Origin of the sequence: Achromobacter sp., from assembly GCF_050285565.1 — a bacterium.
Classification (GTDB): domain Bacteria; phylum Pseudomonadota; class Gammaproteobacteria; order Burkholderiales; family Burkholderiaceae_B; genus Achromobacter.
The window spans coordinates 226925-280992 of the sequence record NZ_JBLZXG010000009.1 but is presented as its reverse complement, the minus strand read 5'-3'; the positions used below and the strand labels follow the sequence as shown (position 1 = coordinate 280992).

The 54068-nt window shown below is 66.9% G+C and carries 56 protein-coding genes (2 of these 56 running past the window's edge); 39 read left to right on the top strand and 17 right to left on the bottom strand.

Translation table 11 applies throughout. From position 1 onward, the window contains the following. The 3 genes from ACN6O8_RS20320 to ACN6O8_RS20310 all read left to right on the top strand — a co-directional run. Positions 1–180, top strand: the 3' end of a protein-coding gene (locus tag ACN6O8_RS20320) for an ssDNA-binding protein (protein ID WP_427992795.1). The gene continues 444 nt to the left of window position 1, outside the view; the window shows 180 of its 624 coding nt (coding positions 445–624); its start codon lies beyond the left edge, outside the window; the stop codon is at positions 178–180. 10 nt (positions 181–190) lie between these two features. After that, complete coding sequence (locus ACN6O8_RS20315) at positions 191–562, top strand: Gp49 family protein (protein ID WP_427992794.1); 372 nt, start codon at positions 191–193, stop codon at positions 560–562. Positions 563–788: 226 nt separating this feature from the next. Continuing rightward, entirely contained in the window at positions 789–1157 is a 369-nt protein-coding gene (locus tag ACN6O8_RS20310) for an HNH endonuclease (RefSeq protein WP_427992793.1), read from the top strand. A 5-nt stretch (positions 1158–1162) separates the two neighbouring features. Here the strand turns inward: ACN6O8_RS20310 and ACN6O8_RS20305 are convergent, their stop codons facing one another. After that, positions 1163–1591, bottom strand: coding sequence for a hypothetical protein (locus ACN6O8_RS20305; protein ID WP_427992792.1), 429 nt, complete (start codon positions 1589–1591; stop codon positions 1163–1165). 56 nt (positions 1592–1647) lie between these two features. Here ACN6O8_RS20305 and ACN6O8_RS20300 point away from each other — a divergent pair, with 56 nt between their 5' ends. From ACN6O8_RS20300 to ACN6O8_RS20220, 17 genes are all read left to right on the top strand, one after another. Further along, positions 1648–3762, top strand: a complete 2115-nt coding sequence (locus tag ACN6O8_RS20300) for a DNA polymerase I (protein WP_427992791.1) — start codon at positions 1648–1650, stop codon at positions 3760–3762. Positions 3763–3812: 50 nt separating this feature from the next. Then, positions 3813–4433: an Nmad5 family putative nucleotide modification protein gene (locus ACN6O8_RS20295; RefSeq protein WP_427992790.1), complete on the top strand. Its 621-nt coding sequence runs from the start codon at positions 3813–3815 to the stop codon at positions 4431–4433. 56 nt (positions 4434–4489) lie between these two features. Further along, positions 4490–5521, top strand: coding sequence for a DUF7666 domain-containing protein (locus ACN6O8_RS20290; protein ID WP_427992789.1), 1032 nt, complete (start codon positions 4490–4492; stop codon positions 5519–5521). 4 nt (positions 5522–5525) lie between these two features. Beyond that, entirely contained in the window at positions 5526–5702 is a 177-nt protein-coding gene (locus tag ACN6O8_RS20285; RefSeq protein ID WP_427992788.1) for a hypothetical protein, read from the top strand. Continuing rightward, a complete protein-coding gene (locus ACN6O8_RS20280; RefSeq protein WP_427992787.1) occupies positions 5695–6000 on the top strand; it encodes a VRR-NUC domain-containing protein in 306 nt (101 codons plus the stop codon). Before ACN6O8_RS20285 ends, ACN6O8_RS20280 begins: the two co-directional genes overlap by 8 nt. Continuing rightward, positions 5997–6941, top strand: coding sequence for a hypothetical protein (locus tag ACN6O8_RS20275; protein ID WP_427992786.1), 945 nt, complete (start codon positions 5997–5999; stop codon positions 6939–6941). The genes ACN6O8_RS20280 and ACN6O8_RS20275 overlap by 4 nt, the downstream gene beginning before the upstream one ends. Next, positions 6941–7279, top strand: coding sequence for a hypothetical protein (locus ACN6O8_RS20270; RefSeq protein ID WP_427992785.1), 339 nt, complete (start codon positions 6941–6943; stop codon positions 7277–7279). The genes ACN6O8_RS20275 and ACN6O8_RS20270 overlap by 1 nt, the downstream gene beginning before the upstream one ends. Then, on the top strand, positions 7276–7572 hold the full coding sequence (locus tag ACN6O8_RS20265; RefSeq protein WP_427992784.1) for a hypothetical protein: 297 nt from the start codon (positions 7276–7278) through the stop codon (positions 7570–7572). Before ACN6O8_RS20270 ends, ACN6O8_RS20265 begins: the two co-directional genes overlap by 4 nt. 2 nt (positions 7573–7574) lie before the next feature. Continuing rightward, positions 7575–7745 (top strand): hypothetical protein, encoded by a 171-nt coding sequence (locus ACN6O8_RS20260; protein ID WP_427992783.1) that lies wholly within the window; start codon positions 7575–7577, stop codon positions 7743–7745. 4 nt (positions 7746–7749) lie between these two features. Continuing rightward, a complete protein-coding gene (locus ACN6O8_RS20255) occupies positions 7750–8622 on the top strand; it encodes a hypothetical protein (protein WP_427992782.1) in 873 nt (290 codons plus the stop codon). Next, entirely contained in the window at positions 8619–10013 is a 1395-nt protein-coding gene (locus tag ACN6O8_RS20250) for an SNF2-related protein (protein ID WP_427992781.1), read from the top strand. Before ACN6O8_RS20255 ends, ACN6O8_RS20250 begins: the two co-directional genes overlap by 4 nt. After that, complete coding sequence (locus ACN6O8_RS20245; RefSeq protein ID WP_427992780.1) at positions 10013–10444, top strand: DUF3310 domain-containing protein; 432 nt, start codon at positions 10013–10015, stop codon at positions 10442–10444. Before ACN6O8_RS20250 ends, ACN6O8_RS20245 begins: the two co-directional genes overlap by 1 nt. Further along, on the top strand, positions 10444–10623 hold the full coding sequence (locus ACN6O8_RS20240; RefSeq protein WP_427992779.1) for a hypothetical protein: 180 nt from the start codon (positions 10444–10446) through the stop codon (positions 10621–10623). The genes ACN6O8_RS20245 and ACN6O8_RS20240 overlap by 1 nt, the downstream gene beginning before the upstream one ends. Before the next feature lie 11 nt (positions 10624–10634). After that, positions 10635–10826: a conjugal transfer protein TraR gene (locus tag ACN6O8_RS20235; RefSeq protein WP_427992778.1), complete on the top strand. Its 192-nt coding sequence runs from the start codon at positions 10635–10637 to the stop codon at positions 10824–10826. 218 nt (positions 10827–11044) lie between these two features. Next, on the top strand, positions 11045–12250 hold the full coding sequence (locus ACN6O8_RS20230) for a tyrosine-type recombinase/integrase (protein ID WP_427992777.1): 1206 nt from the start codon (positions 11045–11047) through the stop codon (positions 12248–12250). Positions 12251–12471: 221 nt separating this feature from the next. Next, entirely contained in the window at positions 12472–13104 is a 633-nt protein-coding gene (locus ACN6O8_RS20225; protein ID WP_427992776.1) for a DUF2239 family protein, read from the top strand. A 10-nt stretch (positions 13105–13114) separates the two neighbouring features. Next, positions 13115–13504 (top strand): DCC1-like thiol-disulfide oxidoreductase family protein, encoded by a 390-nt coding sequence (locus ACN6O8_RS20220; protein WP_427992775.1) that lies wholly within the window; start codon positions 13115–13117, stop codon positions 13502–13504. A 94-nt stretch (positions 13505–13598) separates the two neighbouring features. On the opposite strand, the gene ACN6O8_RS20215 is transcribed toward ACN6O8_RS20220, so the two are convergent. Continuing rightward, on the bottom strand, positions 13599–14489 hold the full coding sequence (locus ACN6O8_RS20215; protein ID WP_427992774.1) for a LysR family transcriptional regulator: 891 nt from the start codon (positions 14487–14489) through the stop codon (positions 13599–13601). Positions 14490–14660: 171 nt separating this feature from the next. Here ACN6O8_RS20215 and ACN6O8_RS20210 point away from each other — a divergent pair, with 171 nt between their 5' ends. After that, complete coding sequence (locus ACN6O8_RS20210) at positions 14661–15656, top strand: Bug family tripartite tricarboxylate transporter substrate binding protein (protein WP_427992773.1); 996 nt, start codon at positions 14661–14663, stop codon at positions 15654–15656. A 185-nt stretch (positions 15657–15841) separates the two neighbouring features. After that, positions 15842–16807 carry a 2-hydroxyacid dehydrogenase gene (locus tag ACN6O8_RS20205; protein WP_427992772.1) on the top strand — a complete coding sequence of 322 codons (966 nt, stop codon included), beginning with the start codon at positions 15842–15844 and terminating at the stop codon, positions 16805–16807. 215 nt (positions 16808–17022) lie between these two features. Here ACN6O8_RS20205 and ACN6O8_RS20200 read toward each other — a convergent pair whose 3' ends face one another. Then, positions 17023–17955 (bottom strand): LysR family transcriptional regulator, encoded by a 933-nt coding sequence (locus ACN6O8_RS20200; protein ID WP_427992771.1) that lies wholly within the window; start codon positions 17953–17955, stop codon positions 17023–17025. 122 nt (positions 17956–18077) lie between these two features. Between ACN6O8_RS20200 and ACN6O8_RS20195 the strand changes: the two genes are divergently transcribed. Genes ACN6O8_RS20195 through ACN6O8_RS20185 form a run of 3 tightly spaced genes read left to right on the top strand, consistent with a single transcriptional unit; the run spans position 18078 to position 21990 of the window. Next, positions 18078–19472, top strand: a complete 1395-nt coding sequence (locus tag ACN6O8_RS20195) for a D-serine ammonia-lyase (protein WP_427992770.1) — start codon at positions 18078–18080, stop codon at positions 19470–19472. Then, complete coding sequence (locus ACN6O8_RS20190) at positions 19469–20455, top strand: Bug family tripartite tricarboxylate transporter substrate binding protein (RefSeq protein ID WP_427992769.1); 987 nt, start codon at positions 19469–19471, stop codon at positions 20453–20455. The genes ACN6O8_RS20195 and ACN6O8_RS20190 overlap by 4 nt, the downstream gene beginning before the upstream one ends. Positions 20456–20466: 11 nt before the next feature. Then, the gene (locus ACN6O8_RS20185) at positions 20467–21990 is read left to right on the top strand and encodes an amidase (protein ID WP_427992768.1); all 1524 of its coding nucleotides are present in this window, start codon (positions 20467–20469) and stop codon (positions 21988–21990) included. A 292-nt stretch (positions 21991–22282) separates the two neighbouring features. On the opposite strand, the gene ACN6O8_RS20180 is transcribed toward ACN6O8_RS20185, so the two are convergent. Together ACN6O8_RS20180 and ACN6O8_RS20175 are read right to left on the bottom strand one after the other, a co-directional pair. After that, positions 22283–22708: a hypothetical protein gene (locus ACN6O8_RS20180; protein ID WP_427992767.1), complete on the bottom strand. Its 426-nt coding sequence runs from the start codon at positions 22706–22708 to the stop codon at positions 22283–22285. Then, positions 22696–23433: a LysM peptidoglycan-binding domain-containing protein gene (locus ACN6O8_RS20175; RefSeq protein WP_427992766.1), complete on the bottom strand. Its 738-nt coding sequence runs from the start codon at positions 23431–23433 to the stop codon at positions 22696–22698. Before ACN6O8_RS20175 ends, ACN6O8_RS20180 begins: the two co-directional genes overlap by 13 nt. 700 nt (positions 23434–24133) lie before the next feature. Here ACN6O8_RS20175 and ACN6O8_RS20170 point away from each other — a divergent pair. The 10 genes from ACN6O8_RS20170 (at position 24134) to ACN6O8_RS20125 (ending at position 35695) form a co-directional block, all read left to right on the top strand. After that, a complete protein-coding gene (locus tag ACN6O8_RS20170) occupies positions 24134–25099 on the top strand; it encodes a LysR family transcriptional regulator (protein WP_427992765.1) in 966 nt (321 codons plus the stop codon). Next, on the top strand, positions 25096–26571 hold the full coding sequence (locus tag ACN6O8_RS20165; RefSeq protein ID WP_427992764.1) for an NAD(P)-binding domain-containing protein: 1476 nt from the start codon (positions 25096–25098) through the stop codon (positions 26569–26571). Before ACN6O8_RS20170 ends, ACN6O8_RS20165 begins: the two co-directional genes overlap by 4 nt. Then, a complete protein-coding gene (locus tag ACN6O8_RS20160) occupies positions 26568–27542 on the top strand; it encodes an ABC transporter permease (protein WP_427992763.1) in 975 nt (324 codons plus the stop codon). The genes ACN6O8_RS20165 and ACN6O8_RS20160 overlap by 4 nt, the downstream gene beginning before the upstream one ends. After that, positions 27539–28483: an ABC transporter permease gene (locus ACN6O8_RS20155; protein WP_427992762.1), complete on the top strand. Its 945-nt coding sequence runs from the start codon at positions 27539–27541 to the stop codon at positions 28481–28483. The genes ACN6O8_RS20160 and ACN6O8_RS20155 overlap by 4 nt, the downstream gene beginning before the upstream one ends. Next, the gene (locus ACN6O8_RS20150) at positions 28480–29493 is read left to right on the top strand and encodes an ABC transporter ATP-binding protein (RefSeq protein ID WP_427992761.1); all 1014 of its coding nucleotides are present in this window, start codon (positions 28480–28482) and stop codon (positions 29491–29493) included. The genes ACN6O8_RS20155 and ACN6O8_RS20150 overlap by 4 nt, the downstream gene beginning before the upstream one ends. Beyond that, complete coding sequence (locus ACN6O8_RS20145; protein WP_427992760.1) at positions 29490–30623, top strand: ABC transporter ATP-binding protein; 1134 nt, start codon at positions 29490–29492, stop codon at positions 30621–30623. The genes ACN6O8_RS20150 and ACN6O8_RS20145 overlap by 4 nt, the downstream gene beginning before the upstream one ends. Positions 30624–30654: 31 nt before the next feature. Beyond that, on the top strand, positions 30655–32226 hold the full coding sequence (locus ACN6O8_RS20140) for an ABC transporter substrate-binding protein (RefSeq protein ID WP_427992759.1): 1572 nt from the start codon (positions 30655–30657) through the stop codon (positions 32224–32226). Positions 32227–32236: 10 nt separating this feature from the next. Continuing rightward, positions 32237–33565 carry an acyl-CoA thioester hydrolase/BAAT C-terminal domain-containing protein gene (locus ACN6O8_RS20135; protein ID WP_427992758.1) on the top strand — a complete coding sequence of 443 codons (1329 nt, stop codon included), beginning with the start codon at positions 32237–32239 and terminating at the stop codon, positions 33563–33565. 24 nt (positions 33566–33589) lie between these two features. Then, on the top strand, positions 33590–34759 hold the full coding sequence (locus tag ACN6O8_RS20130) for a CMD domain protein (RefSeq protein WP_427992757.1): 1170 nt from the start codon (positions 33590–33592) through the stop codon (positions 34757–34759). 78 nt (positions 34760–34837) lie between these two features. Next, positions 34838–35695, top strand: a complete 858-nt coding sequence (locus ACN6O8_RS20125; RefSeq protein WP_427992756.1) for a class I SAM-dependent methyltransferase — start codon at positions 34838–34840, stop codon at positions 35693–35695. A gap of 26 nt (positions 35696–35721) precedes the next feature. Here ACN6O8_RS20125 and ACN6O8_RS20120 read toward each other — a convergent pair whose 3' ends face one another. Further along, on the bottom strand, positions 35722–35937 hold the full coding sequence (locus tag ACN6O8_RS20120; protein WP_060720381.1) for a hypothetical protein: 216 nt from the start codon (positions 35935–35937) through the stop codon (positions 35722–35724). 686 nt (positions 35938–36623) lie between these two features. Here ACN6O8_RS20120 and ACN6O8_RS20115 point away from each other — a divergent pair. Continuing rightward, positions 36624–37169, top strand: coding sequence for a hypothetical protein (locus tag ACN6O8_RS20115; protein ID WP_427992755.1), 546 nt, complete (start codon positions 36624–36626; stop codon positions 37167–37169). 62 nt (positions 37170–37231) lie between these two features. On the opposite strand, the gene ACN6O8_RS20110 is transcribed toward ACN6O8_RS20115, so the two are convergent. Further along, positions 37232–39343, bottom strand: a complete 2112-nt coding sequence (locus ACN6O8_RS20110) for a TonB-dependent siderophore receptor (protein ID WP_427992754.1) — start codon at positions 39341–39343, stop codon at positions 37232–37234. A 446-nt stretch (positions 39344–39789) separates the two neighbouring features. Here ACN6O8_RS20110 and ACN6O8_RS20105 point away from each other — a divergent pair, with 446 nt between their 5' ends. Further along, positions 39790–40611, top strand: a complete 822-nt coding sequence (locus ACN6O8_RS20105; RefSeq protein ID WP_427992753.1) for a helix-turn-helix transcriptional regulator — start codon at positions 39790–39792, stop codon at positions 40609–40611. On the opposite strand, the gene ACN6O8_RS20100 is transcribed toward ACN6O8_RS20105, so the two are convergent. The 10 genes from ACN6O8_RS20100 to ACN6O8_RS20055 all read right to left on the bottom strand — a co-directional run bounded on the left by ACN6O8_RS20100 (position 40547) and on the right by ACN6O8_RS20055 (position 52308). Continuing rightward, the gene (locus tag ACN6O8_RS20100; RefSeq protein ID WP_427992752.1) at positions 40547–42460 is read right to left on the bottom strand and encodes a B12-binding domain-containing radical SAM protein; all 1914 of its coding nucleotides are present in this window, start codon (positions 42458–42460) and stop codon (positions 40547–40549) included. The genes ACN6O8_RS20105 and ACN6O8_RS20100 overlap by 65 nt on opposite strands. An 88-nt stretch (positions 42461–42548) precedes the next feature. Next, positions 42549–43562 carry a Csu type fimbrial protein gene (locus ACN6O8_RS20095; protein WP_427992751.1) on the bottom strand — a complete coding sequence of 338 codons (1014 nt, stop codon included), beginning with the start codon at positions 43560–43562 and terminating at the stop codon, positions 42549–42551. Then, the gene (locus ACN6O8_RS20090; protein ID WP_427992750.1) at positions 43538–45904 is read right to left on the bottom strand and encodes a fimbria/pilus outer membrane usher protein; all 2367 of its coding nucleotides are present in this window, start codon (positions 45902–45904) and stop codon (positions 43538–43540) included. The genes ACN6O8_RS20095 and ACN6O8_RS20090 overlap by 25 nt, the downstream gene beginning before the upstream one ends. Next, on the bottom strand, positions 45888–46700 hold the full coding sequence (locus tag ACN6O8_RS20085) for a fimbrial biogenesis chaperone (protein WP_427992749.1): 813 nt from the start codon (positions 46698–46700) through the stop codon (positions 45888–45890). The genes ACN6O8_RS20090 and ACN6O8_RS20085 overlap by 17 nt, the downstream gene beginning before the upstream one ends. Positions 46701–46713: 13 nt before the next feature. Next, on the bottom strand, positions 46714–47226 hold the full coding sequence (locus tag ACN6O8_RS20080) for a Csu type fimbrial protein (RefSeq protein WP_427992748.1): 513 nt from the start codon (positions 47224–47226) through the stop codon (positions 46714–46716). A gap of 328 nt (positions 47227–47554) precedes the next feature. Continuing rightward, positions 47555–48007, bottom strand: coding sequence for a carboxymuconolactone decarboxylase family protein (locus ACN6O8_RS20075; RefSeq protein ID WP_427992747.1), 453 nt, complete (start codon positions 48005–48007; stop codon positions 47555–47557). Positions 48008–48072: 65 nt separating this feature from the next. Beyond that, positions 48073–49059 carry a Bug family tripartite tricarboxylate transporter substrate binding protein gene (locus tag ACN6O8_RS20070; RefSeq protein ID WP_427992746.1) on the bottom strand — a complete coding sequence of 329 codons (987 nt, stop codon included), beginning with the start codon at positions 49057–49059 and terminating at the stop codon, positions 48073–48075. Between the two features lie 69 nt (positions 49060–49128). Then, a complete protein-coding gene (locus ACN6O8_RS20065; RefSeq protein ID WP_427992745.1) occupies positions 49129–50127 on the bottom strand; it encodes a cyclase family protein in 999 nt (332 codons plus the stop codon). Positions 50128–50177: 50 nt separating this feature from the next. Then, complete coding sequence (locus ACN6O8_RS20060; protein ID WP_427992744.1) at positions 50178–51428, bottom strand: CaiB/BaiF CoA transferase family protein; 1251 nt, start codon at positions 51426–51428, stop codon at positions 50178–50180. 34 nt (positions 51429–51462) lie between these two features. After that, positions 51463–52308 (bottom strand): HpcH/HpaI aldolase/citrate lyase family protein, encoded by an 846-nt coding sequence (locus ACN6O8_RS20055; RefSeq protein WP_427992743.1) that lies wholly within the window; start codon positions 52306–52308, stop codon positions 51463–51465. An 85-nt stretch (positions 52309–52393) separates the two neighbouring features. Here ACN6O8_RS20055 and ACN6O8_RS20050 point away from each other — a divergent pair, with 85 nt between their 5' ends. Together ACN6O8_RS20050 and ACN6O8_RS20045 are read left to right on the top strand one after the other, a co-directional pair. Then, positions 52394–53275: a LysR family transcriptional regulator gene (locus ACN6O8_RS20050; protein WP_427992742.1), complete on the top strand. Its 882-nt coding sequence runs from the start codon at positions 52394–52396 to the stop codon at positions 53273–53275. Between the two features lie 23 nt (positions 53276–53298). After that, positions 53299–54068, top strand: the 5' portion of a protein-coding gene (locus ACN6O8_RS20045) for a prephenate dehydratase (RefSeq protein WP_427992741.1). It continues 94 nt past the right edge of the window; only the first 770 of its 864 coding nucleotides appear in the window; its start codon is at positions 53299–53301; its stop codon lies beyond the right edge, outside the window.

The following is a 54068-nucleotide window of genomic DNA, read 5'->3' as shown; positions in this document are numbered from 1 at the left end:
TACGTCAACGCGAGCGTCGATATCTACGCGCAGTCGGGCGAAAACAGTGGCATCCGCTGCAGCCTGGTTGCGGTGCAGTTCGATAGTGATGGCGACTCGTTCAGCGGTGCCACCAAGTCCACCGGCGACGAATTCGAAGACCTGGGCGACGGCTCGGCCGCTGGCGACGACCTGGCTTAAGGGAAACGCAATGAACAACACCACCTCGCCGCGCACCGATGACGTCGGCATCGAGCAGGAAATCCAGGCCAAGGGCAAGACGGCTCCGCGTGTCACGCCCGCCGACATCGAGGCCAACATCATCGGTGAGCACTACTTCACGGCGGCGGATGGCCTTGATGGGGGCATCGTGGCGGGCTACGCGTACCCCGGGCCGCTCGATCTGCTTACCTTCTGCGTGCTGGTGCTGCGCAACGGCTTCACCGTCACCGGTGAAAGCGCGTGCGCCAGCCCCGAGAACTTCGACGCCGAGATCGGCCGCAAGATCGCACGCCAGAACGCGGTGCAGAAGATCTGGCCGCTGATGGGCTACGAGCTGCGCTCTCGCCTGGCTCAACCCTGATCCCCCAAACCTCACGGCGCCGCAGTCCCGGGCGTCGTGCGATAGCGGGGGCTTCCCATCCTCAGCCGTGCCCAGGACCACACGGCGCCCACGCCCCGGATCGCTACCCAGCTCCGCCCGCTCTTGTTGATTTACGGCGCTGGTGAGTTCGCGCAATCCGTTGGAAGCCGGCAATAGAAATGGCGGCAATCCGGGGCATGGCCCACCCACTTCGAGGACCGATTCCGTGGCATCGCCGTACGCAAGCCTGGCCGAGCGCATCCTGGCCAACACCATGATCTCTGACGAGCTGTTCCACAACGGCACGCCCTGCTGGCTCTGGACCGGCGCACGCAACGCGTCCGGCTACGGAAAGATGAGCATGCGGTTCAAGAAGGGGCCGCGCAAGGGCAAGGTGAAATCCGCACTCGCGCACCGTGTCGCCTTAGTCGAGATGGGTGGCCGGCGCCTGAACAGCAAGAGCGTGGTGATGCACCTGTGCAACAACCGCCTGTGCTGCAACCCCGCCCACCTACAGGGCGGCACACAGCGCAAGAACGTCCGACAGTGCGTGGCCGAGGGCCGGCACTTCACCCCTTTCAGGAAAGCAGCATGACCGCCCTACCCCGCACAGTACTTGTCCGCGATGAGGGCCTGCAGCACGGAGTTGTAGCCTTTGGCCGCCACCTGCGGATTTGTCTCGACGTACGTGATGTAGGCGCTGGCGACCTGCTCCGGCGTGGCGCCTTCCAGACACTTGCGCGCCGCGGCCAAGACCGGCATCACGCGCTGCCTGAAACCTTCGGCGCCGGCGGCGCCCGCGCTTTCGAAGGCCTGCTGGTCCAACGTGAACGCGCCGATGACGCCGCGATAGATTCCCTGGCGGTAGCCGTCCAGATAGCTCGAGATCACGGCGCGGCATGCCCCCGGCGCGGCGCCCGGGGCGGCTTCTGCCTTGCACTGCTGGGCGACGTATCCGGCCGTGAGGCCGCTCGCCTGCGCAACGCCGGCCACCAGGCCCAACAGCAAGACCAAACCTGCGCGTTTCATGGGCGTCCCCGGTCTGTGGTGTTGCAGCCGTTTTACCACGGCGATCCGGAGGCCGCATGAGCCAAGATCTCAACTACACCGCCTTCCACGACCTGGAAACCTTCAGCGAGCGCGACCTGAAGACCTACGGCACGCACGCCTACGCCGAAAAGGCCGAGATCCTGCTATGGGCCTATGCCTTGGGCGACGAGCCCGTGCGGGTCTGGGATGCCACCGCCGACCCGCGCCCGCCGGCCGCGCTGTTGGAGATCCTGCAGCGGCCCGGCACGCGCCACGTCTGGCACAACGGCGGCATGTTCGATCGCACGATCATGAAGCACGCGCGGCCTGAACTGCACGCCCTGATCCCCGAGGCGGCATGGTGGGACACGATGGTGCAGGCCTACACCCACGCCCTGCCTGGCGCGCTGGACATCCTGTGCGACGTGATGAACGTGCCGCTGGACCAGCGCAAGCTCAAGACCGGTAAGGCCTTCATTCAGCTTTTCTGCAAGCCCCGCCCCAAGAACCAAGCCCTGCGCCGCGCCACGCGCCACACGCACCCGGTCGAGTGGGCGCAATTCGTCGAGTATGCCGGCCAGGACATTGAGGCCATGCGGGTCATCTACCGCAAGATGCCCACCTGGAACTACAGCGGCGAAGAGTTCGATCTGTGGCTGCTGGATCAGCGCATCAACCAGCGCGGCGTGCTGGTGGACAGAGAGCTGGCCCAGGCCGCCGTTACCACGGTAGAGGGCGCCAAAAAGGCCCTCGCCGCCCGCACGGTGGAGCTCACCGACGGCGCGGTCGAGTCGGCCACCAAGCGCGACAAGTTGCTGGCGCACCTTCTGGCCGAGTACGGCGTGGAGCTGCCCGACCTGCAGGCGAGCACGCTGGAACGCCGCATCGAAGACCAGGCGCTTCCCTGGGCACTGCGCGAGCTGCTGGCGATCCGCCTGCAGGCCAGCACATCCAGCACCAGCAAGTACAAGCGGCTCATCAACGGCGCCAGCGCCGACGGGCGCCTGCGGGGACTGCTGCAATTCGCCGGCGCCGGCCGCACGCGGCGCTGGGCCGGCCGCCTATGGCAGCCGCAGAACCTGCCGCGGCCCAAGATCGGCGTGCTGCGCGATGAGGCCCTGCAGGACGAAATCGATTTCGGCATCGACGCCATCAAGGCCGGCGCGGCGGACCTGATCTACGAGAACGTGATGGAAGTGGCCAGCGCCGCGATCCGCGGCTGCATCGTGGCACCGCGCGGCAAAAAGCTGGTGGTGGCCGACCTGGCCAACATCGAAGGCCGGGACGCGGCATGGCTGGCCGGCGAGTCCTGGAAGCTGCAGGCCTTCCGCGATTTCGATGCCGGCATCGGCGCCGACCTGTACAAGGTGGCCTACGCCAAGGCCTTCGGTGTACGACCCGAGGACGTCGACAAGACCATGCGCCAGATCGGCAAGGTGATGGAGCTGATGCTGGCATACCAGGGCGGCGTGGGCGCCTTCCTGACCGGGGCGCTGACCTACGGTTTCGACATCGAGCAGATGGCGGAGGACGCCTACCCCGGCCTGCCCGACGACATCCGCGACGAGGCCAAGGGCATGTACGACTGGACGGTGCGCAAGCGCCGCAGCACGTTCGGCCTGTCGGAGCGCGCCTTCGTGGTGTGCGACAGCTTCAAGCGCGCGTGGCGCCGCGGCCACACTGAGATCGAGGCGCTGTGGGGCGCCCTGGAGGAATCCGCGATCCGCGCGACGCGCAACCCTGGCACGACCGTGGACTGCGGCCGGTTTCGTCTGCGCCGCGACGGCGCATGGTTGCGCATCCGCATGCCGTCCGGCCGGTTCCTGTGCTACCCCTCCCCCCAGGTCGACGACAACGGCAGGTTCACGTACATGGGCGTAAACCAGTATAGCCGCAAGTGGACGCGGCTGCACAGCTACGGCGGCAAGCTGTTCGAGAACGCGTGCCAGTCGTTCGCACGCGACATTCTGGCCCACAACATGCCGGCGGTCGAGGCCGCTGGCTACCAGATCGTGCTCACCGTCCACGACGAAATCATCACCGAGGCGCCCGACAGCCCCGAGTTCAACGCCGCGCACCTGGCCAGCATCATGGCCACGCCGCCGGCCTGGGCGTCTGACATCCCCCTGGCGGCGGCGGGGTTCGAAGCGTTGCGCTATCGCAAAGAATAAAGTGTTGACTGTTTGATTTAGCGTTTGCTAATATTTGCTCAACACGCCCGATGGCGTTCAACCAGGACGAAGAGGTAGACATGCGACTCACCAAAGAATTCCGCGAAGAACTGATAGGGCGTGCCTTGGTGCATGCGTTCAAGGCGCGCGAGAAAGCGCACGAAGCTGCGACGACTGCGCTTGCTGATGCGCTATACGACCACGTGCACGGTAGCGTCGAAAAGCTGGCGCGAAAGCTCCCGCAGGGATGGGTTGATTACTCAAACCGTCTCACGATTTCCGCCGCAGGCTTCAGTTGGCGGCACCGTGACGACGGCCAGCAGAACAACACCCTGAAACTCTCCGCATCCCGGCCATTTCCGAGATACGGCGACCAGCACGGCATGGCTGTTGGCGGCGATCATCCGTTGAACGACCAAGCCCAGGCCGTGGCGACGGAACACGCCGCCATCCGCGACGACAAGGAAGCGCTGCGGGTGAAGCTGCGCGCCCTGGTGTACTCCGTTACAACTCTGCCGCGCTTGCGCGAAGCGTGGCCCGAGTGCGAACAATTCCTGCCGAACACGACCCCGAAGACCGTAAGCACGGCCATTGTTCCGGTTGAGCTTGTGCCAGAACTCAACAAGGCGCTTGGCATCAAGGCGAAAGCGCGCCGGCCTTCGCACGCCTGAATTTTTAGCAATCAGTCAACTCCCAATAGCAAACACCCGCATCCAAGGATCGCACCATGAGCAACGACACCCGCATCACCGCGTTCAAGGGCTTCGATAAGAACCTCGCCTGCCGCGGCTATCAGTACGAGCTGGGCAAGACCTACGAGCACGCGGGCAAGGTCGTGCGCTGCGCCGACGGCGGCTTCCATAGCTGCGAGTACCCGCTGGACGTGTTCGGCTACTACCCACCGGCCGAAAGCCGCTATGCGGTGGTGGTCGCGCACGGCGCTATCGACCGGGAAGAAAACGGCGACACCAAGCTGGCCAGCGGCAAGATCACCATAGAGGCTGAAATCAAGGTTCCGCAGCTGATCAAGTCCGCAGTCGAATGGATCATGGCGCGCGTGGACAAGGCGAACGGCGCGACGGCGAGCGAAGAACGATCGCACGCCAGCAACACGGGCTACGGCTCGGCCGCCAGCAACACGGGCTACGGCTCGGCCGCCAGCAACACGGGCGCCCGCTCGGCCGCCAGCAACACGGGCGACTACTCGGCCGCCAGCAACACGGGCGCCCGCTCGGCCGCCAGCAACACGGGCGCCCGCTCGGCCGCCAGCAACACGGGCTACGGCTCGGCCGCCAGCAACACGGGCGACTACTCGGCCGCCAGCAACACGGGCGCCCGCTCGGCCGCCAGCAACACGGGCGACTACTCGAGGGTTTCGAATGAAGGTCATTTCTCGATAGCGAGCAACACAGGTGATGGTTCGACGGCCCATACCTCTGGCCACCACTCGGCGGCCACTAATGCCGGCTACGGTTCCTCGGTCTCGGCGTCGGGCGACCATTCGTTGGCCAGCAATGCCGGCAATCAATCCTCCGCGAGCGTCACCGGCCAGGGGGCCGTCGCGGTGGCCACCGGCCACCGGGGCCGCGCTCGCGCGAGCGCAGGCAGCGCCATCGTTTTGTGCTATCGCGACGGGGACGACGACCAGCTCGTAGACATCCGCGCAGCGATCGCGGGCATGAGCGGAATCAAGGCCGACACCTGGTACTGCTTGGACGCCGCTGGTCAGTTCATCGAAGTTCCCGACGACCAGGAGTGACGCCATGCGCAACCGCACCCCCAAATCCGAAGACGAGTTCCCCTACCTGCCGCCGCTCGGGCGCCTGGATCTTGCCTGCCTCGCGCTTTGTGTGCTGGTGGTGCTGGGTTGCCTGGGCTACCTGGCGTTCGACCTGTTCAGCATGGTTCTGTGCGATCGCTACGGGGTCTGCTATGCGTGAGTCCACGATCGAGCAGCACGCCGTCGCCATGTTCAAGGCACTGGGCGACCTGCCCTACAAGTTCACCAGCCCCGGCCGGCGCAACGTGCCGGATCGGCTGCGGCTGCGCGAGATCCCGGCCGAACACCGCGAGATCGTCGCGCGCTACGTCCAATTCATTGAGTTCAAGGCCACCGGCGAGAAGCCCACCGCGGCGCAGGAGCGCGAGCATGCGCGCCTTCGCAAGCTGGGCTTTCGCGTCGAGGTCGTCGACAACATCGCCGGCGTAGATGCGCTGGTCAGGGAGACACGGAAATGAGCGACACGGAAATGAGCGACACGAAACACGGTTGGGTATCCCCGCGTGCCGACGGCCTGCGCGCTCGATGCGACGGCCCGGGGATCTGCACGACTTGCAGCACCGAGCGCGAGCACGAAGCGATGCGCGCCGCCGTTCTGGCGGCACCCCAGATCCCCACCACCGCCGCGCACCTTGCGCTTGTGGCCAGCCGCACCGGAAAGAATCTCTCGCTCGATGAAGTGGGCGCCGTCATTGACGCGATCAACGCGCTGGGCGCGGCCGACGATACGCTCGCCCGCACGGGCAACACCGCCCGCGACCAGGAGATGTACGCCGCCGGCCGGGCGGTGGGCGAAGAGAACGCCAAGCACAATGCGGCGATCCGCGGCGGCGTGCCGGATGGCTGGAAGTTGGTGCCCATTGAGCCGACGCGCGAAATGTGGGCCGCCGTCAACAAGCTGGATGACGAAATGGCGGCCGGCGGCTACGACGGCAAAGGCGCATCCATCGAACAAATCTGGGCTTGCCTGGTTGATGCGGCGCCGTCGTGCCTGACCTGCGGCGGCCATGGAATGGTCGGCGGCTTGACCCAGCATTCCGGATACGACGCCGAGCCGTGCCCGGACTGCGCCGCCCCTGCTGTCCCCGTATCCACGGTGGAGCAAGGGGATGCGGTGAAGCGGCTGCGCGATGCCATCGAGGGCGAGTGCAGCGGCGTATGGATCAGCGAGAAGCAGGCCATCGCCGTGCTGGCCCACCTGAACCTCCCCGCTCCCGCTGCTGGCGATGCGCAGGATGCACTCCAGTACCTGGCCGATACCGAAGGCGCCATCGAGTCGCTGACGCTTGGCGGGAAGACGCGCTATCGGATCTGGTGGCCGGCTGTTGGCGAAATCCAGACCGAATGGTTCGAATCGCCGCTTGCAGCCATTGCCGCCCAGCGGCAGGGGGATGCGTGATGGAACTCCAGATCGAAGAATCCTACGCGATGGATGACTCGTGCCAGATCCAATATTGGGCGCGTGGTCACTGGTCCTGGGGTGAATTCGTCACCGCCGTTCAGGAGCGCATCTCGCGGGAAGAACGCGCCATCCCCAACTGGGTCATTGTGCAGGCGCCGGTAAAGCAGCTCTACCAGCGCACCGTGCCGTGCCGCGATTCCATCGTCGGCGATACCCGATACGTGCATTCGGACAATCCTGGGCGCGGCGCTACACCCGTGACGGTCATGGATTTCTGGTTCCCGATGCACGCCCACCTGCCCGCCGCCCAGCAGGGCAAGGGCGGTGCAGTATGAAGAAAGGAGACTGGATTGCAGGCGGTGGTAAGTACATGCCTAATATCGGCCGCGTGAAAGAAGTTCATTCTGACGGCCTGATCGACATCGTTTTCTATGGCCGCGACGGGACAAAACTCGGGCGCTTGTCGCCTGCGATGGGTGGCCCGCGTCACTTCGACCCTTGCTGCTCCCCTGTCGGGTGGCAATTAATCCAGAAGCCGGAGTTCCCGCTTCATGGGTACATCTGGGGCGACAAGCTCACGTACCTGGACGATGCCGCCCAGCCAGCACAACAGGGCGCGGGGGAATGACGATGAAACCAGCAACCGCAGCAGCGGTAGCCGCTGCAACCTCTATTGCCTCCTACGCAACCGGGTACGCCTCCGCGCACACCGACCACAGCCTAGGAACTCCGTTTTTCATCGGCTTCATCCTGGCCGTGGTGTTTGCCGGTCTCGCCTTCGCCGCCGTAGAAAAGGACTGATCCAATGACCCAACAAGACGACATCACCCAGCCCGTGCTGACGGACGACGACCTGCTGCGCATCTGCCAGCAATTCAACCCCGGCCAGGATCTCGACCTAGCAAAAGCAGTCCGCGACGCCGTGCTATCCAAGCTGCGCGCCCCTGTAGCCGAACCGGCAATCGTTGGCTGGCGGGATCCGGATTGCGGACGCATGGCGCAAAAGGGTCCGCCCCACGGGTGGCACCGCTACAGCGAAGCGCTGATGACGGTTGTCGAACATCGCGCGTTGATGGCCGCCGCCCTGGCAAGCTCCCCTGTAGCCAAGCCCTTGCCGGAACACTTCAAACCGCCGTTCGATAATTGCTCGTTTCGCATGTGCGATTTGCCGGGGCAATGTCGTGGCAAGGGGAAGTGCCACCACCCAGCCAGCGCCCCTGTAGCCGGGGAGGCGCAAAGCCCTATCGGCTACGTTGACCCGGTGTATGTTGCTGGACGCCAGCGCGGGATGCCGTGGAACGCCAAGATTTACGACACGCCCAATCAGGAGGCTACCGCGCCCTTGTATGCCGCGCCCCAGGCCAGCGCCGATGCCGTTATTCCGGCATCGGACGTGCGCAATGCGGCGTTGGAGGAAGCGGCTCAAACGGCCTACAAGGCGCTGTTTCCCACGAGTGATCGCAGTGACTGGACGGAATTCGCCGAAAGCGCGGCCTACCATGCGGAATTGGCAGCCCAATGCATCCGCGCCCTCAAGCAGCCCCAGGCGGACAAGGACGGCGCAGAACAGGCGTTCAAAGACCTGATGACGCACGGCGTGTCGATCCAGCGCGGCGCGCCGGCTGGCTTCCTGGCCGACCGCCAGCAGCGCGCCGAACAAGGGGACAGCAAGCCGTGACCCGCCGCGCCTTCACCGCGCGCCCCTATGGCGCGCTCATCACCAACCACATCCTGGACGTGGCGCGCTGCGGCGTCTGGGCCGGTATGGGCATGGGCAAGACCGTGTCCACGCTCAACGCCCTGGACCTGCTGGAGCTGGCCGAGCCGGGCCCGGCGCTGGTGTGCGCGCCGCTGCGCGTGGCGCAATCGACCTGGCCGGACGAGGCGGCAAAGTGGAAGCACCTGCGAAACGTGGATGTTACGCCCATCGTTGGCGACGTGAAGGCGCGCGAGCGCGCGGCGCTTCGCGCCTTCGACCTCTCGGCCAGCGTCTTCACGATCAACTACGAGAATCTGCCCTGGCTGGTCGACCTGCTGGAGCGCTGGAAGCGGCCGTGGCCGTTCCGCAAGATCGTGGCCGACGAGTCCACCAAGCTCAAGGGCTTCCGGCTGCGGCAAGGCACGCAGCGCGCCCGGGCGCTGGGCCGCGTGGCGCACAAGCACGCCGCGCACTTCGTCGAGCTGACCGGCACGCCTTCGCCCAACGGCCTGCGGGACTTGTGGGGCCAAGCCTGGTACCTGGATCAGGGCCAGCGGCTGGGCCGAACGTTCGACGCGTTCCGCCAGCGCTGGTTCCGGCCGTCGTTCGATGGCTATGGCATCGAGCCGCTGCCCTTCGCCCAGGAGCAGATCGAGGACGCCATGCGCGATCTGTGCCTGTCGCTGGATGCGCGCGACTGGTTCGACCTGAAAGAACCGATCGTCAACACGATCCGCGTCGACCTGCCGGGCAAGGCGCGCGCGCTGTACGACGACATGGAAAAAGCAATGTTCGCCCAGATCGGCGAGCACGAGGTCGAGGCATTCAACGCGGCGGCCAAGACGATGAAGTGCCTACAGTTGGCCAACGGCGCCGCGTATGTCGGCGAGGACGGCACGCAGTGGGCCGAGGTGCACGACGTCAAGCTGCAGGCGCTGGACGAGATCATCGAAGAGGCGGCCGGCATGCCGGTGCTGGTTGCCTACCACTTTAAGTCCGACCTGGCGCGCCTGCTCAAGGCGTTTCCCAAGGGCCGCCAGCTGGACAAGGATCCGCAGACGCTGCGCGACTGGAATGCAGGCAAGATCCCCGTGCTCTTCGCCCACCCGGCCAGCGCCGGCCACGGCCTGAACCTGCAGGACGGCGGCAACATCCTGGTGTTCTTCAGCGTGAATTGGAACCTCGAAGAACACCAGCAGATCATCGAACGCATCGGGCCCACCCGCCAGATGCAGGCCGGCCACGACCGGCCGGTCTTTCTCCACTACATCCTGGCGCGCGACACGGTCGACGAGATTGTGCTGGCGCGCATCGAAACCAAGCGCGAGGTGCAAGACCTCCTGCTGGAAGCCCTGAGAAGGAGAGCGTAATGCAGCACACCCAATTCAAGTACTTGCCGCAGGACCGCACACAGGTGCCGGACTTCGTGACTCTGTATGCGCCGTTCTGGCGCGGCGTTCTCCCAAAGAAGGCATGGGTCTGGAACCCCTGGACCGGAGACCCCCGCGCGGGCAAGGATATCAAAACCGACCCCTTGGGGTCATTTATTGTGCCACCTGCCGAAGCACCAGCAGTGGTGACGCCGCCGCCTGCCGACGTCGTCAACCACCCGGCCCACTATACCGCCGGCGGCATCGAGTGCATCGATGCGATCGCCGCGGCAACGACTGGCCTGGAAGGTATCGAGGCGGCCTGCACCGCCAACGCCCTCAAGTATCTGTGGCGCTGGAAGCGCAAGAACGGCCTCGAGGACCTGCGCAAGGCCCGCTGGTACATCAACCACCTGCTGGGGGACAACTGATGGACGGATCCAAGACGGCGCCCCTGCTCTCGCGACTGCAGGCCGCGATCAACTGTGCGCACCAGGAAGACCCCGGTTGGCTCGCTCCGGTGATGCGTGAAGCCCGCGACGAGATAAAGCGGCTGCGCCGCGCGCTACGTGCTGAACAGCGCCGGCCCAAATGGAACGGCAAAACCTAAGGAGCAAAGCAATGGCTGACATCATCGACGAAGCCGGCGACCACATCGAGCGCGAAGCCGCCGCGCGCCAGGCGGCTGCCAGCGCCCAGGCCGCGGCCATGCCCAGGGGTGAGCCCGGCGACTGTGATCTGTGCGGCGAGTGGTCCGGCCGGCTGGTGGCCGGCGCCTGCGCGCCTTGCCGAGATCGGCACAAGCTGCCGTAGGAGGCTGCCATGGAAAAGCGCGGATTCACCACGCAAGAGGCCCAGGCCTACCTGGGCGTGCGTCGCCGATTCTTCGACACCAACATCGCGCCGCTCCTGGCCGGCAAGGGGACGCCAGCCGGCCCGTCCACTATCTACGAGCGCCGCGATCTGGACGCGGCCTGGGATACCTATAAGGAAGCGGTTAAACTGCCTGCGGGTAATGAGTGTCCCGCTTCATGCAACGAGGTGAAGAAATGGGACGTTCAAAAACGAACGGCGTCTACGCGACAGGTGACGGTACCTTCGAGGTCGACGCCCGATACAAGAAGCAGCGCATTCGCAAACGCGGCTTCGAAAGCCAAGCAGAGGCAACCGATTACCTGATACAGCGCCGCGAGGAGATTCGCGTTTCCTTGCAGTTCCTGGCGGATCCTAAGAAGCGTGTCCCGGTGACCCTGGAAGACGCGGCCACGCAACTGTTGAAGGACAAGGAAGGCATGCCGTCGGCCGTAACCGACGCCTATATGCTTGAGCCTCTGGTAGCTTGGAATGGCTCTTTGACAATTGACAAGCTGTGCGACGCCACCCTCAAGGATTTCATCGAGGATCGCCGGCGGGCAAAGTGGAAAAACAAGACCATCAACAACGCGCTGGAATGTGTGCGCACAATCCTCAAGCGAGCCGTTACAAAGTGGCAGTTCCCCAACGGTGCCACGTGGCTGCCGCAAGCGCCGTCAATCACCATGCTGCCACTTACGGACCAGCGGCCGCCGCGGCCGATCACCTGGGCCGAGCAGGCGGATTTGCTGAAGGCCCTGCCGCCATACTTGGCGGCCATGGCCGAATTCGACCTGAACACGGGCGCCCGCCGTCGCGTGGTATGCATGTTGAGCTGGGATTGGGAGGTGCGTCTCGCACTTCGGCCTGGCCTGGAGATCTCGGTTTTCGTGATCCCTCGAGAGTTCGTGAAGGGCCGCAAGTCCGAAAGGCTCATTGTCTGCAACTCCGCCGCCCAGCGCATCATCGACGCGCAACGCGGTCTGCATCCTCAACGGGTGTTTGTCTACCCCCGCCGAACACGCAAAGGGGTGCCCCAGGTCTACGTGCCTGTGGCGACCATGTGGAGCCCGGCCTGGGTGGCGGCCCGCACCGCCGCCGGTCTGGGCGACCTGCACGTCCACGACTTGCGGCACACCGTCGGGATGCGGTTGCGGGCCGCCGGGATCTCTGAGCGCACGCAAAACGAGATCCTATGGCACACCCAGGCCAGCAGTATGACGCACCACTACGCGGTCGCGCAGCTGCGCGAGATCTACGACGCACTGGAGCTGATGAACCAGCAACACGACGAGGGCGAGTCGCTCAACTTGTGGGCGCTGATGCGAAAGATGCGAATGAAAGCGTTACCCCAAAAGTCCCCCAGCCTAAAGCTAGTGGCCTGAATGGATGGAGATAACGACTTGATTTTGTGTCAGTTTTTCCCGCCGGGCTTGTCGGCGCTTCTAGGTGTTGACCCTAGGTCGCGGCGGAATTTTTGCGACTTTTTTCAATCGGCGTCTTAGGCTTGCAGGATTTTTACCCGGGTTATATTGACAAGCGCTTTTCGGACGCGCACAATGGTCGCATCATATTTATCCGGGTAAATAAAATCCCCTTCCCCACCATGACCCAGACTCCTCTTTTCCATACCGCGTTCGAAGGCCACCGCCTGCTGGCGCACGGCGTGCTCGCCGATGTGGCGCTGGCCGTCAAGCAGGCCCAGGCCGGGCACGGCGGCGACGCGATCCTGGTGTTTGACGACCAGACCGGCAAGCAGGTCGACCTGGATCTGCGCGGCGGCGACGCTGACATCCGCAAACGCTACGCAGCCGCGTCGACGGCCGCGGCACCGGTGAGCGGCGACGCCGACGCCGCTATCGATGCCGCTACCGAGGCGGCTGCGCCCGCGCCGCGCGGCCGCGGCCGGCCCAAGCTGGGCGTGGTGCCGCGCGAGGTGACGCTGCTGCCGCGCCACTGGGACTGGCTGGCGGCGCAGCCGGGCGGCGCGTCGGTGGCGCTGCGCAAGCTGGTGGAACAGGCGCGCCGCGACAACGAGGCGCGCGACCAGCGGCGCCAGCGGCAGGAAGCGGCCTATCACTTCATGACGAGCCTGGGCGGCAACCTGCCGGGCTTCGAAGAAGCCACGCGGGCGCTGTACGCCGATGACCGCGCGGGTTTTGCGCGCCAGGTCGCCGCATGGCCGGCGGACGTGCGCGATTACGCGCTGGCGCTGGCATGGCCCGAAGACGCGCGGTAAGCTGCACGCCATGGATACGGATACCGCGCCCCGCAACTTCCTGCTGTACGACGGCGATTGCCCCTTCTGCTCGAACTACGTGCGGATGGTGCAGTTGCGCAAGGCCGTCGGCCCGGTCGAGTTGCTCGACATGCGCCAGCACCCCGACCTGGTGGCGCATTTGCGCGACCGTGGCTATGACCTGAACGAGGGCATGCTGCTGCGGCTGGACGGGCACATCTACTGGGGCGCCGATTGCGTCAACCGCCTGGCGCTGATCAGCTCCGACGATGATCTGTTCAACCAGGTCAACGCCGCCATCTTCCGCCGCCCCTGCCTGTCGGCGGCGCTGTATCCCTTCATGCGGCGCGGGCGCGCGCTGACGCTGGCGCTGATGGGCAAAAAGAAGATGCCGGCCTGAGCTTCGGACGCCTGACGCCAACGGTGAACGCCGCCGCGTCGCGCTGAAGGGCGGCGCCAGCCTGGGCCGCCTCCCCCCCTCTATTGCCCCCTGCTCAAGCCGTGGGGGGCAGGACCTCAGCCACCTGCCGCAGGAACGCGTCCAGCGCCGGGTTGTCGTGCTGCCCGTGCCAGGCCAGGTACATGTCCGCGTACAGGTCGCGCTGTCCCAGCGAGCGGAACTCCACCCCCGCCAGGCGCAGTTCGCGCGCCGAATCGGGCACGATGCCCACGCCCAGGCCCGCCCGCACCAGCGCCAGCAGCGTATGCGTCTGGCTGGCGCGCTGCACGTAGTCGGGCTGCACGTCCGCCAGCCCGAAGGCGCCGACAATGCGGTCATAGAAGTACTTGCCCTCGCGCGGCGAATACAACACGAAGGGCTGCCCCTGCAACAGCCGCAGCGGTACCACCTCGTGCTCGCACAACGCCGAGCCGGCGGGCAGCGCCAGCACCAGCGGTTCGCGTTCGATCAGGCGGGCTTCGATGCCGGCCTGTTGCGGCACGCTGCGCGCCAGGATGGCGTCCAGCTCGCGCGCCAGCAGCAGGCGCGACAGATCGGTGGTGACGGTTTCGCGCAGTTGGATCTCGACCCCGGGCAGGCGCTTGCGCGCCCGCATGATGAGCGACGGCATCAGCCGGTACGAAGCCACCGCCGTGAAGCCCAGTGTGATGTGACCGGCGTCGCCGCCGGCGGTGCGGCGCGCGCTGGCCATGGCGCGGGCCGAGTACTCCAGCAGGTGGCGCGCATCGCGCAGGAAGCGGCGGCCGGCGGCGCTCAGTTCGACCTGGCGGCTGCTGCGTTCGAACAGGGTCACGCCCAGATCCTGCTCCAGCAACTGGATCTGGCGCGACAGCGGCGGCTGGGTCATGCACAGGCGCTGGGCGGCGCGCCCAAAGTGCAGTTCCTCGGCGACCGCGATGAAACACTCGAGCTGGCGGAATTCCATCGATCCAATCCTTGAATTGATCAATGCTATTTATAGCTCGAATAGTCATCCATCGGCCGTCGTTCCTATACTCGGCCGCAATGTCCGGGCCTGATTGGCCGGCCCGCAAAGGAGTGCCATCGCAGCATCGATTTTCCGCGGCTCGCGCCGCTCACTACAAAGAGAAGACTCATGGAGACAAGCAATTCCACACACCCGCGCCGCCGCTTGCTGGCCGCGGCCCTGGCCCTGGCCGCCTGGGGCGCCCTGCCCGCCGCGGCGCAGGCCGCGCCGTTCCCGGAGCGCCCGATCAATCTGATCGTGCCGTTCTCGCCGGGCGGCGGCACCGACATTTCGGCGCGGCTGCTGGCGGCGGCGTTGGGCGACAAGCTGGCGGCGTCGGTGGTGGTGGACAACCGCCCCGGGGCCGGCGGGCAGATCGCCGCCGATCTGGTGGCGCGCGCCAACCCGGATGGCTACACCCTGCTGTTCGCCAATTCGGGCATGCTGGCGATCAATCCGTGGATCTACAAGCTGCATTCCGATCCGGCCACCGCGTTCGCGCCGGTGTCGTTGTTCTCCGACCTGCCGTTCGTGCTGGTGGTGCCCACCACGCTGCCCGCCAAGAACGTCAAGGATCTGGTGACGCTGGCGCGGGCGCAACCCGGCAGGCACACCTTCGCCAGTTCCGGCACCGGCGGCGCGCCGCACCTGTCGGGCGAGATTTTCCAGCAGGCCACCGGCACCGACCTGATGCACGTGCCTTACAAGGGCGGCGGCCCGGCCATGACCGACCTGATGGCGGGCCGCGTGGACATGCTGTTCGCCTCGGTGCTGGAGACCATTCCGTACGTCAATTCCGGCAAGCTGCGCGCGCTGGCGGTGACGGGCGCGACGCGCTCGCCCGCCCTGCCCGACGTGCCGACCATTGACGAGGCGGGCGTCAAGAACGCGCAGACCGGCTCGTGGACCGCGGTGCTGGCGCCCGCCGGCACGCCGCCGGCGGTGATCGACAAGCTATCGGCCGCGATCCGCGAGGTGGCCAATGATCCGGCGATGAAGGCCAAGCTCGAATCGCAGGGCGCGGTGGCGCACGGCTCGACGCCGCAGGAATTACAGGCGCTGGCCGCCAGCGAGCGCGCGCGTTACGGGGAGATCATCAAGACGCGACATATCCAGGTGCAATGACCGGGCAAGGGACGGGATGCGGCGCGCACCCCGCCCTCTTCCGCGCCCCTCCCTGCGCGCCTCTGCGCGCCCTTTGCCCGCGCTTTCCCACAGGACGGGCACGGCCCGCATTTGCGGCCGTCCCGCCTCCGACCTTTTCCTTGCGACCCGCGCCGCGGGCCGCCGCAACAACCGTGACAGCCACCATGACCTCGACTTCCTCCACGCCCATCGCCGACCTGCTGATGGTCGGCCCCCTGCTGCCCGAACTGACCGCCGAACTGGAATCGCGCTACCGCGTGCACCGCTGGTGGCAAAGCCCCGACCAGGCGGCGTTGCTGCGCGAACACGGCGCGGCAATCCGCGGCATCGCCACCAGTGGCCGCTTCGGCGCTTCGCGCGAGCTGATCAACGCCCTGCCGGCGCTGGAAGGCGTGTTCAGTTTTGGCGTGGGTTACGACACCATCGACGTGGCGGCGGCGCAGGCGCGCGGCGCGCGCGTCACCAACACGCCAGGCGTGCTCGATGCCTGCGTGGCCGACACCGCGCTGGCGCTGATGCTGGCCGCGTCGCGCCGCATCGCCGAGGCCGACCGCTTCGTGCGCGCCGGCCGCTGGCCGCGGGAAAGCTTCGGACTGGCCACGCGCATGAGCGGCAAGCGCTGCGGCATCGTCGGGCTGGGCAATATCGGCATGCAGATCGCGCGCCGCGCCGAGGCGTTCGACATGCCGATCCTGTACACCAACCGCAAGCCGCGCGCGGACGCGCCGGCGCATTACCGCTATTGCCCCAGCATCACGGCGCTGGCGGCCGAGTGCGACTTCCTGGTGCTGGCGGTGCCGGGCGGCGGCGCCACGCGCCACCTGGTGGATGCGGCGGTGCTGGAGGCGCTGGGGCCGCAAGGCTGGCTGATCAACATCGCGCGCGGCACGGTGGTGGACGAAGCCGCGCTGGTGGCGGCCCTACAGGCCGGAGGCATCGCCGGCGCCGGCCTGGATGTGTTCGAACACGAACCCGCCACGCCGGCGGCGCTGAACGCCATGGACAACGTAGTGATGCTGCCGCACATTGCCAGCGGCACGCATGAAACGCGCCGGGCGATGGCGGACCTGATGCTGGCCAACCTGGACGGCTGGTTCCGCGAAGGCAAGACGGTCACCCCGGTAGGCTGAGGCGGGGGTTCTCGGGCAACGCGGCGACGTCGCTTGCCCGGCGGTCTGCGCATGTCCGCGCCATGGACACTCCGGGTTGCAAACTATCGCATATCTGATAAATTTCTCATCGCACTGGCTCGTGCCGGCGAGCTGTTGTGCTTGTTGTTGTAACTTTTTCCGGCCTTCGGGCCGGATTTTTTTTGCCTGGGCGCGCCGCAAGGCCTGCCCGCGCGTCACGCCGGCGAAGGGGCGACGCCCCCGTCCGCCTGCACCTGCGTGCGCAGACTGGCGATGAAGGCCTTGGCGGCTTCCGGCAGGATCCGTCCGGCCAGGGTCTGCACCTCGAAGTGGCGCTCGTTCATTTCGCGGTCGCGCAGCGGCACGGCCACCACCTGCCCGCCGCGCAGGCGATAACGGATCGCCAGTTCACCGCAGAACGTCACGCCGCCGCCCGCCCCCGCGAACGCCACCAGCGCATCGATGCTGCGGCTGGCGAACACCGGCTCGCACTGCAACTGCTGACGGCTGCAACTGATATCGATCAACTGCCGCAGCGTGGAATCGGCGTCCGGCAATGCCAGCGGATAGGCCATCAGTTGCGCCAGCGACACCTCGGTCTGGCCCGCCAGCGGATGATCGGCAGCCACCACCGCGCGCACCGGCGCCGGCATGCGCAGTTCCACCCGCACGTCGCGGTGCGAAGTCAGGCTGAGCGTGACGCCGACGTCGGCCGCGCCGTCGCGCACCCGGGCCGGCACCTCGCGCTGCGAACACACGTCGAGCGTAAAACGGATGCCGGCGTACTGCTGGCGGAATTGCGCGATGGCGGCCGGCAGGAAATCATGCGCGAAGCCCTCGGTGCAGACCACTCGCACCAGCCCCTGGCGCAGGCCGCGCAGGCCCAAGATCTCGCCGGCCACGCGATCCACCTCCTGGCGCGCGCGCTTGGCGTGGGCGGCCAGCAGTTCGCCGGCGGCATTGAGCGCCATGCCGCGCGAGCGGCGCTCGAACAGCAAGGTGCCCAGCTCGCGTTCGAGCCGGGCGATCTGGCGGCTGACTGCCGAAGGCGCCACGTCCAGCCGCTCGGCCGCGACGCTGACGGAGCCGCAACGGGCCACTTCCAGGAAGTAGCGCACGGCCATTTCCTGCAGGATGTGCGGGTTCATCGGGTTTGCCCTTGGTTTGCGTAAAACGCAATGAACAATTCTAGCAATTGATATTGCCGCAACACGCGCGCCCCGCCTAGGATGTGACCGTTCGATGACGTTACCTATTGGCACGCGCAGTCATGATCCCGTCCCAGGCTCCGGTTTCCTCCCCTTTCTTGCAGGCGTTGCGCGCGGCGCGCCCGGTGCTGTGGACCCGTCCCGACGGCGCGGCGAACGGCGCTGCGAACGGCGCGGCGTTCAGCCTGGCCGACGTGCAGGCCGCGCATGACCGCTTCGCGCGCTTTGCGCCGCTGCTGGCGCAGTTGTTCCCCGAATTGCGGGACTCGGCCGGCGTGATCGAATCGCCGTTGTGCGCAGCCGCCGCCATGCAACAGGCGCTGTGCCTGCCGGCGAGCGCGGGCCGCTTGTGGATCAAGGCCGACCACGCGTTGCCGGTGGCCGGTTCGATCAAGGCGCGCGGCGGCATCCACGAAGTGCTGGAATTCACCGAAAAGCTGGCGTTGGCGCAAGGCCTGATCGTCCCCGGCGACGATTACCGCAAGCTCGGCACGGCCGCCGCGCGCGCCTGTTTCGCGCAATACCAGGTGGCCGTGGGCTCGACCGGCAACCTGGGCCTGTCGATCGGCGTGATCGCCTCGGCGCTGGGTTTTCGCGCCGCCGTCCACATGTCGGCCGACGCCAAGGAATGGAAGAAGGCGCGCCTGCGCGCGCGCGGTGTCGAGGTGGTGGAACACCCCGGCGATTATGAAAAAGCGGTGGCCGCCGGCCGCCGCCAGGTCCAGGCCGATACGCATGGCTACTTCGTCGACGACGAGCGCTCGGCCTCGCTGTTCCTGGGCTACGCGGCGGCGGCGCTGCGGCTGCGCGAGCAGATCGCGCAGGCCGGCATCGTGGTCGATGCCGCCCATCCGCTGTTCGTCTACCTGCCCTGCGGCGTAGGCGGCGCGCCGGGCGGCATCGCTTTCGGCCTGTCGCTGCTGTACGGCCCGCACGCGCACTGCTTCTTTGCCGAGCCGGTGCAGTCGCCCTGCTTTCTGCTGCGCATGATGGCCGGGCATGGCCAGTTGCCCGGCGTGCCGGTGCCGCCGTCGGTCTACGACATCGGCCTGAGCAACCAGACCGAGGCCGACGGCCTGGCGGTGCCGCGCGCTTCCGACCTGGCGTATGCCGCCGTCGGCCACTCGCTGGCCGGCGTCTATACGGTGACCGACGACACGCTATACGGCGACCTGGCGCGGCTGCACGACAGCGAGGGCCTGCGCATCGAGCCGTCGGCGGCGGCCGGGTTTTCCGGACCGCGCCAACTGCTGGGCAGCATTGCCGGACAGCAGTGGCTGCGCCAGCGCGGCCTGCTGCCGCATCTGGCGCGCGCCACGCACCTGGCCTGGACCACGGGCGGACTGTATGTGCCGGCCGAAGAGTACGAACACTTCCTGAGCCGCGGGCAACGACTCGCGGCCGCCCCCCAGGCGCCAACCGACGCGCCGCCCCTCCACCACTCTTGTCGAGCATGACCATGAAGACTGCCTTGATTGCCCTCGGTGTCACCCTGGCCGGCGCCTTCGCCGCGCCCGCCCCGGCCAGCGCCCAGGCCGCCTACCCGACCCGCCCCATCACCCTGGTGGTGCCTTTTCCGCCAGGCGGCGCCACCGATGTGCTTGGCCGCGTCATCGCGCAGAAGCTCGGCCAGGAACTGGGCCAGACCGTGGTGGTGGAAAACCGCGCGGGCGCCGGCACCGCGATCGGCGCCGGCTATGTCGCCAAGGCCGCACCCGATGGCTACACGCTGCTGGTCAGCTCCGGCACCACCTTCACGGTCAACCCGGCGATCCAGGCCAAGCTGCCGTATGACCCGGTCAAGAGCTTCGAGCCGCTCGGCATCGTCGGCCGCACCGGCCTGGCGCTGCTGGCCAACCCGCAGGTGCCGGTCAAGAACCTGAAGGAACTGGTGGCCTACGTCAAGGCGCGCGACAAGGAACCGCCGGCGTACGGCTCGTTCGGCGCCGGCACCACCGCGCATTTCGTCGGCGAGGCTTTCCTGGCGGCGGCAGGCATCAAGATGATCCACGTGCCGTACAAGGGCAGCACCCCGGCCATGACCGACCTGATCGGCGGCCAGATCCCGTTTTCGGTCGACACCGTGGCCGCCGCGCTGCCGCAGAGCAAGCAGGGCAAGGTGCGGGTGCTGGCCGTGTCGGCCCCGGCCCGCTCGACCTTCCTGCCCGATGTGCCCACTTTCGCCGAACAGGGCTACCCATCGGTCGCCATGGACACCTGGCTGATGTTCACCGCCCCGCGCGGCCTGCCGGCGGACGTCAAGACCAAACTGGAAGCCGCCCTGCGCGCCACGGTCGAGTCGCCCGATGTGCGCAAGAGCCTGGAAGCGCAGGGCTTCGAGGCGGCGTTCTCCAGCGCCGCCGAGGGCGCAGCGCTGATCCAGAAGGAATTGCCGCAGATGCGCGACGTGGCGCAGCGCGCCAACATCAAGATCGATTGAAGGAAGCTCTCATGACCCTGGACGACTCCCTCGTCTCGTTATCCGCGGTGGAGCTGCGGCGCCTGATCGGCGCGCGCCAGCTGTCGCCGGTGGAGCTGCTGGAGGCGTGCATCGCGCGCATCGAGGCGGTCAATCCCTATATCAATGCCGTCACCGCCACCGCCTTCGAGCGCGCCCGCATCGAGGCGCGCGCCGCCGAACAGGCGGTGATGGCGGGCGACGCGCTCGGCCTGCTGCATGGCCTGCCGCTGGGCGTTAAGGACCTGGAGCCCACCGCCGGGCTGCTCACCACCTTTGGTTCGCCGATCTATCGCGACCACGTGCCGGCCGAGGACGTGACGCTGGTGGCGCGCCTGCGCCGCGCCGGCGCCATCGTGGCGGCCAAGACCAACGTGCCGGAAATGGGCGCGGGCGCCAACTCGCGCAACACGGTGTGGGGCGCCACCGGCAACCCGTTCAATCCGAATCTGAACGCGGGCGGATCGTCGGGCGGCTCGGCCGCCGCGCTGGCCAGCGACCTGTTTCCGCTGTGCACCGGCTCGGACACCGGCGGTTCGCTGCGCATCCCGGCCGCCAAGTGCGGCGTGGTCGGCTTCCGGCCCTCGCCCGGCGTGGTGCCGAGCGTGCGCAAGCCGCTGGGGTGGACGCCGATCTCGGTGGTCGGCCCGATGGGCCGCACCGTGGCCGACGCCTGCCTGCAGCTGGCCGCCAGCGCCGGCCCCGACGCTGGCGATCCGCTCAGCTATCCGCTCGACCCGCTGCAGTTCCTGGCGCCGGGCAGCGCCGACCTGGGCCGCCTGCGCGTGGCCTATACCGAAGACTTCGGGCTGTGCGACGTGGACGATGGCATCCGCGCCACCTTCCGCGCCAAGATCGCCGCCATGCGCCATCTGTTCGCGGCCTGCGATCCCATCGAGATCGACTTCGGCGAGGCCCACCGCTGCTTCGACGTGCTGCGCGCCGAAGCCTTCGTGGCCGGCATGCGCGACGCCTACGAGAAAGACCCGGGCAGCCTCGGCCCCAACCCCCGCGCCAATTTCGAGATGGGCGCGGCCATGAGCCTGAAGGACTGCGCCTGGGCCCAGGCCGAGCAGACCCGGCTGATCAAGCGCTTCCAGCGCGCCTTCGACGACTACGACCTGATCCTGTCGCCCACCACGCCGGTGTCGCCGTTCCCGTGGACACAGTTGTATGCCGAGGCCATCAACGGCAAGCGGCAGGAGAACTATTACCGCTGGCTGGCGCTGACGTATGTGATCACGCTGACCACGCATCCGGCGCTGACGCTGCCTTGCGGGCGCGATCACCAGGGGATGCCGTTCGGCCTGCAGATCGTGGGGCGGTTTCGCGGGGATCGCGAGGTGCTGGCGGCGGCGCAGGGGATGGAGTCGGCGTTCGCGGGCAATGAGGAACTGCGGCGGCCACGGCCGGATCTGGCGGGGTTGAAGGCGGCGGAGCCGGCGTTGACGTCGATTGTGACGGCGCCGCCGGGCGGCGCGCAGGGCAACACGCACGCCGACGTGTCGGCGGTGTAGCCGCGACGGCCTCGCACCGACAAAGGCATCCTCCTGCATGGCAAGGTCAAGATCGTCAGAACCTTTCCCGATATCAAGGTCAAGCGGTCGATGCCTTCGCCGATATCCGAGAGGAGAGCGTCAGCGCCTTCGCCGACCGTTGCGGCGCATGGAAGATCGTCGACGCCTTTCCCGAATTCACGGTCGTTGTTGGCCAGGGCCCAGGCGCGGCCCGCCAAGCGCGAGATCGCTCGCCCCCAACCATTTCTCCCACGGTGCTGACGCGGCTTTGCGAGCGGCCGGATCAGCTTTGTCAATCCAGCCGAATCATCGGACAGGACAATACCTGCCTTTCCGGCAAGGGTGAGTTATGCCAGCCCGCCACGTCCCGATTCTGGAATCCTTCCATGGACTGATAGCCGCTCACTTCCCAACTATCGCCGCCATGGTGTTCCGCCTCGATGATTGGATAGCGGCACCGTTCGCCAGGAGCCTTCAAAACGAAAACGAACCGCTCGCGCCCGCCCTGCAGACTGCGTTCGTATATCTCATATTCGCCCGGCGCGCAGAGACTATAGCTCGACTTCCATTCGATGGTATCGGCGCGTATGGAGAGTTTTCCGGAGCACGCTCTCCCGGTTCCCTGGAAATCTCCTGTTAACACAGAAGCATCGGCGAATGCCAAGCCAAACAGACTGCCGATGATGGTCGCCAGCAGCCAGCCCCTTAGCGCGCGCATGCAACACCTTTGCCAGTCCGCATTACAACCAGCGCGTAATCCAGCTTTTTCGCATAATCTTTGTCGCCAACGTTGTAGTAGGTGGCGATATTCGATGTTGTGATTGGCTTCCACCCGGTTATGACTTTCCTCACAGATCCCTTTTGATATTTCAACACCTGACCTATCCGGAGCACGCGCGCAGAAGGATTCAGCCTCTGCATTATTTCCACGGTACTACCCTTGGCGGCGGCGATCCTGGACATGCTATCTCCACTCTGCACCGCCACTTCATAGATTGCAGCGTCAGGGTCGAGAACGGTCTGGTTCGAATAGTTCGCCAAGCGCATCAGCAAGTAACCCACTCCCGCGCGGATATTGTGAGAGGGGACAGTGACGGCCGAACCCAATGTGAGCCGAGACTTCCATGGCGCGGGAATTATCAGCTCACCGCCTTCATTGCCCGTCAGCAAAGCGCGCAGGCCTGGATCTCCGGGGTTGCCAATCTGCATCATATTAGTCCCCCATTTTCTACTCTCCGCACCGGTCTCCACCCACGCGATGGCTTTGATGAGATGCCAGTCCAATTGCCGATAGTTGGCCGTTCCGGACAGATGACGGTTGTACTCACTTACCGCCGTCTGGATTTCGCAGTCCCACGCGTTCCAGCCAGGATCGCTCGCAGCCAGATTTATGGTGTCCTGCCATTTTTCAAAGCCTGTCTTCTTCGGTGTAGTCACAGCCATGTTCGCCTGTTCTGGACAATTGATCCGCTGCCTAGCATTGCGGGCATGCCGTTGCCATGTCTCTAGCAACCGGGCGCTTGCCAATTTGACGGAAACTGCTGCCTGAGTCGATCAGCCGTGTCTGATCAAGGCCGCGCCGGCGCCGGCATCCGGACATGGCGTGATAGGCGAAGGCGAGGCTGGCGTTCGAAGCCAGTCCTGCTTCCAGAACATCATTCGGAGCCCCGCTGTCGCGGCCACGACATGGCTGCCCGAGAAATCCGTATCGGCGTCGAGCTGGCCGTAGACGGCGTAACACCTGCCCCAACCATGATTGGCGCCCTCCCCCCGGCTCCCTGCGCCGGTGCGGCCGGCGTCCGCGGGATCGTTAGAGACGATTGCCGAAGCGCTGGCGCAAAACGGGAAGCCGGTTCAGATAAAGCAATGTATTGGCATAGGCTTCATAGACCGCGCGCGCGTGCCTTGCGGGCAGCTCGCTGTCGGCAGCCGTCGCGCCCGCGACAGGCGCCCTGCCCGGCATCCGCACGGCCCCGGCTCTCGACCCGGCGGCATAGGGAAATCCCTGCAAGTCATTGAAATAACTCACAGTAATGAAAGAGCATAAGGAAATCCCGATTAGGGAATTTGCTTATGCCCTTTAATTATTTGCCGGGCGCATACTCGATACGCAAGAATTCGTCCTTGGCATAAAGCAAGACAGATGGAACTTCGTCAACTCGAGGCCTTCGCGGCCGTCATGTCCACCGGCAGCGTCACCGCGGCCGGGCGCTTGCTTGGCCGCTCGCAACCGGCCATCAGCCGCCTGCTGCAAGAGCTGGAAGCCGAGATCGGCTACGCCCTGTTCGCCCGCAGCGGGCCGCGCGTGACGCCGACCGAGCAAGGCTTCCTGCTGTATGACGATGTCGAGCGCGCCCTGTCCAGCCTGCGCCAGATCCGCGAGCGCGCCGAGGAAATCGCCCGCGGCCAGGCGCAGCCGCTGCTGCTGGCGGCGACCTCGGCCCTGGCCGCCGGCCTGGTGCCGGCCGCCCTCAAGCAGGTGGAAACTCAAACCCCCGGCCCGCGCATCGAACTGCGCAGCGCCTCGCCCGAACGCGTGGTGCACGCCGTGCTGAGCGGCGCGGCGCAACTGGGCGCGACCAGCCTGCCGCTGGAGCATCGCGGCCTGACGGTGCACTGGATCGGCCAGGCGTCCTGTGTGGTGGCGCTGCCCGAAAACGATCCGGCCGCGCGCCATGAAGTGGTGCCGGTGGCCGAGCTGGCCGGGCGCCGCGTCATCACCATGGCCAACCCCTACCGCCTGCGGCGGCGCCTGGATGCGGCGCTGGGCCAGGCGGCCGGCGCCATCGAAACCAACTCGTCCGTCAACGCCCTGGCCGCCGTGCGCGCCGGCCTGGGCGTGTCGGTGCTGGAACCCATCACCGCCTACGGCGCGCCGATGGCGGGCGTGGCGATCCGCCCGATCGACCTGGACATTCCCTTTTTCTTCGGGGTCATTACCTCGCAGTCACAGCCCCTGACGCCGGCCTGCCAAGCGATGGCCGACGCCTTGGCGCAAGCCGCCGCGCAGTTACTGCCCGGCTTCGTGCTGCACGAGGCCTGCCAGCACGGCGCGCTGTTGCAGTCGATCTACGGCGATGACACCCCTCTTACGGATCCCACCGCATGAATCAATCCCTTGCCCCGGCCCCGCAGGGCCTGGCCGCGCTGGAAGCGCGCCTGCGCCAAGACTTGTCCTGGCTGGAAATCCCCGCCAAGCCCTGGGTGCCGCCGCGCCAGGCGGACGGCCAGCCGGTGCTGGACGTGGCCATCATCGGCGGCGGCATGGCCGGCCTGGCCGCGGCGGCCTCGCTGACGCACCTGGGCATTGCCGCGCCGATCTTCGACCAGTCGCCCGAGGGCTATGAAGGCCCGTGGGCCACCACCGCGCGCATGGAAACGCTGCGCTCTCCCAAGCAGTTGACCGGCCCGGCGCTGGGCCTGCCGGCGCTGACCTTTCGCGCCTGGTTCGAGGCGCAGTTCGGTAGCGACGCGTGGGAAGCGCTGGACAAGATCCCGCGCCTGCAATGGATGGACTACCTGCGCTGGTACCGCCGCGTGCTGAACCTGGACGTGCGCAACCAGCACCGCGTGCTGGCCGTGCTGCCGCGCGCCGACCAGCTGGTGCAACTGGACATCGAATCGCCCGCAGGCCGCCACACCGTGCTGGCGCGCCGCGTGGTGCTGGCCACCGGCCGCGACGGCCTGGGCGGCGCCTACGTGCCGGACTTCGCGCGCAAGCTGCCGCGCGACCGCTGGGCCCATTCGTCGGACGTGCTGGACTACGCCACCCTGGCCGGCAAGCGCGTTGGCGTGGTGGGCGCGGGCGCGTCGGCCATGGACAGCGCCGCCACCGCCCTGGAGGCCGGCGCGGCCAGCGTCGACCTGCTGATCCGCCGCAACGACATCCCGCGCATCAACAAGGGCAAGGGCGCCGGTAATCCCGGCCTGACCCATGGCCACCTGAATCTGCCCGACGAATGGAAGTGGAAGATCCGCCACTACATCAACGCCGCCCAGGTGCCGCCGCCGCGCGGCAGCACGCTGCGCGTGTCGCGCCACCCGAACGCCCGCTTCAACCTGGGCTGCGGCGTGCAGGATCTGGCGCTGGTCGATGACGAAATCCGCGTCACCACGCCCAAGGGCGTGTTCACGCTGGATTTCCTGATTTTCTCGACGGGTTTCCGCATCGACTGGACGGTGCGTCCGGAATTCGCCGCGCTGGCGCCGCACGTGCGCGCCTGGGGCGACCGCTATACCCCGCCCGCCGGCGAGGAAGACCAGGAACTGCATGATTCGCCCGACCTGGGCGCGGCCTTCGAATTGCAGGAGAAGACCCCGGGCGCCTGCCCCGGCCTGGATCGGGTGCACTGCTTCTCGTACCCGGCCGCGCTGACGCATGGCACCGTGTCCGGCGACATCCCCGCCATCAGCGAAGGCGCCAAGCGCCTGGCGCAGGGCATCGCGGGCCTCTTCTACCGCGAGGACGTGGCCACGCATTACGCCAACATGGAAGCGTTCTCCGAACCTGAAGTGTTCGGCGACGAATGGACGCCGGCCCCGGCGCCCGGCGCGGCCCGGCAGGCGGAGACCGCGCAATGACCGCTTGGCTGCTCCGCCGCGTGGCGCAGGCCGCGGTGGTCGTGTTCCTGATGACGCTGATCGTGTTCGTCGGGCTGCACGCCATCGGCAATCCGGTAGACATTTTGATCGGCCAGGACGTCGACCAGGTCGACCGCGCCCGCATCATCGCCGAACTGGGGCTGGACAAGCCCCTGTGGCAACAGTACCTGGGCTTTCTGAACGGGGCGCTGCACGGCAACCTGGGCAACAGCTTCGTCTACAACATCCCCGCCGTCGAACTGGTGATCCAGCGCCTGCCGGCCACGCTGGAACTGGCCATCTCCGCGCTGCTGCTGGCGGTGATCGTCGGCCTGCCGCTGGGCCTGTTGGCCGGGCTGTATCCGGACAGCCGCTTTGCCAAGCTGGTAATGGCGGGCAGCATCGTCGGTTTCTCGCTGCCGACCTTCTGGGTCGCGCTGATGCTGATCATGACCTTCAGCGTGTCGCTGGGCTGGCTGCCGGCCAGCGGCCGCGGCCAGACGGTGGAGTTCCTGGGCTTGCAGTGGTCGTGGCTGACGGCCGATGGCTGGCGCCACCTGATCCTGCCGGCGCTGAACCTGTCGCTGTTCAAGATCTCGCTGGTGATCCGCCTGACCCGCGCCGGCGTGCGCGACGTGATGCCGCTGGACTTCGTCAAGTTCGCCCGCGCCAAGGGCCTGTCGCCTTTCCGGGTGGTCTGTGTGCACGTGCTGCGCAACACCATGATCCCGCTGGTGACGGTGCTGGGCCTGGAGTTGGGCTCGACCATCGCCTTTGCCGTCATCACGGAAAGCATCTTCGCCTGGCCCGGCGCCGGCAAGCTGATCCTGGACAGCCTGAACGCGCTGGACCGCCCGGTGATCGTGGCCTACCTGATCGTGGTGGTGTGCCTGTTCGTGACGCTCAACCTGATCGTCGACATCCTGTACAAAGTGCTGGACCCGCGGGTGCGGCTGGAGGCCGCGGCATGAGCGCTCCGAACACTCCCCAGGCTGATGCCATGCAACCCGTCACGCCCGCCGCGCCCGTCCTGAAGCGCGAATCGCCCTGGCGCCGCAACCTGCTGGAATTCCTGTCGTCCAAGACGGCGGTGTTCGGACTGGTGATCGCCACCCTGCTGATCCTGGCCGCCATCCTGGCGCCGTGGATCTCGCCGCAGAACCCCTACGACCTGCTGCAGATCGACGTGCTGGACGCGCGCCTGGCGCCGGGCACGATGAACGGGCTGAACACCTTCCACTACTGGCTCGGCACCGACGGCCAGGGCCGCGACCTGCTCTCGGGCATCCTGTACGGCCTGCGCATCAGCCTGATGGTGGGCGTGGGCTCGGCGCTCATCGCCGGCGTCATCGGCACGCTGCTGGGCCTGCTGGCGGCCTACGCCGGCGGCAAGGTCGACGCGCTGATCATGCGGCTGGTCGACCTGATCCTGTCGTTTCCGTCGATCCTGGTGGCCATGATGATCCTGGCCTACCTGGGCAAGGGCGTGGGCAACGTGGTGCTGACGCTGGTGATCCTGGAATGGGCCTACTACGCCCGCACCGCGCGCGGCCAGGCCCTGGTCGAGCGCCGCCGCGAATACGTCGAGGCGGCGCGCTGCCTGGACATCCCGAACTGGCGGATCATGCTCAAGCACATCCTGCCCAACTGCCTGCCGCCGCTGATCGTCATCGGCACCCTGCAGATCGCGCGCGCCATCACGCTGGAAGCCACGCTGAGCTTCCTGGGCCTGGGCGTACCCGTGACCGAGCCGTCGCTGGGGCTGCTGATCTCCAACGGCTTCCAATACATGCTGTCCGGCGAATACTGGATCAGCTTCTATCCCGGCATCGCGCTGCTGGTCACCATCGTCGCCATCAACCTGGTGGGCGACCGCCTGCGCGACGTGCTGAACCCGAGGACCCACAAATGAGCGCCGCCCGCCCCGTCGCGGCCCCGGCCGCCCCCACATTGGAAGTGCGCAACCTGCGCACCCACTTCTTCACCCGCGCCGGCACCCTGCCCGCCGTGGACGACGTGTCCTTCACGCTCGAACGCGGCAAGATCCTGGGCCTGGTCGGCGAGTCCGGCTCGGGCAAATCCGTCACCGGCTTTTCCATCATGGGCCTGGTGGACGCCCCCGGCCGCGTGGTCGGCGGCCAGGTGCTGTTCCAGGGCCGCGACCTGACCCGGTTGCCCGCGCGCGAGCTGCGCAAGCTGCAGGGCAACCGCATCGCCATGATCTTCCAGGATCCGATGATGACGTTGAACCCGGTGCTGCGGGTCGACGTGCAGATGATCGAAACGGTGCGCGCCCACAACCGCATGAGCAAGGCGCAGGCGCGCGAACTGGCGCGCGACACGCTCGGCATGATGGGCATTCCCAGCCCGGAAGAGCGGCTGCTGGCCTATCCGCACCAGTTGTCCGGCGGCATGCGCCAGCGCGTGGCCATCGCTATCGCCATGCTGCACCGCCCCGACCTGATCATTGCCGACGAGCCGACCACGGCGCTGGACGTCACCATCCAGGCGCAGATCCTGTCCGAAGTGCAGAAGCTGGCGCAGCAGCACGGCACCAGCCTCATCTGGATCACGCACGATCTGTCGGTGGTGGCGGGCCTGGCCGACGACGTGGCGGTGATGTACGCCGGCCGCATCGTCGAACACGGCAAGGTCGACGACGTGCTCGACCGTCCGCAGCATCCCTACACGGTGGGCCTGATCGACAGCCTGCCCAGCAACAACCAGCGCGGCCAACGCCTGCGCCAGATTCCCGGCATGACACCCAACCTGCTCACCCTGCCCGCCGGCTGTGCCTTCGCGGCGCGCTGCGCGCGCGCCACGGCGCAATGCGGCCAGCAGCCCGCCATCACCGACGTGCTGCCCGGCCATCAGGTGCGCTGCTTTCATCCGTCGCGCCAACTGGGCGAGGTGACGGCATGAGCCAGACCACGATTCCGGACACCCGCGACGGCGCCAACGCGGCATTGCCCGTGGGCCACGACACGCAAGCCGCCTCCCGTCCCGCGCTCGACGCGCCGGCTGGCGACGCCGCCCCGCGCACGGCGGGCAACGCCACCCCGCTCATCGACCTGCGCCAGGTCAGCAAGCGCTTCGGCGAACGCCCCGTCGGCGCCGCCGGCCGCGTCCTGCAGCGCCTGGGCTTGTCCAAGCCGCCGGCCATCACCCGCGCCGTCGATCATGTCGACCTGCTGGTGCGCCCCGGCGAAGTGGTCGGCCTGGTCGGCGAGTCCGGCTGCGGCAAGTCCACGCTGGGCCGCATCGCGGCGGGCCTGCTGACGCCGTCCGGCGGGGAGGTGCTGATCAACGGCCAACGCCCCGCCGACATGACGCCGGCCCAGGCCCACGCCGCGCGCCTGAAGGTGCAGATGATCTTCCAGGATCCGTACGCGAGCCTGAACCCGCGCCTGCGCGTGGACGAGATCGTGGGCGAAGCGGCGCGCATCCACGGCCTGGTCGGCAACGGCGATTTCGATGACTACGTCAGCGCCCAGCTACAACGCGCCGGCCTCGACCCGGCCCTGCGCCAGCGCTATCCGCACCAGTTCAGCGGCGGCCAGCGCCAGCGCATCGGCATCGCCCGCGCCCTGGCGGTGCAGCCGTCGATGCTGGTGTGCGACGAGGCCGTGGCCGCGCTGGACGTGTCGATCCAGGCACAGATCCTGAATCTGTTCATGGACCTGCGCGAACAGCTCAACCTGACGTACCTGTTCATCAGCCACGACCTGGGCGTGGTCGAACACCTGTCGGACCGCGTGGTCATCATGTACCTGGGCCGCGTGGTCGAGACCGCGCCGGTCGAGGAAGTGTTCCGCCGCCCCAACCACCCCTACACCCAGGCGCTGCTGGCCGAGATCCCCAACCTGAAATCGCGCCACAAGACCTTCACCGCCATCAAGGGCGAGATTCCCAGCCCGCTCAACCCGCCCGGCGGCTGCCACTTCCACCCGCGTTGTCCGCATGCGATGGCGCGCTGCAAAACCGAGGTTCCCACTTTGAAGGGAATCGCCATCAACCACCTGAGCGCCTGTCACCTGAACGACATGGCCTGAAAGAAGTTCCCCCTCACCAAGGACCCCGAACATGAAACGCCTGATTCTCTCGACCCTGACCGCCGCCATCCTGGGCGCGTCCGCCGCGGCTTCGGCCGACAACCTGGCGATCGGCTTTGCCGATCCGCTGTCCTCGCTCGACCCGCAACTGAACAACCACGCCGGCGACCGCTCGGTGGCCCTGCACTTCTGGGACCTGCTGATCGAGAACAAGTGGAACAAGCTGCAGCCCGGCCTGGCCGTGAGCTGGAAGCCGCTGGACAGCACCACCTGGGAATTCAAGCTGCGCGAAGGCGTCAAGTGGCAGGACGGCACGCCGTTCACCGCCGACGACCTGATCTACTCGTACACCCGCGCCCGCGCCGTGCCCGGCAGCGTCGCCACCTACGCCGGCTACCTGCGCACCATCGACACGATGACCGCCAAGGACCCGCTGACCCTGATCGTCAAGACCAAGGCCCCCAACCCCGACCTGCCGCTGAACCTGGCCTCGGTGCACGTGGTCAGCAAGCACGTCGGCGAAAAGTCGACCACCGAAGACTACAACTCGGGCAAGGCCATGATCGGCACCGGCCCCTACAAGTTCGTCTCGTACACCCCCGGCGACCGCGTCATCATGGAACGCAACGACGGCTACTGGGGCGAGAAGGCCACCTGGGACAAGGTCAACTACCGCTACATCAACAACGCCGCCGCCCGCACCGCCGCGCTGCTGGCCGGCGATGTCGACGTGATCGACAAGGTCTCGGTATCCGACCTGGCCAAGCTGCAGAAGGCGCCCAACATCTCGGTCTACCCGTACGACGGCCTGCGCGTCATGATCCTGCAGCCCAGCTTCAACCCCGCGCCCAACCAGTACATCACCGACAACAACGGCAAGCCGCTGGACAAGAACCCGCTGCTGGACCTGCGCGTGCGCCAGGCGCTGAACCTGGCGATCAACCGCAAGGCCATCGCCGACCGCATCCTGCAAGGCGCCGCCACCGAAGCCAACCAGTGGATGCCCAAGGGCACCTTCGGCTACAACCCCGAGATCAAGGACATCCCCAACGACGTCGCGCAAGCCAAGAAGCTGCTGGCCGAAGCGGGCTTTCCCGACGGCTTCAAGCTGACCATGCACGTGCCCAACGACCGCTACCCGCAAGGCCCGGAAACGGCCCAGGCGGTGGCCCAGTTCTGGACCCGCATCGGCGTCAAGACGCAAGTGGAAGTGGTGCCATGGGCCGTGTACTCGGGCCGCGCCAACAAGAACGAATTCGCGGTCAGCATGCTGGCCTGGGGCAACGGCACGGGCGAAGCCAGCTACGCGCTGGTCAACATCCTGGCCACCGTCGACGCCAAGAAGGGCCTGGGCGCCTCCAACTGGGGCCACTACAGCAACCCCAAGGTCGACGCTGCGCTGGACCAGTCCACCTCGGAATTCGACGTGGCCAAGCGTGAAGCCATCCTGCGCGACTCGGTCAAGCTGGTGTCCGACGACGTCGGCATCATCCCGCTGTACCACTACAAGAACATCTGGGCCGCCAAGAAAGGCCTGAAGGTCACCCCCATGACCAGCGACCGCACCGCCGCCATGATGGTCACCAAGGACTCGGCCAAGTAAGGCGCGCATCATGGTTCCTACCCTGAGCATCCAACCCGCCGACGCGCTCATCGACGTGCCCCGCCAGATCCGGGTCGAGCATGTCACGCCCGGCCAGACGGTGGAGATCACCGCCCTCACCCGCCGCAACGGCGTGCTCTGGCAAAGCCAGGCCGCCTTCGTCGCGGGCGAGGACGGCGTGGTCGACCTGACGCGCGACGCGCCCGTCTCGGGCGACTACCGCTGCCTCGCGCCCATGGGCCTGCTGTGGTCGCAGTCGCCCGTGGACTCGCCCAGCCGCGAGCTCTTCAACCACCCGGTCAGCGAGCCGCTGGTCACCGAGGTGGTGGCGCGCGTGGCCGGCGCCCAGAGCGAGGCGCGCTTCACCCAGCGCCTGGCGGCCGAGGGCGTCACCCGCCAGGAGGTGCGCGAGGACGGCCTGGTCGGCACGCTGTACCTGCCGCCCGGCGCCACGCCCGGCTCGCACCCGGCCGTGCTGATCCTGAACGGCTCGGGCGGCGGCATCAACGAGCCGCGCGCCGCGCTGTATGCCTCGCGCGGCTACGCCGCCTTCGCGCTGGCCTACTTCAAGGCGCCGGGCCTGTCGGACTACATCTCCAACACGCCGCTGGAGTACTTCCAGACCGGCCTGCGCTGGCTGCGCAAGAAGGTTCAACCCAAGCACGACTTCGTCGCCATCAGCGGCCAGTCGCGCGGCGGCGAACTGGTGCTGCTGCTGGGCGCCACCTTCCCCACGGAAGTCTCGGCGGTCGTGGCCTACGTGCCCGGCGCCGTGGTCCACAGCGGCCAGAACGCCTGCGACCCCAAGATCGGCCGCGAAGGCCCGACCTGGCTGCTGGGCGGCAAGCCGCTGCCGCACGTCTGGGAGAACAACCGCACCGCCACCTGGGCCCCGTTCGACGAAGGCCCCGCGCCGCACCGCCACGAAAAGGCCATCCTCACCGCGCTGCGGGACCCCGACGCCGTGGCCCGCGCCCGCATCAAGGTCGAGGACATCCAAGGCCCGGTGATGCTGCTGTCGGCCACCGACGACGGCTCGTGGCCGTCCAGCCTGTACTCGCAGATGGTGCGCGACAAACTGGCCGAGGTGAAGCACCCGTACCCGGTTCAATGGCTCGACTACGAGAACGGCGGCCACTCGATCCTGTTCCCCTACGTGCCCACCACCCAACTGGTCTACGCCCACCCCGTGTCCGGCAAGATCAGCACCAGCGGCGGCAACCCCAAGGACAACGCGCGCGCCGACGAGGAATCGTGGCAAGGCGTGTTGAAGTTCCTGGACGCCGCGGTCAAGGCCAGGGCCAACGGCGGCCCGGCGACGTCCGGCAAGGCCGGCTGAACGCTATCCAAGGAGACTCTCTCAATGGCACCACAACCCATCGTCTATGACGCCGCCCGCGACCTGGTGGACCAGCTCGTCGGCCTGAAGGCCGACAGCGCCACCTACGCCGTGCGCCACCAGCGCGACAAGGTGGCCGCCGCCACCCAGGGCAGCTACGACGCCCTGTTCGACCCGGCGCTGCCCGGCCTGACGCTGGCCGAGCGCCTGCTGGTCGCGCTGTACGCCGCGCGCCTGACGCCGTCGCCAGCGCTGGCCGCGCACTACCGCCAGCGGCTGGTCGAAGCCGGCGCCCGCGCCGCCGACATCCAGGTGGCCGAGTCCGGCAAGCCGGCCGACGCCGCCGACCCGCGCCTGGCCGCGATCCTGGAATTCACGCGCAAACTGATCGAAAAACCCGTCGAAGGCGACGAGGCCGCGCTCAAGACCCTGCCGGCCGCCGGCGTCTCCACGCCGGCTGTCGTCACGCTGTCGCAACTGGTGGCGTTCCTGTCGTACCAGGTGCGCCTGGTCGCCGGCCTGCAAGCCATGCAGGCGCTGGCGGCCAAGCCCCTGGCGGCAGGCGCCCCGCCCGCGCCCTTCCCGCCCAACACCGCCGCCACCGAACCGGGCGCCGTCATCAAGGCCCACGGCTTCACCAACGAAGTGCTGGAATGGAAGGCGTGGCTGGACGTGGTCCAGGTCGACAGCGCCACGCCCGAGCAGATCGCGGTGCTGGAAGAAAGCCACCCCAAGGCCAAGGTCTCGGATTACTACCTGTTCCTGGTGCACCAGCCAGAAATCCTGCGCCAGCGCTCCACGGCCTTCAACGCCATCATGTATGCGCCGGGCGGTTTGTCGCGCGCCGAGCGTGAGCTGGGCGCGACCGTAGTGTCGCGCGTGAACGGCTGCGTTTACTGCGCGTCGGTGCACGCGCAGCGCTTCGAACAACTGGCCAAGCGCAACGACGTGATCGCGCAAGTGTTCGAGGACCCGGCCACCGCCGGCACCACCGCGCGGGAACTGGCGATCGGCAAGTTCTCGATCCAGATCACCGACGCGCCGGCGTCGGTGGATGCGGCCAGCATCCAGGCGCTGAAGGATGTGGGCTTCAGCGACGGCGAAGTGCTGGATCTGCTGCACTCGGACGCGATCTTCGCCTGGGCCAACCGCTTGATGCTGAACCTGGGCGAGCCGGTGCTCGTGCAGGTCTGACGCCGGCGTTTTCGTTAAACTGGCGCTTTCCGCCTATTCATGCGCCCCGCCCCACGCGGGGCGCATTGCCTTACCCCCATGTCCGAGAAAACCCACGACATCCGCCCCGGCCAGTCGATCGAACTGCTCAAGGCCCTGCACATCCTGACCCGCGACGGCAAGATGAACCAGGACAGCCGCCGCAAGCTCAAGCAGGTCTACCACCTGTTCCAGTTCATCGAACCGCTGCTCAAGGACGTCCAGCAACAACACGGCGCCGTCACCCTGGCCGACCACGGCGCGGGCAAATCGTACCTGGGCTTCATCCTGTACGACCTGTTCTTCAAGGAACAGCCCGAGGCGCAAAAGACCGGCTCGCACATCTACGGCATCGAAACCCGCGAGGAACTGGTCAAGTCATCCGAAGAACTGGCCAAGCGCCTGGGTTTTGGCGGCATGTCGTTCCTGAACCTGTCGGTGGCCGAGTCGATCACCTCCGACAAACTGCCCGCGACCATCGACGTGGTCACGGCCCTGCACGCCTGCAACACCGCCACCGACGACGCGATCCATTTCGCGCTGGAGAAAAAGGCCAAGTACATCGTGGTGGTGCCCTGCTGCCAGGCGGAAGTGGCGTCGGTGCTACGCAAGAACAAAGCCAAGGCGCTGGCCGATCCGCTGGCCGAGATCTGGCGGCACCCGCTGCATACGCGGGAGTTCGGCAGTCAGATCACGAATGTGCTGCGGTGCTTGCAGCTTGAGGCGCATGGGTACCAGGTCAGCGTGACGGAACTGGTGGGGTGGGAGCATTCGATGAAGAATGAGCTGATCATTGCGCAGTACAAGGATCTGCCGCGCAGGAAACCTGCGCAACGGCTGACGGAGATGCTGGATCGGATTGGGTTGCAGGAGTTGAAGAATCGGTTTTTTCTGCCGGAATCTGTGACGGCGTCCTAAACGCCGTGGCAAGGCCCCGCCCAGGTTCAATCGCCAGAGCTTCGACGCAACCGATCCGTCGACTGTTTGTTCAGCCGCTTCGCCTCGGCTTCCGCGTAGTCTTCCTCGCCCTGTTCGTATTTCCCGTCATACATGCAGCTACTGCGAACCAATCCGCACTCGCCGATGATTGAAGAACAGCCCGAGCTCAACGCAGCGAGAAATAGCACGATACCGTAACGGCCCAACGTTTGAATCGACATATGGCTCCTTGGGGAATCACGCTAGTGTACCGGTGTGGATGGCGGCCACAGTCTCGGGACGAGGTAAAAAATATTGTCAGGCGCCGGTGCCGGCCGCATAAGCCTTGGTGAAAAGCGGTATCGCCGTTCTGCTTTACTGTTCTACCCTTCGAATCGGATCCGGCAGCCAGCCTGCGGCATCTGTCCATTTTCGATTACCCGGGCTCCTATACCTGGTCGGCAGGGCCGATGCCGCGATTGGAAGCACTGGAAGTGAATGTGCCGATGGCGATTCAAGGCGGAAGATTTTCCTGCGCTGCGGTCGCTGTCGATATTGCCGGACAAGCAAGCCAAGCGGCTGGATCAAGCCTTGCGGCTACCGCTTGCGGAACTGAATCTGTTCAATGCTTCCCGCGTTGCAGGAACTGACGCTGATGGGTTGCGCCAATATCGGCCTGGGCGAGTTGGAAGCCAAGCTGCACTCTCAATTGCGACGATCAAGTATCGCCGCCACGACGTAATTCTTAGACGCGAAATCCGGCCAACGATATAGGTTGGCCTGGAGTACATTCGGCGGAGGAAACGCCAAAATCTCTCCGAATTCCGACTGACATGCGATCACCATTTCGATAGATTGCCAAGTGCTTCTACCTTGGAAGCCCCTGACCTGCAGCATATCCAACCAGAACAAGGAGATTGCATCAGTGATGAATAGCGAGACGCTGGAGAAATTAAAGGCACGCACTGCCCGCACAGCAGTAGGCGCATCCACCGCACAGAAAATGGGCCCGAAGGGCACGATCAATGCGGCGCGAGAGTTCTTGCAGGGCGTGAATCTTCGCAAGTTTGGCGCCGCCAAGACGGAACGCACCTATTTCCGATTGCTTGATGCTGAGACGATCGCGCTGCAGAATTCCCTGCCCCAAGATGCCCAGCATTGGGGAAGCTCGCGAAAATTCCTGAACATCTTTCTTCGCAATTGCGCTTATAACAAGTACCTTTGCGCAGCATATGGCCTGGACACGATAGAACAGTGGATGGAAGTCCCGCTGGATAGCCATGTGGCTTCCGGCTTGAAAGAGCAACCTGAAGGTGCCGAACTTCCTCGCTGGAAGACCGTCATCGGCCTAACACCAGAAGAAAGCGCCATCTTGCAAGACGTAGCCTCCCGGATCGCAAGCCGCGAAGGGATTGCCCGCGTGCATCTTGATGTGCATTACTGGAACGGCCCGCATGTAAAGCGACGCCCCTGAACGCTTACACGGTTGGCTCAGTCGTGGGCAAGAGCGCCCGATTCAATTCAGGCGCCCGCCCTTCACCACTGATACGCCACCTTCAAATTCACCACCCTCCCCGCCCCCGGGAAGCACCCGCCCATCGTCTCGTCATAGCAACTCGCGATATGCCGCTTGTCGGTCAGATTGGTGACATTCAACTGCACCCGCGCGCCCTTCAGGCTCGGCACCTGCCGCCCCAGGTCGTAATGCACCTGCGCATCCAGCAGCGTGAACGCCGCCGTGCGGTACTGTTCCAATCTGCCATCCCCCACCCAGGTCCCGCCGTTGTGCCGCACGCCCAGCGCCGCCCCCAGGCCGGACGGCGCATCCCACGCCAGCCACACGCCGCCGAAGCGCTCCGGCACGCGCGGCGGGGTCTTGCCGATGTTGGCGGGGTTGCCCTTGGTGTATTCCACGTTCTGCCACGTATAGGCGGCGATCACGCTCCATTGCGAGCCGAGCTTGGCCCGCGCCTCCAGTTCCAGGCCACGCGAGCGCAACTCGCCGCCCTGGATGCTGAACGCCACGTTGGCCGGGTCGGCGGTGAGCAGGTCGGATTGCGTCAGAGTGAAGACCGCGGCGGTGAACAGCGCGTCCCAGTGGTCGGGCTGGTACTTGAGGCCGGCTTCGAGCAGTTCGCCCCGGCTGGGCTTGAACGGCTTGCCGCTGGATGACAACTGGTTGGTCGGCTGGAACGACTGCGCATAGGTGACGTAGGGCGCCACGCCGCTCCCGAAACGGTAGAGCGAGCCGATGCGCACGGTGGTGGCTTCGTCGTGCTGCTTGAAGCCGCCTCGCCCGAGCAGGTCGATCGTGTCGATGGTGGACCAATCGTGACGCACGCCAAGCGTGGTGATCCAACTGCCCAGCGCCAGTTGGTCTTGCAGGTACAGACCGGTCTGGGTCGAGCGCACGCGATTGTTCGTGTACATCATCGGTGCGCCGGTCACCAACGCGCCATGGACGGGCTGGTACAGATCCAACGGCGATGCCGCGCCTTGGGAATAGTCGCCGCGGCCGCGCATCTGCTCCCAACTGAGACCGGCCAGCAACTCGTGTTGCAACGCGCCGGTCGTGAAACGGCCTTTCACCTGGTTGTCCAGAGTGATGGCGTGGTAGGTTTCCTCGGACAACGAGGTATTGCGATTCAGGGTGCGCAGATCCGGCTGCAAGCCATGGCCGGTGACAACGTCGCGGTGCATGGAAATGCCGCTGTAGCGACCGCTCGACGATGCCGTCCAATCGCCGTTCAGACGCTGGTCGAAGCGATAGCCGGCCACGCGCTGCTTGCGGGAGAATGCGTCGTACGACGGCTCACCGATATTGGTGTGCAGCGGAAAACGGCCATTGGGATTGGGCAATATGCTGCCGGCGGCGGGCACGGAACCCAGCGAACCCAGAGAGGGATCGTCCTGGTAGCGCGCATACAGCGTCAAGCGTGTCGCGGCGCTCGGTTGCCACACCAGCGACGGCGCGACCGCGCGGCGCCGCGCGGGGAATCCGTCCACCTTGCCGTCGCTGTTCCAGACGGTGCCGGCGATCCGGTAGAGCCAGGCCCCATCGCGGTCGGCGCGGCCGCCCAGGTCGAAGGAGCCGCGTCGATAGCCGCGTGTGCCGCCTTCCACTTCGACCAGCCGGATCGTTTCATCGCGAGGTAATTTACTGGTCAGGGCCAGCACGCCGCCCGGGGTGGCCATGCCGTACAGCACCGATGCGGGACCGCGCAGCACTTCCATGCGTTCCAGCAGGAAGGGATCGACCTGCTGCGCGCCGTAGATGACGCCTCCGGTCTGGCGCAAGCCATCGAGAAAGGTGTCGGCGCTGCCATCGCCACCGGTAAAGCCACGGATGGTCAACTGGTCAAAAGCCGTGACCCCGCCCCATTGCTCGGTGGCGATGCCGGGTGCGTAGCGGAAGGCTTCGTTGATCGAGCGGGCGTCCTGCGCGTCCATCTGGGCGCGGGTGACCACCGACACCGATTGCGCGATCTGACCCAGCGGCATGTCGCTGCGCGTGGCCGAACTGGCGCGGCGTGGCACCAGGCCGTCGTCCTCGGCGCTGCCGGCGACCTCGATAGACGGTAGCGTGGGCGCCTCGGCGGCCTTGCCCGACTGCGCCGCGCCGGGCTGGGCCCAGGCCAACAGAAGCAAATGAAATCCGACGGTAAGAACCCGGGGCGTTGCGCATCTGGCGCGGGATTGGAAGATCATGAGCGTGGTCCGGTTGTTTGAAGACATGCCTCCCGGCTGGCGGCAAGTACCGCCGGCCCGATGCATGAGCATTCCTTTGAGGCAACCGTATTTAATGGTGCGTCTCATTCAATCAACTACCCGAATCGGGTCGATGACCCGCATCGGTTCCCTCCCCCGCCGCTCGGATGAAACTCCAGGACCCTATGCCACCCAACGCCTCCCGCGCTTTGCCCGAAGCCTCCACGACCGCGCTATGCGATCCGGATTATGTTGCGCGCCTGCTGCCGGGACAGCGCCACAAGCTGCTGTGCCTGCCGGCCGGGGATGGCGTCGAACTGTGCTACTGGCACAGCGCGTTCGAGCAGCCGCTTACCGCCCGCACGCGCGACGGTGGCGACCGCGTCATGCTGTCGTACCAGTTGCGCGGCACGACGCATTGCTGGCTGGAGGGCGGCCCCGGCGGGCGTGAAGCGTATGTGCGCGAGACGTGTGGCAGCGTCTTCTTCGCGCCGGACCGTCGCGGGCATTTCTGCCAGCAGGGGGTATGCGAGAGCCTGTCCGTCGCGGTGCGGCCGGACGTATTGCGGGAATGGCTCGGACATGACATGGATCAGCCATTGCGGCGGTCCTTGGCCTCAGGTAGTTGCTTTCACGCCGGGTACCGCGGCGCGAAGCTGCACCAGGCGGCGCTGGCCGTCAGCCAGGACCTGAAGCACTCGCCGGTTCGGCCCAACGAGACGCGCGGCGCGCGCTTGATCCGCGAAGCGCAGGCATTGATGTTGGCGGGGTTGTTCCTGGAAAGCGAATATGCCGATGGGGCGCGCGCCAATGGCGCCACGCCGCAACGGCAGCGGCTGTTGGCGGCGCGGGATTATCTATTGGCCGATCTGGCCAATCCTCCCACGCTGGCGCGCATTGCCGCCGAGACCGGCTTGAGCGCCATGCGCATCAAGCGCGGCTTTCGTGAGCTGTTCGGCCACAGCGTCTATGGCTTGTTCCAGCAGGAAAGAATGCGCGATGCGCAGCGGCGGCTGCGCGCCGGCGGGGTGACGGTAATGGAGGTGGCATTCGACCTGGGCTATTCAAACCCCAGCCACTTCGCCGCGGCGTTCCGCAAGCAATTCGGCATCGCCCCCGGCGAATACAAACGCAGCCAGCCCCCTACCCCTGCTGACTCAACGCCTTGGCAATCCGATGCCGCCCCACCGTCGTCTTCGGCACCTTGAACGGAAACCAACTGCGCACGTCCTCCTCCAGCCCGATCCCGTGCATGTAGTTGTAGATCGCCTTCTTCAACGCCCGCCCCAGCGCGTCATGATCCACCCCGGTCGGGTCGTCGAAGCCGATATCGTTCTTGGCGAACGTCACCTCGGGCAGCGGCCGCAGCGTCACGCCGTATTCCTCGGGATTCAGCCCCACCGGTGAATGCACCGTACAGGCGAAGCGGTGGAAGAACCCGCTCTGGATGCAGCCGTTCTCGAACAATTGGCGTACGTATTCCAGCGCGTCGACCGTATCCTGCACGGTCTGCGTGGGAAAGCCGTACATCAGGTAGGCGTGTACCAGGATGCCGGCGTCGCTGAAGGCGCGGGTGACGCGCGCCACCTGGTCGACGGACACACCCTTTTTCATCAGGTTCAGCAGGCGGTCCGAGGCGACCTCCAGGCCGCCCGAGACGGCGATGCAGCCGCTGTCGGCCAGCAGTTCGCACAGCTCGGGGGTGAAGGTCTTCTCGAAACGGATGTTGCCCCACCACGAGATGCCGGCATTGCGCTCGATCAGTTCAGAAGCCAGGGCCTTGAGGGACTTGGGCGGCGCGGCCTCGTCGACGAAATGGAAACCCGTCTGGCCGGTTTCCCGCACGATGGCCTCGATGCGGTCGGCCAGCACGGTGGCCGAGGCGCCTTCGTAGCGGCCGATGTAATCCAGGCTGACATCGCAGAAGCTGCACTTCTTCCAGTAACAGCCGTGCGCCACGGTCAGCTTGTTCCAGCGGCCGTCGCTCCACAGGCGGTGCATGGGGTTGAGCATGTCCAGCAACGACAGGTAGCGGTCCAGCGGCAGGCCGTCCCAGGTGGGCGTGCCGACTTCGGCGAAGGCGACGTCGGGCTCGACCAGGTTGACGTAGCGCACCGCGCCGCTGTCGGCGTCGCGCAGGAAGGTGCGCACCAGGCGCTGGCGCGAGCGCTTGCCCTGGACGTGTTCCAGCAGCGCCAGCAAGGGACGTTCGCCGGCGTCGAGGCAAACGAAGTCGAAATAGTCGAAGACGCGCGGGTCTTTCAGTTCGCGCAGTTCGGTGTTGACGAAGCCGCCGCCCAGCACGGTGACGATGGACGGGTCCCGCGCCTTGATGGCCTGGGCGATGCGGAAGGCGGCGTAGACGGCGCCGGGGAACGGCACCGACAGCAGCACCATGGTGGGCTGGTGGCGCGCCAGGGCTTCCAGGGTCAGATCGCGCAGGGTGTCGTCGACCAGGTTCAGCGGCGCGGCCAGCGCGTCGGCCAGCGGGTCGAAGGTCGGCTGGCTGCCGGCCAGCGATTCAGCGTAGCGCACGAATTCGAAGCGCGGATCGATGGCGTCGCGCAGCACGTCGGCCAGGTCGTTCAGGTACAGGGTTGCCAGGTGTTTGGCGCGGTCTTGCAGGCCCAGGGCGCCGAAGGCCCAGCCCAGCGGGTCGCCGCCTTCGTCGTCGACGTACACGTCCAGCGAGGCGAAGCGCGGGCCTTCAGGCAGGAAGTGGCGACCGACGATGCGGTGCGCCAGCGTCGAGTCACGGCCTTGCAGGAAGGCGATCACCGGGGCGATGGTCGCCAGGTAGCGCGGCTGCATGGCGACGAAGGCCTGGATCGCGGGGGTGTGCTGGTCCAGCGGCAACGCGTCCACCCTGGCCGCCACGGCGCGCAGGCCCTCGGGCGACAGCAGGCGCAAGACCAGCGCCAACGCCAGGTCTTCCTGCACGGCCGAGACGCCGCGCGAACGCAGGAAGCCGGTCAGGTAGGCGGTGGACGGGTATGGCGTATTGAGCTGCGTCATCGGCGGGATGACGGACAGCACGCGTAGGGGCGTGGCGGACATGAGACACGGCGGGAAATGCCGTCAAAGCGGGGATCGAGGGGGGATTATAGTGAGCGGCCGGCGACGCGCCCGCCCCCCCTTTTGCCATTCAGTAGTACAGCGTCGCCACGATCGTATCGGTATACGCCCCCATCCCCAGGTCGGGTTGCGGCGGGACTTCCCCGTACACCGTGAGCAGCACGGTATTGCCGGCCGGGCCGGTGGAGCCGCTGGCCTGGCTGCTTTCGTCGTCGCCCCAGACTTCCGTGAAGCTGCTGTCGCGGTAGATCTCATAGCGGACATAGCCCTGGGCGCCGGCCATTCTGCGCGAGCCGCCATCGCGATGCTGGCCGTCGCTCAGGCCGACCCGCCAACTCGTGCCGGGCGCGCATTGCACCCGGATCGTGCCTTCGGCGCGCACCGGCCGCAACGGCGGCGCGGTGCTGCCGAAGTCCAGGTCCGTGGCGACGATCCAGCAGGCGTTGTCGTAGGTGGCCAGCACGCCGGACGAAGAAAACGTGACCGAGCCGCCCCCGCTGCCGCCCGCGCTGCAGTCGTCCGTCGAGGCCGGATAGCCGCTGCTGCTGAATCGATAACGCAACAGTCCCTGGATGCCTTGCTCCTGGAACACCCGGGCCGCGCCCACCGATTGACCCGGATACACCCAGCCGTAGACCGGCGCCTGCGTGGTGCGCGGCGAGCCGGGCGGCACGACGACGCGGAATTGGTCGACCGGGGTGGAACCCGGCGCGCCAAGTAACTGCGTATGCGCCGGGTCGGAAAACAGATCGTAGTTGAGGAAGGCGCCGTTGTAGTTGCTCATGCGCCGCGTGGGCTGGCCAGCGCTCCATTGACCGGGAGAGAGGTAAAGGCAGACCTGGTAATAGAACGTGCCGCCCCTGCCGTAATCGGGCTCGCAGTTGAACTTGATCGAGGAAGCCGCCGCGCGACCGCTGGCGGTCACGCTGCCGAAGTCCATGCCAAAGGCGCCCTGCACGTAGCAATTCTGCGCCAGCGCGGCGGGGCCGCAAGCGGTCAGGGCCAGCGACGCCAGCCATCTGAAGGCGGACGCGGCCCTGCGTCCGTCGGCGGTGTGGCCTATCCTGGCGTGGTCTGTCTGCATGTCAGCTCTCCCAGCTCTGTCCAGCCTTCTCGCGGCAGCGCCGCCGGTAGTTCGGCCTGGCACGCGCCGGAGGGCAGGGTCACCACCAGGCGCGCGCCGGCGGGCGGATCCTCAAGGTAAACCCGGCCGTCATAGCCAATGATGACCTGGCGCCCGCCCGGCTCCAGGACAGCGGCGGTGCCGGCGGCGATCCAGTCTCCATCCGCGGCCCGCAAGCCGAATTCCACGGTCAGGGTCACTTTCATGGGAAAGCGCGCCAGCGTGCCGCTGGCCGTGGCCGGTACGGCCATCAGGCGAGTGCGCGTCACGTTGACGTTCGCCGGCAGCCCCAAAGGATCGATCGACAGGTCGTTGTTCTGCCAGGCGTTCAGCGGCGTCACCAGCAACAGGCCGCGTTCGTCCGTCTTTCCGACCACACGGTTCTCCAGCTTCACGGGCACGTCAGCGATGCCATCGGTGGAAACCAGCGCAAAAGCGTCGTAGACCCGGCGCATGGGGAACAGGCTGCCCTGCATCAGCAACAGGCCGCCCGTGGCGCCACCGTACACGGTGGTCCCGCCGCCGTAATTCGGATTGCCCCAATACTGCGAGCCCGCCCGCCACTCGCCGTAGCGCGTCAATTCATTGACCTCGGCCTGCCCGCCGCGCCTGTCGCCGGCGCTGGCCTGCACCCGCCAGCCCCAGCCATCGGTGTCGCCCGCGAGGTTGCGCGCCACGCCCACACTGGCGGTGTTTCCCTCCCGCTGGTGTTCGAAGCTGGTCCATGTCTGGATGCGTCCGCCCAGCGGAATCGACCAGTACACGAAGGCGCTGTTGCCGCCCGCGCCGTCCAGGTCGCGGTTGCCGCTAAGCGTCAGGTTGCCGTAGCGGCCCAGCGATTGCGCCCAGCTCAGTCCCACATAGCGGGCGCGCGGACTATCGCGGTAGTCCTGTTGCACGTAGCTCGCGCCCAGCTGGCCGTGGCCCACGGCCCAGCCCACGAAAGCCTGGGCGCTGCGCAGCGGCAGCTGCGAACCCTGCAAAGTGCCGACATCGCGAAACGCGCTGTCGCGGCGCAAGGTGGACAGGTTGACGCTGAGGCGTTCGCCCTGCCATTCGTAGCCGATCCGGTACTGTCGGCCACGGCGCGACGCCTCGCGGCTGGAAGCGTACGACCCGCTGACCACGCCGAACTGGCCGACCCTGGCCAGCGCGCCCAGGCCGCCCATGGTCAGGCCGTCCGACGTTTCGCCATGCGCTTCCAGCGTGACATGGTCGGTCAGGCCGTAGCGCGCGCTGCCGCTGTACATCATGCTGTTGGCATAGGCGAAGGAGCGCAGGCCGTAATCCTCGCGCGCCTTGCCGGCCTCGAACGACCAGTCTCCCAGGCCCTGCTGCAGCAACTGCGCGCTGTTGTAGATGGAAAAGTTGACCACCCGGCGCTGGCCAGTGATATCGGTGATGACCATCTGCGCGCTGCCCGCGCCGGTGATGACCGGCGCGCTGACGATCTGGAACTGGCCTGGCCGCACCTGGCTCTGCGCCTCGCGCACGCCGTTGATGTAAAGATCGACGATCGACGGCAGCGCCGCCTCGCCCCGGAACGTGGCCAGCGGCACCGTCACCCGGTACGGCTGCAGATCGAAGTTGCGCGACAGACGCACACCGCCAAAGCGCAACGACCGTGTCCACGACAGCGCGCCCGAGTAGGCGTCGCCCAAGGTCAGGCTGACCATGGGCGAGGGAAAATCGAGCTGCCAGGAACTGTCCAGGCGCGTGTTGCGAAACTCCGCGTCGCCGTAGTTGCTTCTGACCGATTGGGTGAGGTTGCTGCTGCGCCAGACGCCGGGCCCGACGCCGAACATCCGCAATTCCGACCACCCGCTCAGGCTGCGTGTGTACCGATCCTTTTGCGCGTACAGATCGTAGTTCAGCAGCAGCCCTGGCGCGCGGGTCTCGGGATCCAGACGCGGCGCGGCCGGCGTCTGATAGCCGATTTCGGCGATCGGCCCGGAAAGCATGGCCACCGGAGCGAATAGCGCCACGCTCTGATCCGCCGCGTCCAGCCGCACCCGCAACCCCGCCAGCGAGTCCAGCGCGATCCAGCCTGCTGCGCGATCGGCGCCGGGCCAGGTCAGGCCAAGGTTGCGCAGCGTGGCCGCGTCCGCATAAAGACGCCCGCCGCGCGAGACGAAATGCTCGATGCGTCGAAGCGCGACGTAGTTGAGCGTGACTTCCAGATACAGGTTTTCCTCGCCGGCAAGGCTGGCGGCAGGCACCTGCGGATCGAGGGTGTCATTGGCCTCGGACGCCGGCGTGTATGCGAACGTTCCCGCGACACTCAGGCTAGCGGTCAGCCTCATCCAACGGGACGTTCTGCGCTTCGACATCGTCATTGAATCGCGCCTTGAGCGTCATGCCCGAAGGCATCGGATAAGGAAGCTTCACCCGCCAGCCCATTTGCCGGCCAGGCAGGACATAGCCGACCAGGCCGGCCTCGACGGTCTGCGCCTGGCCGCCGGGCAGCGTGGCCACCAGCCCGCTTATGCGCGCGGCTTGCGGACCGTCGTTGCGGACCTGGAATTCGGTCGCGCCCGCGGCGTTGCGGACCACGCGCGCCCGCAATTGGCTCAGGTCGGTCTTGACCGGCCCCGGCGCGATCCGCCCGGCGGCGGCCGTGGCGGTACCGTCGACGAACACCGGGATGGAATACCGCAGCAGCACCTTCAAGCCGAGACCACGCGGATTTTCCTTGGGCGGCAGTTCATCGATCAACACGCGATAGCTCTGCTCTCGCGGCGTCGCCGACGGATGCAGCCGAACGATGCGGACGGTCTGGCGCTGCCCGGGAGACACGCGCATGATGGCGGGGCTGGCGACGATCTCACTGGCGGGAACCAGTTTGTCCGCGCCATTTTCCTGAGTCCAGCGCATGATCCGTACTTGCGCGTTCAGATCGTCCTTACCACTGTTGAACACCTGCAAGGACTGCGCGTTCTGGACCGCGCCGAACTGAACCCGTACGGGAGACACCTGCAGAACGGCCGCGCCGGCGCCGCGATGCCAGGCCCCCCCGAAAGCGATAGCGGCGCCGGCCACCAGGATGGCCGCGGCGCGGGACAGCGCCCGCGGCTGTGCGGAAGAACGCATCGACGTCATGGGCATACCCCTCTCAGTAAAAGACAGTGGCCGTGATGGTGTCGAGATAATTACCCGCCGGCTCGTTGCCGACCAGGGTGGTCTTTGCGTATACCGTCAACGGGATGGAGTATTCCGGCCCGATGCCCGCGCCCACCCCCGAATACCAGGAGGGAGAATCGTTGCCCCAATTGGACGCGCCGCCCGCGTCATGGGACAGCGTGTACGGAATCGTCGTCCCGCTCACCGCGTCCGTCATGATGCGCGCCGTGGGCATGCCGGATGTGCCGCCGTCCAGGCCCAGGGTAAATGGCAGATCCTTGGTGCACTGCACCTGTATCGTGCCGGTCTGATTGAATACGGCCGCCGACGCGGTCGCATGCGTGCCGAAATCGATGTCGCTCGCGGACGCGATCAGGCAGGTGCCCTGGATCGTGATCCGAACCTGGAAAGTCGTTTCTTCGGTATGCGTCTGCGCCTGCACCGCGCCCGCCAGACAACACAGGGCCGCAGCCAGCAACGTCTTCGATAGCTCACGTACGTGCATATTCCACCCCCTATAAAACTGACCCAAGACATGCCTTGAAAAGGCCCGGCGTTTATAAAAGGACTTGCGCCAGGCGTGCGCGCCGTGACGTCGTACACGCTCCAGGATGCCTGGCGGAAAACCCACGCCTCGATGGCGAACCCTTGGAGCAGCGGTATCGGGAATACTGCGTGATTAAGCGAAAATCTACTTCATAATAGGATTTTTGCCAACAAAATGAAGCGTGTTCGTTGCTGACGCGCAAACACAGAAAAGCGCGCGGCCCGGAAAAAACGCAGCCACGGATACGTCGTGACCCTGAACTATCCGCAAGCGGCCGGGTCCGGTTTCAGTTGCCGCCGAACGGATCCGCCTGCCGCGCATCGGCAGGCTCCACCACATACCCGATCTCCCCCGCCACCTCGCGCAGAATCCCCTGCGCCAGGTTGAACGCGGTATTGGCCGCCGGCACGCCCGCGTAGATCGCGTTCTGCAGCAGCACTTCCTTCAATTCATCCGGGCTCAGCCGCGAGTCGTCCTTCGCCGTCAGCGCGGCGCGCACGTGCAGCTCGAACTCCTCCCAGCGGCCCAGCGATAGGGTCACCGCCAGCACCATCATGCGCCGCGCCTTGTGCGGCAGGCCCGGGCGGCTCCAGATGTCGTGCCAGGCGTAGCGGGTGATCAGGTTCTGGTAGTCGGCGGTGAAGGTGGTGGCGCGGTCCAACGAGCGCTGCACCCATTCTTCTCCCAGCACGGCGCGGCGGTTGGCCAGACCGCGCTCGAAATCGTCTTCCCGGCTCATTGCGGCGTCTCCCCTTGGGTGCTTGCATCGGCGGGGCGGGCAACGGCGCTGCCCGCCCCGGTCGATCAGTTCACCGTGATGTTATTGGTTTTCACCACCTCGTCCCACCGGATCTGTTCGGCATCGACGAACTTGGCGAAGTCCGCGGCGCTGCTGCCGACCGGCGTCAGGCCGAGCTTGGCGAGCTTGTCGCGGGTTTCGGGGCGGGCCAACGCCTTTTGCACCAGGTCCTGCAGCTTGGCGACGACCTGGGGATCGGCGCCCGCCGGCAGGAAGAAGCCGTTCCATTCGACCACGTCGAAGGCATTGACGCCGCCTTCGCTGACCGTGGGCACGTTGGGCAGGTCGGGCATGCGCGCGGCCGACGAGACCGCAAGCGCCTTGAGCTTGCCGGTGCTGACGTAGTTCAGGCTGGACGCGGCGTTGGCGAAGTACACGTCGACCTGTCCGCCCATGACGTCGACGATGGCGGGCGCGCCGCCCTTGTACGGCACATGCACGATGTCGATCTTGGCGTCCTTCTTGAGCAGTTCGGCGGCCATCTGCGCCAGGCTGCCGGGGCCGTACGAGGCGTAGGTGTAGCGGCCGGGGTTGGCGCGCGCGGCCTTGATGAAGTCGGGCAGGCTATTGAAGGCCGAGCCGGTGGCGGCGACCAGGATGTTGGGCACGCTGACGGCCTGCGAGACGGGAATGAAGTCCTTCTTGGCGTCGTAGGGCAGCTTGCGCAGCACGGGGTTGATGGAGAACGCGGAGGCGTCGTACAGCACGGTGTAGCCGTCGGGCTTGGCGCGGGCCACGTAGGCGGCGCCGATGGAGCCGCTGGCGCCGCCCTTGTTTTCGATGACGACGCTCTGGCCGGCGACTTCACCCATGCCTTGCGCGATGATGCGGGCGGCGTTGTCGGCGCCGCCGCCGGCCGAATACGGCACCACCACGGTGATGGGCTGGTCGGGGTAGCCGGCGGCCTGGGCCGCGCCCAGGGTGCAGGCCAGGCCCAACGCGGCGGCCACGGGGCGCAGTGCGACCAGGGCCGCGTGACGGGTTTTCTTCATGTGTGCTCCTCAGGTCTCCCCTGCGGGGATGTGGAATCGATCAGGGATCGTGGCGCGGCCCGCCCGAGGTCAGACGGTCGCGATGGGGTTGACCGGCGCGCCGACCAGACCGGGCACGTACATCGGTGCGGCGGTCAGGAAGAAGGCGTGGCGGCCGTGCTGGCGCAACCAGCGCGCCAGCGGGGTCAGGTGCCAGAGCTCGCCCAGCGGCAGGCCCAGCTTGAACAGGCATTGTTCGTGCAGCGGCAAGAGCGGCCCGCTGCCCGATTCCAGGTGGTGGTTGCGCAATTCCACCGCGTGGTTGTCGGCGGCAATGGCGGCGATGCGGCTGTCCTTGATCCAGGCCAGCAATTGCGCGTCGGCGCCGTCCAGCACGCAGCAACTGGTCTTGAGGCGTTCTTGCTCGTCCTCGCCCAGGGTCAGCGCCAGGTCGGCCAGGCCGGTGTGCAGACAGAGGATGTCGCCGGGGCGCACCTGCACGCCGTCGGCCTGCATCACGTCCATCAGGTCCCGGTACGAGACCTTGCGGTGCGCGTCGCCGAAGCGGGCGCGCAGGTCGACCATGACGCCGCGTCCCTGGATGCCATGGCGCGCCATGGGCGCGATGGACAGGTCCTGGGTGCCGGTGAAGCCTTCGGCGCGCGGCTCGCTGACGGTGAAGCCGTTGTAGCCGGTGGGCTGCGGCTGGCCGGTGCCGTGGGCGTCATACATCGCGCCGACGTGGCCCAGGGCGTCCCATTGCGTGGAGTACTGCGGCGACAGGGTGACGCGGTCGTCGCTGACGACGTCGGTGGCGCCGGGCACGTCGCGCGCCAGCGGATAGCGGTAGACCGGCACGCCGTTCTTTTCGGCGGGCTGGATCACGGGGCCCTTGCGCCGCGGGTTGAGCACGGGCGCGCGCGGCACCGTCAGCGGCAGGCTCAGGGAAAACGACAGGCCTTCGCGGATTTCCGCGACGGCGGCCAGGCGCGCCTGGCGGTCCAGGTGGTTCAGGGTGCCGAGCTGATCGTCGTCGCCGAAGTCGCCCCAGTTGGAGCCGTCGGGACGCTGTTGGTAGCGTGGAAGCATTTTTTGTCTCCTCGTTCTGTCTCGGACGAGTCTTGTGATCGTTTTGCTGGCTATTGCACCACCGAGGATTGCCGCAGTTGGTGGATTTCGGACGCGGTGTATCCCAGGGTGGACAGAATTTTTTCGCTATGTTCGCCCAGGCCGGGCGCACCGCGCCCTACACCGGACTCACCGCGCCGTACACCGGACTCGCCGCGCCCTGCCTCGGACTCATCAGCGGGCATTTGCGCGGCGCCGCCGAAGTGGGCCCACTGCGCCAGGCCCAGGTACTCGCCCGCCTGCGGGTTGTGGTACGGCCGCATGAGCCCCATGGCCTCGACCTGGGGATGATCGAACATGTCCTCGACCGGGCGCACTTCGGCGCAAGGCACGCTCTGGCCGAAGCGCTCGGCCCATTCGCGGGCCGACGCGCGCGCCAGCGCCTGGCGCACCCGCGGCACCAGCACGGCGGCTTGGGCGGCGCGTTTCTTGACGGAGTCGTAGTCGGGGTGCTCGGCCAGCTCCGGCAGGTCCAGGTGGCCGCACAGGGCACGCCAGAAGTGCGGCGTGTTGGCCGACAGGTACAGGTAGCCTTCGCGGGTGGGATGGATGCCGGTGATGCCGCCCGAGCGCATGTCGCGCTCGATGTGGCGCGCTTCGCCATCGGCCCAGACCAGACGGGCCGACTGCATCGCCAGCGCGCTGCCCAGCAGCGAGACTTCGATCGCCTGGCCACGGCCGGTCTTTTCGCGGCGGTAGAGGGCCGCCGCCACGCTGTTGGAGATCAAGGCGGCGCCGTAGTAATCGACCACCGAACCGTACAGCACCTCCGGCGGGCCGTCGGCCTTGGCCTGGGCGGCGCACATGCCGGTCATCGATTGCAGCACCTGATCATAGCCAGCGTGGCGCGCCATCGGGCCGACCGCGCCATAGCCGGTCATGGCGCAATAGACCAGGCGCGGGTTGACCGCCGACAGCGTGGCGAAGTCGATGCGCAGGCGCTCGGGCACGCCCGGCCGGAAGTTGTGAACCAGCACGTCGGCCTGGCGCACCAGCCGCAGCAGGATTTCGTGGCCGGCGGCTTCCTTCAGGTTCAGGCACAGGCCGCGCTTGTTGCGGTTGATGCCCAGGAAAGCACGGCTTTCGCTGGCCAGCGTCGACGGGTACTTGCGCAGGTTGTCGCCTTCGGGCGGCTCCACCTTGATCACGTCGGCGCCCATGTCGCCCAGCAGGGCGCAGCCATAGGGGCCGGCGATGTAGGCGCTCAGGTCCAGGACTTTGATGCCGGCCAGCGGCAGGTCGGCGGGGGATTCTTGTTGCATTCCGGATTCACTCAAAATCGGTAGCGCGGCCGCGTCAGGCGGCGCGGCCGGCGGCCAGCAGCACGTCCTGGGCGCGCCGCACGAAGGGGGCGTCGATCATCTTGCCGTCGAGCAGGAAGGCGCCCACACCATCATGTTCGCGGCTGGCCGACACGATGCGCTCGGCCTGCGCGACCTCTTCGGCGCTGAAGCCGAACACCTCGTTGGCGATGGCGATCTGGCTGGGGTGCACGCAGGACTTGCCCAGGAACCCGAGCGAGCGCGCCAGTTGCGCCTCGGCGCGAAAGCCATCGGCGTCGCGCACCCGGGCGTAGGCCGCGTCCATGGCGTACTTGCCGGCGCAGCCGGCGGCCAGGCGCAGGGACAGCATCACCGCGCGCAGCGTGTCGGGCTGGTAGCGCTCGATGCCGAGCGGCTCGAACAGGTCGGCCAGACCCAGTTGCAGGCCGGCGACGCGGGGATGAGCCGCGGCCAGTTGCGCGGCGTCGGCCAGCGCCCGCGGGGTTTCGACGGTGACCAGGAATTCACCGGCGAAGCCGGCATCCGTGGCCTCGTCGATCGCGGCGCGCAGCGCGGCGGCGCTTTCGACCTTGGGCAGGTTCAACAGATCGATGGGCAGGCCGCCCACCACGGCCAGATCGGCGGCGTAGTCGGGGGTGTCCGCGGCATTGACGCGGACGATAATTTTCTTGGGATGTTGCTCATGAGCGGCGGTGAACGCCGGTGTCCCCAGCCAGGCGGCCAGGCTGGCGCGCGCCGCTGGCTTGCGGGCCGCGGCCACCGCGTCTTCCAGATCGAAGGACAGCGCATCGGCCTGGCTGGCCAGGGCCTTGTCGAACAGTTCCGGGCGCGAGGCCGGGACGAAAAGCTTGCTTCTCATTGATGTCTCCTGGCCGCATTGTGGCGCTGGAGACTTCTGATTGGGGACAGCCGAATTACGATAAGACGATAGAATATCTATCATCATGAACACCGACTTCCTGCACACGCTGGCCGCCGTGGCGCGCCACGGCTCCATGGCCGAAGCCGCGCGCCGCCTGGGGCTGACCCACGGCGCGGTGGCCCAGCAGATCCGCAAGCTGGAACAGGAACTGGGCGTGGCGCTGGTGGCGCGCGCCGGCCGCACCGTGCACCTGACGGCCAAGGCCACCGAACTGATCGGGCCGATGCGCGAGGTGCTGGAACGGATCGAGAAGATCCGCTATCTGGCGCGCTCCGGCGAAATGATGGGCGAGCTGCGGCTGGGCGCCGGCAATACGGCGCTCAACTCCATGGTGCCGGCCATCCTGGAACACCTGGTGCGGCGCCATCCGCTGATCAACGTCGAGATCCAGCCGGGCCATTCGGCGCGCTTCTATCCAGCCATCGAAAGCGGCGAACTGGACGCCGCCATCGCGCTACAGGCGCCCTACCCGCTGTCCAAACGCCTGGATTGGCAGTTGCTGCGCGAAGAACCCTACGTGCTGGCGGCGGCGCCGCGCCACGCGGGGCGCCATCCGCACAGCCTGCTGACGGCGGAGCCCTTCATCCGCTACCAGCGCAGCGATTGGGGCGGGCACCACGTCGACGACTACCTGCGGCGCGTGGGCATCACGCCGCGCGAGCGCTTCGAGCTGAACGCCATCGAGTCGATCGCGGTGATGGTCAGCCGCGACCTGGGCGTGGCGATCCTGCCGCGCTCCACCAATGGCGCGATCGAGCGGCTCGGCCTGCTGGCCCTGCCGCTGCCCGAGCCCTGCGAACCGCGCCGCTTCGGCCTGATCTGGTCGCGTGGCTCGCCCCGGCTGGCACTGATCCGTGCCTTCCGCGACATTGCCGTTGTAGAGTATGCCCACGCGGGCGCTTGATCCGCGCTCTACAAGGGGAAAGCATGAAGAAGACCATCCTGTCGACGTTGGTCGGCTGCTCGCTGCTGGCACTGCCGACGGCGGCCAGCCTGGCCGGCCAGATCGGTTATCTGGGACCGGCGGGCTCATGGACGCACCAGGCCTGCCTGGATCTGTTCGGCCCCGCGGACCTGGTGCCGCTGTCGCGCGACGACCTGTTCCAAGGCTACCAATCCGGCAAGATCGAGCGCGCCTGCGTGCCCGTGACCACGTCGGTGGTGGGCGTGACGCCGTATCTGGACGCGGTGCTGGACCTGCCGGACGTGATGGTGGTGGCCGAGTACCCGAAGATGCTGGGCTACAGCCTGCTGGCCAGACCCGGCACGAAGCTGGCGGACGTGAAGGAGGTGCTGGCGCACCCGGTGGCGTTCGAGGAGGTCAAGCCGTGGGTCGACCGCGAAATGCCCAAGGTCAAGCGCACCGAGGCGGCCAGCGGCGGCGCGGCCGCCAAGGCGGTGGCCGACGACCCGGGCCATGACAAGGCATCGTTCGGCCCGAAGGTCGGCGCGTCGGTCTATGCACTGGTGTCGCTGGTCGATGGCATCGAGCAAGGGCCGCACAACGTGACCCGCTGGTGGGTGCTGGGCCGCGCCATGCCGGCGCCGACCGGGCGCGACAAGACCTCGCTGCTGGTCGATACCGCCGACGACAACTTCAACGCCACGCTGGCGGCATTGGTGGCCGCCCAGGTGCCGGTCCTGACGATCTACGAACGGCCCAGCAGGAAAACGCTGGACACGCACCGCTACCTGAT

What these genes read in the sequence shown, in the direction of transcription:
- ACN6O8_RS20130 (WP_427992757.1), top strand. Translation starts at nt 33,590, where the DNA reads ATGGCACCACAACCCATCGTCTATGACGCCGCCCGCGACCTGGTGGAC.
- ACN6O8_RS20065 (WP_427992745.1), bottom strand. Translation starts at nt 50,127, where the DNA reads ATGCTTCCACGCTACCAACAGCGTCCCGACGGCTCCAACTGGGGCGAC.
- ACN6O8_RS20170 (WP_427992765.1), top strand. Translation starts at nt 24,134, where the DNA reads ATGGAACTTCGTCAACTCGAGGCCTTCGCGGCCGTCATGTCCACCGGC.
- ACN6O8_RS20050 (WP_427992742.1), top strand. Translation starts at nt 52,394, where the DNA reads ATGAACACCGACTTCCTGCACACGCTGGCCGCCGTGGCGCGCCACGGC.
- ACN6O8_RS20145 (WP_427992760.1), top strand. Translation starts at nt 29,490, where the DNA reads ATGAGCCAGACCACGATTCCGGACACCCGCGACGGCGCCAACGCGGCA.
- ACN6O8_RS20105 (WP_427992753.1), top strand. Translation starts at nt 39,790, where the DNA reads ATGCTGTCGTACCAGTTGCGCGGCACGACGCATTGCTGGCTGGAGGGC.
- ACN6O8_RS20315 (WP_427992794.1), top strand. Translation starts at nt 191, where the DNA reads ATGAACAACACCACCTCGCCGCGCACCGATGACGTCGGCATCGAGCAG.
- ACN6O8_RS20125 (WP_427992756.1), top strand. Translation starts at nt 34,838, where the DNA reads ATGTCCGAGAAAACCCACGACATCCGCCCCGGCCAGTCGATCGAACTG.
- ACN6O8_RS20085 (WP_427992749.1), bottom strand. Translation starts at nt 46,700, where the DNA reads ATGACGTCGATGCGTTCTTCCGCACAGCCGCGGGCGCTGTCCCGCGCC.
- ACN6O8_RS20285 (WP_427992788.1), top strand. Translation starts at nt 5,526, where the DNA reads ATGCGCAACCGCACCCCCAAATCCGAAGACGAGTTCCCCTACCTGCCG.
- ACN6O8_RS20185 (WP_427992768.1), top strand. Translation starts at nt 20,467, where the DNA reads ATGACCCTGGACGACTCCCTCGTCTCGTTATCCGCGGTGGAGCTGCGG.
- ACN6O8_RS20155 (WP_427992762.1), top strand. Translation starts at nt 27,539, where the DNA reads ATGAGCGCTCCGAACACTCCCCAGGCTGATGCCATGCAACCCGTCACG.
- ACN6O8_RS20180 (WP_427992767.1), bottom strand. Translation starts at nt 22,708, where the DNA reads ATGCGCGCGCTAAGGGGCTGGCTGCTGGCGACCATCATCGGCAGTCTG.
- ACN6O8_RS20135 (WP_427992758.1), top strand. Translation starts at nt 32,237, where the DNA reads ATGGTTCCTACCCTGAGCATCCAACCCGCCGACGCGCTCATCGACGTG.
- ACN6O8_RS20240 (WP_427992779.1), top strand. Translation starts at nt 10,444, where the DNA reads ATGGACGGATCCAAGACGGCGCCCCTGCTCTCGCGACTGCAGGCCGCG.
- ACN6O8_RS20235 (WP_427992778.1), top strand. Translation starts at nt 10,635, where the DNA reads ATGGCTGACATCATCGACGAAGCCGGCGACCACATCGAGCGCGAAGCC.
- ACN6O8_RS20305 (WP_427992792.1), bottom strand. Translation starts at nt 1,591, where the DNA reads ATGAAACGCGCAGGTTTGGTCTTGCTGTTGGGCCTGGTGGCCGGCGTT.
- ACN6O8_RS20205 (WP_427992772.1), top strand. Translation starts at nt 15,842, where the DNA reads ATGACCTCGACTTCCTCCACGCCCATCGCCGACCTGCTGATGGTCGGC.
- ACN6O8_RS20120 (WP_060720381.1), bottom strand. Translation starts at nt 35,937, where the DNA reads ATGTCGATTCAAACGTTGGGCCGTTACGGTATCGTGCTATTTCTCGCT.
- ACN6O8_RS20245 (WP_427992780.1), top strand. Translation starts at nt 10,013, where the DNA reads ATGCAGCACACCCAATTCAAGTACTTGCCGCAGGACCGCACACAGGTG.
- ACN6O8_RS20200 (WP_427992771.1), bottom strand. Translation starts at nt 17,955, where the DNA reads ATGAACCCGCACATCCTGCAGGAAATGGCCGTGCGCTACTTCCTGGAA.
- ACN6O8_RS20115 (WP_427992755.1), top strand. Translation starts at nt 36,624, where the DNA reads ATGAATAGCGAGACGCTGGAGAAATTAAAGGCACGCACTGCCCGCACA.
- ACN6O8_RS20060 (WP_427992744.1), bottom strand. Translation starts at nt 51,428, where the DNA reads ATGCAACAAGAATCCCCCGCCGACCTGCCGCTGGCCGGCATCAAAGTC.
- ACN6O8_RS20280 (WP_427992787.1), top strand. Translation starts at nt 5,695, where the DNA reads ATGCGTGAGTCCACGATCGAGCAGCACGCCGTCGCCATGTTCAAGGCA.
- ACN6O8_RS20100 (WP_427992752.1), bottom strand. Translation starts at nt 42,460, where the DNA reads ATGTCCGCCACGCCCCTACGCGTGCTGTCCGTCATCCCGCCGATGACG.
- ACN6O8_RS20295 (WP_427992790.1), top strand. Translation starts at nt 3,813, where the DNA reads ATGGCGTTCAACCAGGACGAAGAGGTAGACATGCGACTCACCAAAGAA.
- ACN6O8_RS20175 (WP_427992766.1), bottom strand. Translation starts at nt 23,433, where the DNA reads ATGGCTGTGACTACACCGAAGAAGACAGGCTTTGAAAAATGGCAGGAC.
- ACN6O8_RS20150 (WP_427992761.1), top strand. Translation starts at nt 28,480, where the DNA reads ATGAGCGCCGCCCGCCCCGTCGCGGCCCCGGCCGCCCCCACATTGGAA.
- ACN6O8_RS20055 (WP_427992743.1), bottom strand. Translation starts at nt 52,308, where the DNA reads ATGAGAAGCAAGCTTTTCGTCCCGGCCTCGCGCCCGGAACTGTTCGAC.
- ACN6O8_RS20075 (WP_427992747.1), bottom strand. Translation starts at nt 48,007, where the DNA reads ATGAGCCGGGAAGACGATTTCGAGCGCGGTCTGGCCAACCGCCGCGCC.
- ACN6O8_RS20230 (WP_427992777.1), top strand. Translation starts at nt 11,045, where the DNA reads ATGCAACGAGGTGAAGAAATGGGACGTTCAAAAACGAACGGCGTCTAC.
- ACN6O8_RS20215 (WP_427992774.1), bottom strand. Translation starts at nt 14,489, where the DNA reads ATGGAATTCCGCCAGCTCGAGTGTTTCATCGCGGTCGCCGAGGAACTG.
- ACN6O8_RS20095 (WP_427992751.1), bottom strand. Translation starts at nt 43,562, where the DNA reads ATGCAGACAGACCACGCCAGGATAGGCCACACCGCCGACGGACGCAGG.
- ACN6O8_RS20270 (WP_427992785.1), top strand. Translation starts at nt 6,941, where the DNA reads ATGGAACTCCAGATCGAAGAATCCTACGCGATGGATGACTCGTGCCAG.
- ACN6O8_RS20080 (WP_427992748.1), bottom strand. Translation starts at nt 47,226, where the DNA reads ATGCACGTACGTGAGCTATCGAAGACGTTGCTGGCTGCGGCCCTGTGT.
- ACN6O8_RS20300 (WP_427992791.1), top strand. Translation starts at nt 1,648, where the DNA reads ATGAGCCAAGATCTCAACTACACCGCCTTCCACGACCTGGAAACCTTC.
- ACN6O8_RS20165 (WP_427992764.1), top strand. Translation starts at nt 25,096, where the DNA reads ATGAATCAATCCCTTGCCCCGGCCCCGCAGGGCCTGGCCGCGCTGGAA.
- ACN6O8_RS20210 (WP_427992773.1), top strand. Translation starts at nt 14,661, where the DNA reads ATGGAGACAAGCAATTCCACACACCCGCGCCGCCGCTTGCTGGCCGCG.
- ACN6O8_RS20190 (WP_427992769.1), top strand. Translation starts at nt 19,469, where the DNA reads ATGACCATGAAGACTGCCTTGATTGCCCTCGGTGTCACCCTGGCCGGC.
- ACN6O8_RS20070 (WP_427992746.1), bottom strand. Translation starts at nt 49,059, where the DNA reads ATGAAGAAAACCCGTCACGCGGCCCTGGTCGCACTGCGCCCCGTGGCC.
- ACN6O8_RS20160 (WP_427992763.1), top strand. Translation starts at nt 26,568, where the DNA reads ATGACCGCTTGGCTGCTCCGCCGCGTGGCGCAGGCCGCGGTGGTCGTG.
- ACN6O8_RS20260 (WP_427992783.1), top strand. Translation starts at nt 7,575, where the DNA reads ATGAAACCAGCAACCGCAGCAGCGGTAGCCGCTGCAACCTCTATTGCC.
- ACN6O8_RS20195 (WP_427992770.1), top strand. Translation starts at nt 18,078, where the DNA reads ATGATCCCGTCCCAGGCTCCGGTTTCCTCCCCTTTCTTGCAGGCGTTG.
- ACN6O8_RS20140 (WP_427992759.1), top strand. Translation starts at nt 30,655, where the DNA reads ATGAAACGCCTGATTCTCTCGACCCTGACCGCCGCCATCCTGGGCGCG.
- ACN6O8_RS20275 (WP_427992786.1), top strand. Translation starts at nt 5,997, where the DNA reads ATGAGCGACACGGAAATGAGCGACACGAAACACGGTTGGGTATCCCCG.
- ACN6O8_RS20225 (WP_427992776.1), top strand. Translation starts at nt 12,472, where the DNA reads ATGACCCAGACTCCTCTTTTCCATACCGCGTTCGAAGGCCACCGCCTG.
- ACN6O8_RS20255 (WP_427992782.1), top strand. Translation starts at nt 7,750, where the DNA reads ATGACCCAACAAGACGACATCACCCAGCCCGTGCTGACGGACGACGAC.
- ACN6O8_RS20290 (WP_427992789.1), top strand. Translation starts at nt 4,490, where the DNA reads ATGAGCAACGACACCCGCATCACCGCGTTCAAGGGCTTCGATAAGAAC.
- ACN6O8_RS20220 (WP_427992775.1), top strand. Translation starts at nt 13,115, where the DNA reads ATGGATACGGATACCGCGCCCCGCAACTTCCTGCTGTACGACGGCGAT.
- ACN6O8_RS20090 (WP_427992750.1), bottom strand. Translation starts at nt 45,904, where the DNA reads ATGAGGCTGACCGCTAGCCTGAGTGTCGCGGGAACGTTCGCATACACG.
- ACN6O8_RS20265 (WP_427992784.1), top strand. Translation starts at nt 7,276, where the DNA reads ATGAAGAAAGGAGACTGGATTGCAGGCGGTGGTAAGTACATGCCTAAT.